The sequence below is a fragment of the Ureibacillus thermosphaericus genome, assembly GCF_012396605.1.
Classification (GTDB): Bacteria; Bacillota; Bacilli; order Bacillales_A; family Planococcaceae; genus Ureibacillus; species Ureibacillus thermosphaericus.
In genome coordinates this window covers 1-57671 of record NZ_JAAXPW010000015.1, presented here as the reverse complement: position 1 = coordinate 57671, position 57671 = coordinate 1, and the positions used below count along the sequence as shown (strand labels likewise).

The window sequence follows — 57671 nt, the reverse complement described above, 5'->3', positions numbered from 1 at the left end:
GGGAGAATATACATTTATATTTGGATATGAAGAAAGTTACGGTTATTTGATTAAGCCATTCGCTCGCGATAAAGATGCCGTGCAAGTAGCGATTCAGGTCGCTGAAATGGCAGCCTATTATGCTACGAAAGGAAAAAAATTGTCGCAAGTGTTGGAAGAGTTATATGGGGAGTTTGGTTATTATCGTGAGGCTCTAGTGTCAAAAGTGTTTGAAGGAAAAGATGGACAAGAGAAAATGAAAGCCATTTTAGATGGGTTGCGTAAGGATTTACCAAAGGAAGTTGATGGCGTGCCGATAGTAAGGGTGGAAGATTACTGGAAGGGTTTGGCATATTTGGTGGACGGCACAACTGAGCCATTAACTTTGCCTAAGGAAAATGTATTGAAGTTTGTGTTGGCAGATGACTCCTGGGTAACGATCCGTCCATCCGGAACTGAACCAAAATGTAAATTCTACTTTGGTGTGGTGAAAGAAAGCAGAGAAGCAGCGGAAGAGTCGCTGGAATCCTTAGTAAGTGCTTGGCATCACTACTTGGCGAGATGAGACAGAAAGGTGTATGAGTAAGCACCTATCACTAAAAATTTTTTATAAGGATGATAAAACGGCATAAATTCTAAACACACAAGAATTTGTGCCGTTTTTTCTTATAATTGATCTACCTTCTTTTACACTTATGAATAGAATATCCCTAATTATGAATAAAAGAATAAATGTAGTATGAACTTGATATACAATTATTAAATAATGATGAAATGGTAATGTCCCTGATTCTATAAATTTTCATGTTAATGAAGTGACAGTACAGGATCACAATATATTAATAATGCATAAGTGGAGTTTTCTATTTAGCAACACATTCTTAATACTTTCAGAATTGTTTAAATTGAACCATGAAAATAAAATCCCATTAAAGGAAGAAGAAGCCATGTTATGCGAACTACAATATGAAGATATGATTGGTGAAGGCGCATTTACAATAGTATCAAGATATGTTGATGAGAATGGCCACAAATACGCTGTTAAAAAATTGAAGAGAGAATTTATTAACGATGAAGCGATTGTAAAAAGATTTAAAAGAGAAATTGAAATATTGCATGCTCTAAAAGGGGAACCACATATCGTTCCATTAATAGCCTATAATGAAGATGAACTGTGGTATATCATGCCTTATGCAGAACAAAATTTGCAACAATATATAACAAGTAATCATCAACACTTAAATATTGAAACACGTACCAATATTTTTGAACGTATTCTTGATGGAATATCAATTGCGCATTCTAGAAGTATCTTACATCGAAATCTAACTCCACAAAATATTTTATTAATAGATGGGGAATGGTACATCAGCGGCTTTGGGGTAGAAAAGGATTATTCTAGATTTTCTCAAGGTGGATATTGTACTGGAACTTATTACTATGCAGCACCAGAACAAGTAGATAAATTAAAGGATGCAACTATTCAGAGCGATATATATTCCTTAGGGAAAATATTATACTTTGTTCTTACAGGAAGAGAACCAAGCAATTTGCGTGATGCTCCATCAGCATTTAAATTCATTATTAAAGGTGCAATTTCTGAAAAAATAGAGGATCGATTTGAAAATGTTTCTATTTTAAAAAAGGAATTGCTCAAAAATAAGATGCTGCAATCAAAGTTGAGTTTTTTAAATTGGGAGCATATGACTGTGAGGGAATATTTAAGTCAAAAAAACGGTGTTGAGTCGAAAGAACTTTACGAAGTTATTATGAAATCAAATATATATGATCATGTTTATTACGATTTTATCGAGCCTATAATAAACTACTTTGATAATATAAGCGAAATATCAAAGTTTGTATCAGATATAGGAGAAGATAAAGCGCTAAAATTTATAAAATTGTTTATTCAAAATCTTAACCATTGTTATGCACGAGTAGGATGGCCATTCAGTGCAATGAACTCATTTGGTTATTTCCTCAACAGATTTTTTAAGGCTGTACCACAAAGTTCTGCTATCCAATTGGAATGCTTAAAAGAAATGTGGGAGTTAGCTTCCTATCATGATCAATGGGCTATACAAGATTTAATCATAGATATCATTACAAAAAATCAGGTGCCTGCAGAAATAGAAGAAGAACTTGCTTACTATATTTCAAAGAGAGGTATGTATTTTGTTAAATTGAAAAAGTTAAACGCAAGTAATATACATTCGCGTAACATTGCAAAAGCAATTCAGTCAGTAAAAGTAAGTATATGAAGTTGCTAAAAGTTCAAAACATTCTAGGTACCATCTAAATGAGTACCTTGCACTATACAAAAAGTAACTGGCACCAAGAATGAAGCGCCAAACATAGAGATGCTGGAAACTGTGTTTCTCACAAGAAATGTTGGGCACCATCATAAAAATGCCTAGTAGCTTTTCAAGGCATATAGGACCATATTTGAAAATGGGTCTACCAAACAATTCCTCTATTGTTAACATTATACCTAGAAAACACAATTAGGTAGGAGGAGGAATTGCGTTGAAAAAGTTATTGCAAGTTTTTACGATGGTAGCTGCACTTATATTTACGATAAGTACAGCTTTTGCGGCAGAAAACGAGCCAAATGACTCTATATCCCAAGCAAAAGAACTTAAGTTTGAAAATGGCCGAGCAGTTGTGAATGCAAACATCGCAAATTTAAATGATAAAGACTTTTATAAAATTACCCTAAATCGAGCAGGGAAAATCGAAGTAGGGATGACAAATATTGAAAAAACCCAATTTCGCGTAACGCTTATCAATTCATTTAATAAAGAATTGGAAGTATATGAAACAAAAAGTGCTCCAAATCAAGGAGTAGAAACGCTATTCTTCCAAGGATTAGATAAAGGAACGTATTATATAAAAGTTGAACACTTTAAAGGCGATAGCACAAATGCGCCATATACATTAAGAGTTAATTATACAGCAACAGATCTTGTGGAAAAAGAAGATAACAATGATCGAAATAAAGCAAATCCTATTTTACTCAATACAACGTATGCAGGTTGGGCAGATCCAACGAGTGACTTCTATTCTTTCAAGCTAGCAGCAAATAGTGAGGTAAAGGTGAACATCACTCAATCGCCTAAAACGAAATTTGAAGTGTCTTTGTTAAATGCCAATGGAAATCCAATAGAAACTTGGGAAACTTCTTATGCTTCCGGTACAACAACAATTATCCATACTGGGCTACCAGAAGGAACTTATTATTTAAAAATCCTTACTAAAGAGGGAGATTTAAATAATATCCCTTATAACTTCACTGTGAATTTCAGAGCGGATGCGAATTTTGAAACAGAACTGAACAATACTCCATCCACTGCTAATGAAATGTACTTAGGGCAGTTTGCAAAAGGGGTATTAAGCACAAATCATGATGTAGATTACTATCGCCTCTATATTAACGGGCAAACAAATGTTGATGTGTATATGACTCAATTGAGCGGGACTACTTTTAAAGTAGAAATTGCCGATTCATTAGGAAAAGTGCGGAAAGATTATTATACTGCTAATGGGAATGGATCGGTTGAAAAAATAGGGAATCTAGATTTAGTACAAGGTTTCTACACAATTAAAGTATCCCATGATCAAGGGAACAATAATAAAGTTCCATATACTTTAAGATTAGCTGATAGTTACATTTCGATAGAGAAATTTAAAGATTATGAAGCAGGAGCATATTGGGTGCCAGCTTTTGAATGGGGCATTCAAAACAAAGTCATCAAAGGGGATCCAGTAACAAATCGTTTAAATCCAAATCAAAATATTACGGAAGCTCAATGGCTAGCGATGTTATTAAGATATGCGTTGCCACATGAGGCAAAGGATTCGCCGAATGGGAACTGGTATGACACATATTATCAAATTGCGGTAAGAGAAAAAATTGAAGTGAGCAAAAAGCCGAACGAGCCATTGCGTCGTGGTCTTGTAGCGAAAATGTTAGCAAAAGTTTACACAGGTCAAAATATGTCAGAGGAAGAAGCAGTAGATTGGATGTATAAAAATAAAATTACGACAGGTACAAATGTTTCTAAACCACAAGATTATTTGAACTTTAACCCGTCAGGCAACTTGACGCGAGCACAAGCTATTACCTTTATGCATCGCCTTAAAAGAGAAGGTATTGAACCGAGATTAGGAAAGTATTAATGCTAAAGGAAAATGAGATGTAGTAAGCTGTTTATTTTCTAAACGGATAGCTTAGAGGAAGCGGTATCCTCTAAGCTTTTTTATTTTAATGGCAATCATTTATAATCGTTGAGTATTGCATGATAACGAACCTGTTTAGCTGTTTTTTATTCACAACTCCCTTTGACGAAGCATGTTTAAAAGCGTAACAACCGAGCGAAATTTGCGACTATCGGCATATAAGGTAAAATAAAGGTATAGAAAGAAGTTTCTAGGAAGGGAGTCATGTATATGAAATTATGTAAGAAAAAGTCATTTATCGCAGCATCCGCATTAGCATTGGCTTTAACAGTACCAACTGTTTTCAATCCAATGGTGAATGAAGTAAATGCTGAAACATTACAACAAGAATTACGCACACTGGTTTATACGGTTGCGGCGGTAAAAACATTCAAAGACGTACCGACAACACATACGTATTTTGACATTATTAATGAGATGGTGAACAAAGGCATTATTACAGGCTATGAAGATGGCACATTCAAGACGAATCAAATGATTAGCCGTCAACATGCAGCGGTATTAGTTAGCCGCGCAACAGACCTAAAACCAACTGTACCATATCAACAATATCGGGATATTCCACCAACACATGTTTACCATGACCAAATTAAAGAACTTCAAATGGCGGGTATTTTTGAAGTGGATAGTAAAGGATTCTTTAATCCCACTCAAAATATGACGCGCGGTGAAATGGCGAAAGCGTTAGCCATTGCTTTCAATTTGGATATTCCAGCAAAGGTAACGAAACAAACATTTAAAGATATCCCAATGGAACATCCTTTTGCTTCATATATAGAAGCCATTCAAAAAGCTGGCATCACAACTGGATTTGAAGATGGCACGTTCCGCCCAGCAGAACCGTTATCTCGTATGCATTATGCGGTTTTCATGTACAGAGCCATGAATAATATCGGACTGCCAACTGAGGAAGATGAAAAAATTGAAGATGATTCGGATCTTATTATGTTAAATACTTCTGATGAAATCGCAAAACAGTTAATCGCTATTTATAAAGAAAATCAAGATGTATTTACGGAAAGAAAGCCGTTTCTAGTGAATTCTTTTGATTTGAATCCTAAATCTTTAAAAATTTATCAAGAGGGATTAGACGAGTTACGTTCGTTAGACTTAAAGATACAACCAATGACTGGATTTGCTTATGCTCATGAAATTCAAGTAACTCGAGAAGGATATAAAAACCCTATCAAGAGACTACAAAATGTCATGTTATATTTCATAGGTCATGGGGAGGATATGGGTAAAATCAATTTCGATTATCGTGAAAAAGATGCGGAACAATTAGCTCAAGCATGGTTAAAAATCGCGTACCCTAAGAAATTCGTTGATATTTTGAGTCCGATGATTGCAGAAAAAGCGGAAGAGGCAAGAATAAATAGAAATGATGTTTTCTTCGAAAATATGGAATTGATTTATATTGATGGGTATGAAATCCAAATAGGTGTCAACCAATTGAAAGAGGAATTTATTATGCATGTACGAGAACCACAATATAAGTGTCTTGAAATGGATGGCATTCGATGCAAGAAACACGATTATGCAAATCCATTATGGTAAAGAATTACTCACTTAGAAAGGGGGTGAAAACTGATTGAAAAAAAATATCGGAAGTAAATTAAGAGTATGGTTAATTATTGGCTTTATTGTAATCTCTAACTTTTTACCATATCTTCCATCATGGCCAACGATAACTGTACAAGCAGCCAACGACAGTATTCCTATGTATGATTGGACTGAAAATACAATTTGAAACTGATTAAAACTTCCAGTATTACTAATATTTTGTTATAATAAAAAAACAATTTTATAAATCTATAATTAACTTTCAATTATGAGGGTTTTTTATTTTTATAGTCCTGATGTTTCTATTTCAGGGGATTGAAACCCCATTCCTTTTTTTCCGCTCAGAATTACTCCAACATTGTGTTTTTGAGTATCCTGGTGTAGGGGATTGAAATATTTCGTGTCTAAAATTAATATGTTCGTGTTTTTTTAGTTACCAAGATAGTCCTGAACTAGGGAATTGAAACTCACCTTCACCCTGTCCAGTTTTGTTGTCTCCTGTTTGAAGTGAGGATCTGGAATCATGGAATGAAAAAATTTTCGTTAGTTCAATATTTGCCCTGATATCATGGGATTGAAACTCGTCATCTTCATCTTCCTGGTCTTCCTCTTCTTCATTTGGAGTACCTTGCGTATCTAGAAGAAGTTTAAATATCAATGACTACCCCGAGGTTAGGGGATTGAAACACCAGTGCGCAATTTTCAAGGATTTTGTATGTATGTGAGGAGGAACGCCCTGTTCACGGGGATGATTGATGAAGTGAGTTCCAATGGATCCTTGTGAAGAAGGAAATCTATTGTGAACTTGCTTTTTTGTACTTCAACGACCTTCAAAGTTTTTCGTCTATTACCCAGCTTCTGCACATCGCCTCAATTCTTATGAAACTTTGACCTCTTAATCTGCCCTCGAAACTTTTCAAACAAAGTAAGAGAATTCTTTATATTGGCATATTTTTGTTATTGAATAGGAATATAGAATTATAGAAAGTGCAGTATAGTTAATTTATTAGTTCTGTAAAAAATACAATAAATGTTATAAAATAGTAATACAGTTTTAATTTGTAATGAGAGGTGTGTGAAAATGCCTTGCAAAAACAAGTAAACATTGAGGAATTGTTGGAAATAAGTGCAATACAGAAAAAAAGATATCGAGTCAAAACGATTACTCCTTTAATGATGCATGGATGGAATGAACAACCAAGAGGTGCTAATCCCGTAGCAGAAACACGGGCCGCTTCAATCAAAGGGGTGTACCGGTATTGGTGGAGGATTTTGCAATATGAGACTAAAAATTATAAGGATTTATTTCAAAAAGAAGGAAAGCTATTTGGACATGCGGCTAATCAATCAAATAAATCTAAAGTGATGATATCTATTCCGGTAAATGAGGTAAATAAAGGTTATAATGCAGTGTCAAGGCCACATAAAAAAAATACTTCTAAAGATGTATCCGCAATTATAAACAAAGAATTTGATATAGATTTATCGGTTTATCAAAAAGATTCGAAACATTTTGAAGAGTTCAAGGCATATTTTGAGCTGATGCTGCTCTTGGCAGGCTTCGGGCAACGTTCACGGCGAGGAGCTGGCGCATTACAGCAAACAGAGAAAAAATTTCACTCTATTGAAGATTACAAAGCGGAGATTCAAAATCTTTTACAAAAAATTAATAAAATGAAATACTTTAATACCAAACTCAATTCTCCGCATCATTTGCTCCAAGTTAAAGAGAATATTCCGTTAAGTCAGAGTCCAACGCTGCGTTCTATATGGATTGGCAAAGCTTTTAACAGTGGAGAAGCAGCTCGAAAAGCCATTAGTAATGCGGGTCACGAAGCAAATAAAATCGATTTAAAAAATAATCAAAGATATTTAGGAAATGTTGTATTTAACAAAAAAATCCGCGTTGCCTCCCCGCTAATCGCGACAGTGAGAGAAATTGGGGGAAAATATTATCCGATTATATCGGAAGTCATCACAATTAATCAAAATCATGAAACATACATCAAAGCAAAAAATGATTTTTTACAATGGGTCGGTGTAAAAGTATGACAAATCGCACATTAATCGTTTTCAGTATTGGTCCCGTCCAGTCTTTTATTGCAGCTGCTCGGAAAGTAGAAGATTTATGGAGTGGGAGTTACATTTTATCCTATTTAGCAGAAGAAGCAATTAAAAAATGTTATGAATTTGCAGAAGAAAAGCATTATCCTTTTGTTCTTATTTCTCCTTACATAATCTACGAACAACTGAAAAATCCAAAATTAGACACTACTATCGAAGTAGCATCACTACCAAACCGCTTTGTTGCAGAAATCGATGCACCGGAAGATGATATCGTCGAACTTGCTAAAAAGGTTGAACAACACATAAAACAACAATTTTACTCCCTATGTGAAGATGCGGTGAATAAAGTCTTTAATACTCCTGAAGTGAATAAAGAAGAGTTATTCAATCTTCAAAGAAAACAAGTTGATCAATTATTAGAAATTTATTGGACCATTGAGAAAATAGACAATCATCATGGTGATTATCATGCGGCTCGGGCATTGTTAGAAAACCGATTGGCGTCAGTAAAAAATGATTTGCAATTTCAGCAGATAGACCAATCAGGATTAGTATGTACTGTTTGTAATGAAAGGGAGGCGTTGCATGATATCCAAGATATTGGAAAGTATTCCATTGGGGAGATGCGAAAAAAATTAAGGGAAATGTGGAAACACCGCGGTCATGAATTTAAACATCCTCGAATCAGTGATAACGAATTGTTATGTTCCATTTGTTTAGCAAAACGATATGCTCGTCAATATTTTAGGGAATTAAAAGCAAATGGTTCTTCCCGATTCTTTGGAAGATATCCTTCCATTCAAGAAATCGTTAAACCATCAAACTATTACGCAGTCATCATGTTCGATGGAGATAATATGGGAAAATTTTTTGCGCATGATGGAAATGAGCAGGCGGAAGCAAGGAATCGCAATTTAAGCGAGAGACTAAGCGTCTACTCTATGGAAATCGTTCCGAAAATTATAGAAAAGTATAATGGAAAGCTGGTCTATGCAGGCGGAGATGATGTACTAGCTTTTTTGCCGATGGATGAGGCATTGAATGCAGCAAAAGAATTAAGACAAGCCTTTGCAGATCCGGAAAAGGGAATTGGTAAAGGAGCTTCTCTTTCCGGCGCCATTTGTATCGCCTATGTCAAAACGCCGTTGCAATATATCTTATCGGAATTGAGAACTTTAGAGAAAAAATCAAAATCCTATAAAAATGCTACAACAGGTCAGGAAAAAGATGCTTATACAATTGCAACTTATACAAACGGGGAAATTCGTTCTGTGACATTGCCTTGGATATTGAGCAATGGAGTTTACAGCAGTGACTATATCAATGAATTAAGTACTGCATTAGGTGAAGATTTAGCAAGTACGTTTCTTTACACTTTACAATCAGAATTATTGCCTCTCATCGGATCTAAGTGGGATAAAAAAATCACTGTTTTTGAAAATGACCCCCTATTGAACAAAGAAATGTTCCAAGTAGAATTTACGAGATTATTGAAAAGAGCCAAATCAGAAAACGGTAATTCGTCATTGAATATTGATTTACTCGTACAAAAACTGATCGAGTTGCATGAAGCAACGCCAAGCACGTTAAATTTCATCCACTTATTAGAGATTGCTAGATTTATTAAACAAAAAAAGGATGATCAACAAAATGAATATTATATTAAAACCAATTGATACGTTCTTTTTTCGAAATCATCGGGATTTTGAATTTGGCAGCTCCTTTATCAAGGGCATTTTCCCACCAAGATTGAGCACTGCTTACGGTGCATTAAGAAGTGCTTATATTTATCACCATAGCAATTTTAATGAATTTGAAAATGAAAGCAATGAAGAATTAAAAAAGTGGATGGGGTCGCCGAAAGAAGTTGGGGAATTTTCCATTAAAGGTGTGTTTCTTTATGACGGGAAACAAGTAATTTTGCCGTTGCCCCTTGACTATCAAGTGCTCGACAATGTGGAGGGAGCAATGGGAACAGCGATACCGTTGGAGCTTCGAAAAGATTCAACGCCAGCTTCCAATGAATCACATTATCAATTGTTTGGAACAGAAAAGGAGAAGTCGTCAAGACCTGTTGACTACTTTATTCCCGAAGAAGTTTTTAAAAGTGCATTGCTTGATTACTCGTTGGAGGTTGAGGCAGAGAAAGCATCCAAGTGGATTAAAACGGAGATGAAAATTGGCGTTGCCTTAAACAGAAAACGTCGAACTGCAGAAGAAAACATGCTTTATAATATGGAATTTTTACGGTTTGAAAAAGATTATGAGAATGCTGGATTTCTCGTGGCGATTCAAAATGGTCCAAGCTTTGAAAATGTAACAAAAGCAAAATTCGGCGGAGAAGGAAGACCATGGAATGTAGAAGTAACATCAACTAATATTCTGGATTTTTCAGAGAAAGAAATAAAAGTCGTGAAAGAACAGATTAAGGAAACAGGAGTTGCACGCATTATTTTATTGACGCCTGCCATTTGGGAATATGGAAATCGTCCATCTCAATGGAATAAGGAAACAAATGAACTCGTATTTAAAATAGACGCTGACACTAATTGTCAACGAAACATTACTTGCAAATTGCTTGCTGTAGCGACTAGCCGCCCAATCGTCATCGGAGGATGGGATATCGTGAACAATCGTCCAAAACCGCGGATGAATGCAATTCCTGCAGGTACAGTTTTATATGTCCAAGTAGAAGAAGGCGATGTAGATGTTTTCGTTGACGAAATTTTTGGCAAGCCATTTACGGATTACAACGCCCATGAAGGCTATGGATTTGCAGTTTGTGGCGCTGGAAAAATAAAAAAATAAAGGTAGGAAAGAGGAGAAAAGGATGTTTTCTAAAGTAGAACCATTTTTATTACATAGCTTATCTTCCGTTCATGCTGGAAGTGGAAGCGAGGTCGGTATTGTCGACTTGCCAATCCAGCGGGAATCACATACAGGTTATCCAAAAATTGAAAGCTCCACGTTAAAAGGAGCTTTAAGAATGACGGTAACTGATATTGCGGATTTACATGAAAATAGGCAACAATTGCTGGAAAAAGTGAGTTTAGTATTTGGTGCATCACCAAAAGAATCTTCAAATGAAAACTTAGCTAGTGCCATTGGACTGGCAGATGCACGTATTCTATTTTTCCCTGTGAAATCGTTAAGAGGTGTTTTTGCATGGGTAACTTCACCTTATGCATTAAATCGTTTTGTCAATGAACTTAAATTATATGGTAGCAATCTATTAGAAGGATTGAAGATTCCTCAAGAGCCTTCAGTTTCTTCAGATAAGCTGTTCATCCGAGACAATAAAATTGTGTTAGAAGAGTATACGTTTGAGTTAAATGAGAGTGAAAAACTGAAGCAAGTAGCTGAAACTTTACAAGGGAAATTATTTCAAGGTTTTGATAGTGACTTTGCGGAGCGGGTAGTTCTTTTAAACGATAACGATTTCTTAGATTTTGTAAAACTATCTACTGAAGTCAATACAAGAATTAATATCGACCCAATTACTGGTACAGTAAAACCTGGGGCTCTTTGGAATGAAGAAAATGTTCCGCCTGAGACGATATTCTATAGTTTCTTATTTGCTAGTCATGTAAGAAAGATTAACGACTTGGATGATTTAAAAACTGCAGATGATGTTACATCCTTCTTAAAAAATCCAGAAATATTGCCAAATGTGTTCCAACTTGGTGGAAACAGCACGCTTGGTCGTGGAATGCTTCGGATCATTTGGCTTTAGGAGGAATAAACGATGACGATAAGTAAAATAGAAAATGGTCGTGCAGCTTTTGCTTTTAAAGAAGTAAAACAAGTTGTAGAAAAACCTAACATTCAAAGTAGTGAATTTCGTTCCTATGTCAAACGCATGCCTACAATGATTCAAGTAAATGGATTAGGTCAAACGTTAGCATTTTGTTATTCGAAAAAGAATAACAAACGAGGTAAAGCATACGGAGAAGTATATCGTATTGTGCAAAAGTGGATTGAAGATGAGGTTTTTCCAGATTTATTTCACAACAACAAAGATTATAGCGAATTTGTAGAGAAAGTAATCAATTTAAATTCGTATGAATATAAGCAAGTGACTGCGGAAGTTTTGGCACTGTTAAACTGGATGCGCAGATTTGTAGAAGGTATGGTTCAAACGGAAGATAAGGTTGGTGAATAACAGTGTCCTATTTCCATCCAAAAGATACGTCGGAACTTTTAGAAGAATATATGAAATCCAATCAATGTGACCATCTAGCTTATGGCATGTATTATGCAGCATTAATACAAAAAAAGGAAAATAACAAAGGTCGAGACGCGAAAAAGTTATTTAATACTAATATAAAAAAATGGAACGTCCATGAACGCAACAAGAAAAACATTTTGAAAGTAACGAACCTATTAAATGATGTTTTATTTGTTACACAAAAACAAAATGAAATTTCTGTATTGCGAGCATTTTCAGAAGGAAAATTATTGATTGGCACAGGTGCTATACACGTGCTTGAATCGACCTTAACGATTCACCAAATATATGGTGTTCCCTATATTCCAGCTTCAAGCATGAAAGGATTAGTGCGCAATTGGGTGGTACAAGCATTTTTTAACGGAGAAGACCCGTTTGATCAAAAGACAGATAAAACGTTGGATGAAAAACAAAAAATCGTGAAGGCTATAATGATTGATATTTTTGGAGATAAAGAACATCGAGGAAAAGCGCAGTTTTATGATGTGTTTCCATCAACAGATTATGACATAGTACCAGATGTATTAACCGTTCATTTTCCGAATTACTATCAAAGAAAATCTGAGGCTACAGATAATCAAACCGTAATACCGTTTACAGGTTTGCAAGTAATTGAAGCATCCTATTACGATATTCGATTTACTTTGCGGAAATACAGGAAGGAAAGAATGCAATCTTCCTTCAGCAGTGAAGAGTTGATGAAGATTTTGAAAGATTGGGTTACAAAAATGCTGCTTGAAAGTGGAGTTGGGGCTAAAACTTCCACTGGCTATGGGCAGTTTTATAAAGTGGAAGAGGTTACTTCCGAATTTTTAGAACAATTTGAGCAAAAACAACGAAAAATGGAAGAAATCCGTCGGCAGGAAGAGGAAGCGAAACGGCTTGCTTTATTAAAACCCGATGAACGTTTGGTAGAAATCATTCTACAATTAGACGAATCTGTCACTTCTCAAGATCAATCGAAAGGCGAAGTTTATAAGCAAGCACTTGAATTGGCAGAACAAGGATATTTTCAACCAGCCGAAGCTCTATACGAATATTGGAAAAAGACAGGGAATCTAAAGGTGAAAAAAGGAACAAAACAAGCGGAAAAAATTCAAAGACTTAAAGAGCTAATAAAACAGTAATAGCATTACAGGATGGACAATTTAGATTGTTCCATCCTTCATTATCTTAGTGCAAAGGAACGTTCAAAATGCAAGATTTATTTACAAACCAAATTCCACTGAAATGGTGCCATTTACATTTTGAAATTGTCCCATATCAAGAAATGAGTTTGCCGTCATATCCAGCTATCACGATACGTGGAGGGCTTGGTTATGAGTTGAAAAAAGCTGTCTGTACATGTCATCAAGAAGTTTGTGATTGTGAGCATGTCCAGTTTTACAGGCAACTATATGAAGATCAAACGGGCATCAAACACGAGAGTTTTGGATACATTGCATACAACCGTCCCCTTATCATTCGAACTCGCCATAATTTCAAAAGAAAATATACAAAAAACGATTCTTATCAATTTGAAATGATTCTATTTGGAAAGGCAATACAAAAATATCGAGATATCATTTTAGCAATGAGAGCTTTTGGACTAAATGGCATAGGGGAAAAGATGGAAAAATTTTATATTAAACAAGTCCAATCCCTAGGCGCTCCTATTCCCGTTACTGTCTATCATGATGGGGAATGGATTGCAGATGCTCGTGTGAATAAATTAAGTGATATCGTATTTCCTTTTGAAAAAAAGGTACAGAAGGTAAAAATCCAGTTTCATACTCCTACTCGAATTCAAGTAGATGGAAGGTATCAAGAAAAAGTATCATTTGATGTAATGATTGAAAATCTATTACGCCGCATTAATAGTTTGCTCTATTTCCATCAAAATCAATTATTGGATCGAGATGTATATGAAGAAATTTTAAACCATTCTAAATATGTTGAAGAAGTTATTCAATCTTATCAAAAAGTGAAATATCGACGCTTTTCCACAAGACAGCATCAAGAAATGTTTTTACATGGTATTGAAGGGTGGAGTATAGTAAAAGGTTCAGAAATTCATACTCTCCTACCTTTATTATATTTAGGACAATTTTGTCATATAGGAAAGCAGACAACTTTTGGTTTTGGGGAATATAGTATCGAAGTGTGGTGACGGGCGCCATTACTAAATGGAGTGTCTGGTAAAAGCAAAGATGGAGGAAGAGTATGAAGAAAAACACAATAATTGCAACGGTTGGCACTTCCCTCTTGGGAGGATTAAATAGAAATGGAATCGATTGGAATCTGCCAATTGAACAAATCGTAAAAAAAATTCAAGAACTTGAGAATAATACAAATATATGTGCAGAAATTTCATCGATTCACTCGATGATTCATGAAAATATTTTAGTAGAAAAAGAAAATTTATATTTACTTGCTTCTGATACGGTTGAAGGAGAAAAAATCAAACTAATATTAAAAAGTTACTTTGCTTCATTGTTTCGTAATGTGCACGTATTTACCATTGAACATTTGAATGGTCAAAATGCAAAACAATTTACAGAAGAAGGATTGCGAAATCTAGTAAAAATCATAGTTTATATTGTGAAAACCGTTCCTAATAGAGAAGAGGATTGTGTCATTAATGCAACGGGTGGCTACAAGGCGCAAATTTCTTTTGCCGGACTCATCGGACAAGTTTTAAAAATTCCTGTTTATTATCAATTTGAAGGATTTTCGTCGGTAGTTCAATTGCCAACAATGCCAGTCGTTTTCGATTATCAACTTTGGTTGAAGCATTTCAAACTTTTTAAAGAACTTTATGACCTAGGCATTGCTTCTACTAAATTACTACCTTCAAATATAAAGTTGAAAGAATTAGACGGACTCGTTGAAGAAACCAATGGTCAGCTTCGTTTATCTTCTACTGGTCTATTATTGCATGAAGTTCTTTGGAATCGCTATAAAGATGAAAACTTCCGAGTGGATTCTGACGATACATCTGTTCACATTCGTTGAGCAAACGATGCAGCTCAGTTAAAGAGGAGATGAGGGTATGTATAATACGGTTGTCATGACTTGTGGGATTTCATTATTAATGGGGAATCATAATTATTTTTCCATCAAAAAAGGAAGTAGAATGGACGGTATCATTTCTGCTTCCTTACAATCTAGAGAGATAACATCGGATATAAAAAAAAAGATCGATCAGTTTCTAGATAAAGGGAGAAAAGAGATTGAAGAGGCGTTAAAGAATCCACATGCTATCAGTGCGGAGTATTCGATGATTCATACGCTTATGAAAAATAATAAACTATCAGAAAAAATGAAGATTATTTTAATTGCTACGAACACGGTAGGCAGTAATATTTGCGTGCCATTACTGAAGGATATTTTTGAAAAACAATTGGATGCTGATGTAAAAGTTTTATTTACGGATATTAATGTATCAAGTTCTAAACTAATTAGAGAACAATTGGGGAACTATCTTCACATTTTAGGCCAGGCATTATCAGAAGGAGATCCAAGTTCCACATGTTTTGCTCCCATTGGCGGCTATAAAGTGATGACATCCCTCGGGTATATTGTAGGCTCCTTTTTACATTACCCAACATCCTATTTACATGAAGAGCAGCAAATTTTAATTGAAATTCCTCCGATGCCCCTTGATATTGATGATGACTTTGTTCAAAAGAATAGCGATTTGTTGAGAAAATGCAAGCAAGATTATATCGATTTGGATGAACTGAATTACAATGAAAAGGATATTGTCAGAAAATATAATGCGATATTTTCTATAGAAGATGGTTTAGTTGCGCTAAATCCATTTGGGCTTTTCTTGTTTGAGCGTTCAAAATATAATCATTTAATCAATACAAATTATATTTATTCTGAACAAGTAGAACGAATTATGAAACAAAATAACCATCAGTCCATTTTCATTAAACAACAAATGCGTGAGTTGGTGAAAAAGTTAAAAGAAGGCGTCGAAAATGATGAAGTCAAGCATGAAAAGAATTTTAAAATTTTAGATCGCAGTAAAGTATTATTCAATTTATATAAAGGAGCGAGCAACGGGCAAACCGCATTTCGTCTGGCTTATAAATATGATTGGGCGAAAGATGAATTAATCGCCAATTACTTGTGGTTGAATCATGATAAATATGAACGGGAAGTATCTAATGGTGTTGGGATATATAAAGAAGAATCGATTTCCGCAGTACACAGTTTGTGAAAAGATTTTAAAAAGGTCTAAGATTTTAAGTTTGGAACAAATTTTACGAGAGGTTTCATCCATTGATTATTAAAAGCAAGGAGGCATATGGATGGGAAGAAAAGTTTTATTCTCATTTTTAGGTTTGGGTGATTACATAGAGTGTATTTATGAATATGAAGGAAAAACATCAACGTTGACAAGGTTTATCCAAACATCAATATTGGAGCAAATGAGAGATGAGGGGCTTCAGGAATTAGTCGTCTTTGCGACAAAAGAAGCCAAATCACAAAATTGGCAAGATCATGAAAATGAAAAAGGCTTTTTTGAAGGATTAGAAAATGCTTTACAAAGAATTACCCCAGAGGCAAATGTAAAGCTAGTAGAAATCAGCAGTTCACAAGATGAAGAAGCAAACTGGAATTTGTTTGATACAATTTTGTCCGAGATTCAAGAGGGAGATGAAATTTATTTTGACATCACCCATAGTTTTCGATCAATCCCATTTGTTGCATTGATTGTATTGAATTATGCGCGATTAATTAAAAAAGCGACGATTCGAAAGATAGTCTATGGTCTATTTGATCCGAAACAACCCGACATTCCTGCCCTAATCGTTGATGTAACAAACATGGCGACATTATTAGATTGGACAATAGGTGTCGATCAATTCTTAAAAACTGGTGATGCAACGGCCATAAAAGAATTAACAAATCGCGAAACTGGTACAGTGTTCAAAAACCGGACTACATCTAATGAAGAAAAACAAAAAGTAAAAGCTTTAAATCAACTAGCTGCACAATTAAATCGAATTGGACAATCCTTTCAAACTTGCCGCAGTTTAAAAATCACAGAAGAAATACAAGAACTGCGGAATCAAATTGAAGTGGCACGTGATACACAAACTTCAAAAATTAAACCGCTCGCTCCATTGTTAGATGAAATTGAAAAAAAATATGAAGAATTTCGTGATGATGAAATAATGAATTTATTTTATTCTGCGAAATGGTGTAGTGAAAACCATTTAACTCAACAGGGATATACTATGTTGCTTGAAAATTGTATAACAGCGATTTGTAAAGTTTTCCAAATAAATGAAATCGATAGTGAGAAAAGAATGCTCATCAATTCAGCCATCAGAATATTATCGGAAAATATTCCTGAAACAAAATGGAAAGTAAAAGAAGAAAATGTGCCGTTTGTTCGTGAAATGGTATCGAAACTGCAACCGTATAAGAATAATTTTGCTGCCTTTAATAGTATTTTAGATTTGCGTAATGACATCAATCACGGCGGTGCAAGAGAAAGTCAAAGTAAAGTAGAAAGTTTCCAACCAAAACTCAACAACGCAATTCTAGCATTGAAGCCATTCTTTGAAAAAATGTCTAGCACTTACATAAGATGAGATGTAGTGTGTGGATATTTGGCGATAACGGGGGCTAGAAAATCGAAAACTTTCTGAATATCGGACATCTTCACTTCCTAAAAAAATAAATCGTTGTTTCTGCGGTAGTCGAAACAAATTTCAAGCTAGAAAGTACTCGCTGTGAATACTTTCTAGCCCATTTTTTTATTCAGCAACAAATTCTTGTTTCATTTTGATTAAACCATATACGTAGAAGAAAATACTAAATGTCACGATAGTAAGAATCACAAATAATACGGCTTTCCCTGATTCTCCTGTCCAACGATAAAATAAACGGTAACTGTAATAAATAAAGATTACAAACATCGCTAGTGAAGCTAACCAACCGATAAATGGAATAAATGACACCACAAATAACACAGCATAAATAATCATCCAAGTTAATGCATCTTTTTTCACTTCTTCTGGAGTCGTTTTCTTTGATCCAAAAGCGAAGAGTAAATATGCATTTACTAAAGGAATCCATGCTAAAAATGCAAGATCTTCAGGACCATTTGTTTTTGCTGTAAAAAAGTAAATAAGTGCAGTAATTACATAGCAAATCACAGCGAGAATTAATAGTACAAAGAATCCCCCAATAAGACCAACAATATAGCTCTCATCAAAATTCGGAGACATCCTACACCTCCTTTCCAAAGATAGGAATCTTTCTTAGGAAAATCAATGTATTATATGTATCCATTTGAATGAAATAACCCAACTTCTCAAGAAAATGAATCAATCTGCTTAAAAAGCTTACTTCACAAATTACTTTTTTCTTAAATATTATTTCTTTAAAAAGTAAAAAGTCTAAACTTTAAAACGCAGAAATAAAATTCCTCATAAAAAATAAAGCACATTCTGTTTCTTTGAGAATAAAATATTACAGAAATGCGGAGAATTTTTGATGAAACCGTAATAAATGTATGTCAAAAGTATGATAAAAATATGATAAATTTCCTTCAATTTACAAAATGCTCAAATGAAAATGCAAAAAAAGGATAAAATAAAGATGTAACAAGTACTTGTACAAAATTATAAATAGGGAGGAATTGAGATGTTCGATTTAAGACCGTTCAGAAGAAGAAATGATGATTTATTTGAACGTTTCAAAAGTGCCTTTGATGATATGTTTAATCAAGATTTCCTACCTGCATTCGGCAATGACTTCAAATCACTCCGCACAGATATTACAGAAACGAAAGATGCCTACATTGTACAAGCTGACTTACCTGGTTTTTCAAAAGATGACATTCAAATTGATATAGAAAATAACTATTTAACAATTCGTGCGAAACGAGATGATCGCTTAGAAGAACGAGATGAAAAAGATCGTATTATCCGTAAAGAACGTCATTTCGGTGAATTTTACCGTTCATTCTATGTAAACGATATTGATCAAGACAGAATCGAAGCAGAATTAGAAAATGGGGTATTAAAAATTACACTGCCAAAAATTTCACCGGATGATGAGAGTCCTTCAAGACGTATACAAATTAAATAAAAATGAATGGGGCTATGACGTATTGTCATAGCTCTTTTTCTTACTTTTTGTCTTAAATGAAATTACAATTTCTTGTTATTTTCGATAAATATTTTTCATGAAATTCAACTTATTCATTGTTCTTTTTTTCTATAAGTGATAGACTAAAATTGTATATAGGATTATTTCCTCTATAGCAATAAATTACTTTTCCCGCTAGGAAATACCAGGTTGGTAGCCCAAAAGAAAAAGCACAAACTAAGAAAGTTTGTGCTTTTTCTTTTTTTCTTCAAAAAAGGAAATGTATCAAAAAAATAACAAAATGTTCTTAGCTCTATTGAATAAAAATAATATTCGAGCTAGATAAAAAAATGATATTTTATGGATATTTATACTAATATTTAGCGACTAAATATTACCTTTGACGAAAATAAATAATATTAATATACTAGATTTTGTTGATAGAAATCAGCATCGTTTTACAAAGAAAAATGATAAAAAAATGATATTTCTTGGAGGGTAGTAGTTGATGAATTATAAAAAATTTTTCGCATCGGCAGCTACGGCGACATTAGTAGCTTCTGCAATCGTTCCAGCTGTATCAGCGGCAACTTTTACTGATGTAGAAGATAATACTCATAAAGAAGCAATCGATGCTTTAGCAGAAATGGGAATCGTAAAAGGATACAAAGATGGTACATACAAACCGAATAACACATTAACACGTGGAAATGTGGTAAAAATGTTAGGTCGCTGGCTTGAAGAACAAGGCAAAGAAATACCAGAAGATTGGGATACAGTACAACGATTCAAGGATTTGCCAGTGGACTTTGCAGACGAAGAGTTAGTAAAATACGCAGCTTTAGTAAAAGATCATGGCGTATTTCTTGGTTCAGATAACAAATTAATGCACATGAAAAATATGGACCGTTCACAAATGGCTTTAACTTTAAATCGTGTATATGAAGCAATGTTTGGTGTATCATTAATCGAATTAGCTGAAGAGATTGATGATGTAACAGTAGTGGACATGGATGAAGTTTATAACGATAACAATAGAAAAGAAGCAGTGCAAGCGTTGCGTGACTTAGGAATTTCGATTGTTGAAAAATTCAGACCGAACGAAACAGTAACACGCGGACAATTTGCTTCATTCTTATATCGCACAATTCAAGTTTCTGAACAAGATGAATTGAAAGTTGTGTCAGTGAATGCCACTACAGCTTCAACGATTGAAGTAATATTTAATGAACCAATTAATAATACACAAGAAAACCTACAACAAGTAAAAGTGATTGCAAAAGAAGATGCAACAACACCTGATTCATTAACATTTACCTTAAGTGAAGATGGAAAAACGTTAACAATCACAAATCAAACGTTGTTCAATGGTGAATATGAAGTTGTAATCGAACCGAAAAAAGTAAAAGGTACAAGAGAAAACCAATTCGTTTCTGAATTTAAGAAAACTGTAAAATTTGAAGAAATCACAAATGAAGCGCCTACAGTAATTTCAGCTAAGTTTAATAAAACAACAAAAGAACTTGAAATTACTTATTCTGAAGAAATCAAATTATTAAATGACGAAACAGTAATATTTGACTTTGAAGTGTTAGTCAATGACGATTCATTAACTACTCCAATAAAAATTGATGCCAACAAGGGTGACGAAGAAAGCGAAAAAGCTACTAAAGTCATCGTGAAACTAGAAGATTTAGTTATCGAAGCAGATGACACAATTTCTTTACAGCTATTAGAAGAGTCAGATATTAAAGACTTAACAGATAAAAAAATTGAAGTAACAGAAGTTATTCCTGTTGAAATGGTTGAAGAATAATTTTATTTCATCAACTACTTAGAACTTTTAAGTAATAAAGACTCAATTGTAATTTTGCTAATAAGTATTAGTCATAGGCTACCAACCAACAACTAATACTTAAACTTCATAGATGGACATAGCAGGGAAAGTCCAAATAGAGGGGCCGAATGGAGACAAATGGTTTTCTGTTCGGTCCATTGTGTTATCGAAAAAAAAACTCTCTATATTCCTTCTGTCAATAGTTATTATAGAAACCTACCATAATTTGGGTTACAATGGTTGAAGAGAGTAGGATAGGGGGAAAATGTCCACATGAAACTAAGGAAATTTTGGATATCCGTTGTCATCTTTGGTATCGTAGCTGCAATTTACATTCCAACTTCAGCCAATGCAGCGGAGAATCCTTTTATTGATGTATCTGTTAAAGATGCCCATTATGAATCGATTGTAACCCTTATTAACGAAGGTATCGTTGAAGGGACGAGTGCGACAACATATGAACCTTATAAACAAGCAACAAGACAAGAAGCGGCTTTATTTATTGCCAAGGCATTACATTTAGATACAGTGAACGTGGCAGATCCTGGATTTATTGATGTACCTAAAGCAAGCAAATACTATGGTGCTATTGCTGCGCTGAGCCAAAAAGGAATCATACAAGGCTATCAAGATGGCACATTTCGTCCATCTAATACGTTAAAACGTTCGCAAATTGCAAAAATGGTAACATTAGGTTTTGGCTTGCAAGTATCGAATAATACAACGACACCATTTAAAGATGTCAATGTCATCAATGATCTGGAAACGAGACAATATATTCAATCGTTGATTGATTATCAAATTACAACAGGCACAACTCCTGAAACATTTCGTCCTTTTTCTCCACTAACTCGAGGGCAATTGGCAACTTTTATTAAAAGAGCTCTTGAAGCAACGGATGGACTAGGCTTCCAAGTCATTAGCGTTGAATAATATTTCAAAGTAAAGCATTATCTTGGGACTTTTGCTCGAGATAATGCTTTTTAAATGATTACCTAACTTTATTGAAGATATTAATAGAAAATTTATCTGATACCTTTGATGTTGAGAACGTAATTCTTTTTTATCAAAACATATTTCTCTATTAACAAATCATGAACTTTTTGAAAATAAAAGGTAATTATTATAAAAATAGAGAATACATAAAAAAAGGTAGTTATTTTAAGTTTTATTGAAGTGGAGAGAGAATATATGAAACGTAACACAATCATAATAACCACCGCTATCATATTGTTTTTAAATGGGGGTTTTTTACATAATCGAGTTCATGCAATGGCGGGAGAAGAGCGTGTTAAATCAACAGAACTGCAAACTCCCTTTCAAGATATAAGCAGTTCATTTTGGGCAGCAACACCAATTTTAACACTAAAGGAAAAAGGATACATGGATGGCTATCAAGATGGTACCTTTAAACCGAATCAGTATGCAACCCGAGCGGAAGCGGCTAGTGTTATAGCGAGATCGTTAGAAATTCCCCTCGAAACGGATTTTGAATTAAACGCAAAAGATTTATCACCCAGCCATCAATATTATCAAGAAATCTGCAAGCTCGCAGAACTAGGGATTGTTCAAAATAGTGAGCATTTTCGTCCGGAAGAACCGCTAAGAAGAGCACAAATCGCTAAAATGTTGGCTCTTAGTTATGGTGTTCAAGTAGACCATGTGAATAAAACTTCATTTAAAGATTACAAAAAGGATTACTGGGCTAGAGATTATATAGAATCGCTAGCAGATGTAGGAATCATCGAAGGTACAACACCTACTACTTTTTCACCTAATCAGTATGTAACAAGAGCACAGTTGGCAGTTCTCGTTTATAGAGGCATTGAATTTCAAAATAAAATAAAATCTTATCAGTTAGCTTATGACTATTTGTCGAAACACTATATTTCTACGGTCAATAGTGCAGTGAATTGGACAAATGAAGTGATTGATTTAGTAAATGAAGAACGTAAAAAAGTTGGAGTCCCTCCTTTGAAACAAGATTTAGCACTCACTCAATTGGCGATTATTAAGGCACAGGATATGATACAGAGAAAATATTTTGATCATTTCTCTCCTTATTACGGGCATCCTTGGGATATGGCGACACTCTTTGACTATGAATTTACGAGATTTGGTGAAAATATTGCACGTAATTTTGATCAACCAAAAGATGTTGTTAATGCATGGATGGCTTCAGAAAAGCACAGGGAAAATATGTTGAAAGAAAATTATACGAATATAGGCGTGGGAATAAAGTCAGATTCTCAAGGAAACTATTATTGGGTTCAATTATTTTCTAGCAAATAACTGTAATAAACTAGTATCTTTTATTACAGGAATGTTACAATACCTGTTATATAATTTCATAATTTTTCTATTAGAAGTGCCGAATTTCCTTTAAAGGTAAGGATTTCGGTATTTTCTGTTATATAGCAAAAAAGTTACACAATTGAAAAATTACTAGAGTCCAATCTATGATAGTCTATTAACTGTGAGTATATAGTAACGGATTTAGCAATGTTCGAAAGGGGCCGAGTGTTCGTGAAAAAGAAATGGTTGTTATCGATTTTTACATCGTTCTTACTTGTATCAGGTTTCGGTGCAAACAGCACAGCACAAGCAGCAACAGTGGATGAATTAACAAATACAGCGAAGCAATACATAGGAGCGCCATATAAATATGGTGGGACGAATATTAAAACGGGGATCGATTGTTCAGGATATACAAGATATGTATTTTCCCAATTAGGCATTTCATTAAAGCGCACTTCCAAAGAACAATACACACAAGGCACAGCTGTCTCCAAAAGCGATTTACAACCTGGAGATTTGGTATTTTTCAATACTTCAGGCAAAGGAGTTTCCCACGTCGGAATTTATTTGGGGGATAACAAGTTCATTTCCGCTACTACATCTGGCGGAGTGGAAATCGATAGTCTAAACGATCCGTACTACTGGGGCTCCCGTTATGTTGGTGCAAGACGTGTTGCGGAATTTACAACTGAAGATGTGGAAAAAATTCAAGCTGAACAAGCAAAAGTGGAAGTAAAAGAAGCTGCAATCGATTTTAGCATTGTTGTATCCCGCGGTGAAGCTGCAATCCGACTTGCTGAAGCATTAAACTTAGATACAACTGATCAAAATTCACCATTTATTGATGTGAAGCCAGAATCTAAATATGCTGGTGCAACAACGGCCTTAAATAAATTAAATATCTTTACTGGAGATTCAAATGGAAAATTTAACCCAGGTTCACCGATTACTCGTGGTCAATTAGCAAAAGCATTAGTGATAGCGTATGGTTTAGAATTAAAAGGTGAGCCAGCAACATTTGCTGATGTTTCTAAAGAACATTGGGCATACGAATATGTAGCTATTTTAGCTTCCAATGGCATTGCGACTGGTAGAGAAGACGGAACATTTGGAGTAGACGAATACGCAACTTTCGAACACTTGGATACTTTCATTGAACGTATTAAAAATGCACAATAATCCATATTAGCTACCAACTTTTCTTGTAGGAAATTAAATAAATTTATAAGTAGAGAGGTTTAACGAACCTCTCTTTTTTTATCATTAAGCGAGAACTTCTTCATTCCAGAATCGTTAATAGATTATATAAGGATAAATTTAGGGAAACAGGTAGAAAAGACTGATGAATGAAAATAATTCTTTTGATAGAATAAAATTACTATCTTAGAAGGGCGGGAAATGTATTGTCTTTAAAAAAAATAAGTTTATTAATAGGTTTTATACTTTGTTTATCTTTATTCAATATACATACAACTAGTGCAAAAGTTCAGTTTGTCGATGTTCCACCATCTTATGATGCCTATGAAGAAATCCAATATTTAATTAACTTAGGTGCTATTAAAGGGTATGAAACGGAAAATGGAACATATTATAAACCACATCAACCAGTTACGAGAGGACAAGCTGCCAAAATGGTAGTCATTTCTTCTGGGTTGCAACCGTTGAAAGTAAAACAATCTTCTTTTAAAGATGTACAAACTGGGACAGAACTTTCAGGTTATGTGGAAAGAGCAGTAAAAGAAGGATATTTTTCAGCTTTTAAAAATGGAGAATTTGGTCCTTACGTTAACTTAACTCGCCAAGAAATGGCGAAAGTTTTAGCAACTGCCTTTCAATTAGATGTGGAGAAGTACGCAAACTTAACGGTACCTTTTAAAGATATCAGTCCGAAACATCCTTATTACAAATACATTTCTGCAATTTATTACAACGGTATTACGAAAGGGAGTCCTTCCGGTAAAGAACGCGTATTTATGCCGGAATCTTCCGTTACACGTGGACAATTTGCTTCCTTTATTGCCCGAGCAAAAGAGGAAAAATATCGATTAGAATTACCAGTGCAAGGCGTACAAGTTCCGAATGAAAAAGATGCTATTGGAACAGTGGCGGCGACAGTTGATTACTTAAATGTCCGCACTTCAACCGATACATCAACAAACGCTAATCGAATTGGCCAAATCAATAAAGGAACTAAACTCCCTTTATTTGAAATTCAACCTGGTTGGTTTAAAGTGATGTATAAAGATCAATATGCCTATATTTCAAGAGATTACGCTCAAGTAGTGGATGAGGCTGGACAACCTCTCGGAAAAGTGCAGAAACATGTGATTGCAGTTGGAAAAGTGAACGTTTATAAATCTAGCAATACCAATTCAAAAGTGATAGGTTCTTTTAACGCTGACGAGCAAATACCGGTTTATAAAACAGTAGGTGATTGGTATTTAACAGAAAAGGACGGGGTTCCTGGATACGTTCAAGCTTCTGCTACGAAACAACCGGTTGTGGAGAAGCCTGTTGATCCACCTGTAAAAGATCCAGTAGAAACGCCGCCTGTGAAAGATCCTGTAGATAAAGACCCAGTTGTTGAAACACCTACTTATACGACTAACACAATTGGTCGTGTTACAACGAATGCATTAAATATTCGAGAGAAAGCAGACGCTACTTCTAATTCTCTTGGAACATTAAATAAAGGAGAAATAGTGGCTGTTCATTCGATTAGTGGGAACTGGGCAAATATTACAACGAAAAATGGCACGAAAGGCTATGTGCATAAAACGTATTTAAAACTTATCAATCAAAAAGGTAGTCCAGTAAAAGATCGCGTGATTATTATTGATGCGGGGCACGGTGGTAAAGATCCAGGTGCAGCAAGTAACGGAGCGGTGGAAAAGGAAATAACTTTAAAAGTTGCAACAGTTGTGAAAAATAGATTAGAAGCAGATGGTGCAAAAGTTATTATGACTAGAACGGGAGATACGTACCCGACGTTAGAAGATCGTGTGAAAATTGCGCTTAATAATTACGCGGAAGTGTTTGTGAGTATACACGTAAACTCTGCTTCAAATGAGAGTGCAAAAGGTACAGAAACGTACTATAGCGTTGCGGGTAACGTGAATATTGAAGAAGATGAAACATTGGCAAAAGCCATTAACGATCAAATTGTGAAAAATGCAGATATGAAAGATCGTGGTGTGAAAAAGCAAGATTACTATGTAATTCGCAATATGATTCTTCCTTCCGTGTTAGTAGAATTAGGATTTATTACAAATCCTGAAGACCGTGCAAAATTGACAGATCATGAATATGTCGAAATCTTTGGTGATTCAATTTATAAAGGAATCGTAGAGTATTATCAAAAATAATAATTGGGCTTGCGTTAGAAATTCAAGAAAGCGAATTGAGAAAAACGATGTGTTTTCCAATTCGCTTTTTTATTTTTCAAGACAACTTTATTATTACCTGGAATTCAACCCTTATTTTTAATAAAAATCCAACATTATCCTCTTTGGTTTTTGATTATTATCAAAAAAATATTACATCTAGATTACAAATGCTGCTCGAAAATAACAATTTTCTCTATAATGATCAAATTTTCTTTTCTAATCGATTTATTTCTGCAATAACGAAATATAAAACGTTACATAAATGAAAAATCACAGGGACAGGATTTATGGTAGGCTCGAAATAGATTGCGAACAGAGGAAATTGAAGGAGGAATTGACAGTGAAAAAAAAGTGGTTAATTCCAGTATTTGCATCATTCATGATTTTTACATCTCCTTTGATTGATGCAGAAGCTGCAACACCACAAGAATTGGTTTCAACAGCTAAACAATACATAGGCGTACCGTATGCTTGGGGCGGCACTACATCGAGTGGATTTGATTGCTCTGGATTCACGCAAAAAGTATTTGCTGATTTAGGATACCAATTAAATCGAACATCTGCTGGACAATTTGCTCAAGGGACAGCCGTTTCAAAACAACATTTACAAATTGGAGATTTAGTATTCTTTAATACATCAGGACAAGGTGTTTCCCATGTAGGGATTTATATAGGAAACAATCAATTTATTAACGCTTCTTCAAGTAAAGGGGTAAGCATTGCTTCATTGGATAATAGCTACTGGAAAAATCGCTATGTTGGTGCAAAACGAGTAATCGATTTTTCGAAGCAACAAGCTTCTGAAGTGAAAAATGCATCGGTTGATTTGGGCTTTTATGCCTCTCGCGGGAAAGTAGCTCTTCGATTGGCAGAAGGACTAGGGCTTGATACTTCCGATACGAACTCTCCATTTATCGATGTAAAGTCGACAGATTATGTAGCAGGAGCCGCAACAGCCCTAAATAAATTGAGAATTTTTGAAGGGAATGAGCAAGGAAAATTCAATCCGAATTCCCCAATTACTCGCGCACAAATGGCGAAGGTTCTAACAGTTGCCTTCAATTTAAAACCAACTGGAAAAAACACTGTGCAATTCCGGGATGTGGATCAAAATCATTGGGCATATGACTATATTACAATTTTAGCTCAACATGGCATTACGATTGGAAAAGGAAATGGCTTATATGGACCGAATGACTATGTGACACTTACACAGTTGGAGACTTTTATACAGCGTGCGGTTAGTAAATAATTTTTGAGTGGTTCTGCATTGCTAGAAAAGAGAAGAACTTTAATTGGTTTTGAAATTCTTCTCTTTTATTGAAGCAGTGCAGAAATTTGTTTATTAAGGAATTTTTTTAAGAAATATTGTGCAATAAAGAAGAAATAGACCGCTAAATCGAGAGGAAATTCTTATGAAAAAATACTAATAATCTATTTTTTATTCCAAAAAAATGGAGTGATTGCTTTAAATTTCATCAAAAAAATGTTATCAATGGTAATAGTGGATAACATTTTGGACTAATTGGAGGGAGGAATACAAAAGGAATGTCTTTGAAAAAAACGAGTATTCTATTTTCATTTTTAGCCATTGCAATATTTGCTATATTCAGTTCAGAGGCATATGCAAGCCAGAGATTTGCAGACGTCCCTTCAACCCACGAAGCATTTCATCAAATCAACTATTTGGAAGATAGGGGCATCATTGAAGGGTATTCAGAAAATGGGACACGAGTGTTCAAATTATATCAACATGTTACCCGTGGACAAGCTGCAAAAATGGTTGTATTAGGTGCAGGTTATAAACCATTGAAAGTAACACAATCTTCCTTTATCGACATTGATCCAAAAACAGAACCGGAATTGTCTGGATATGTTGAAAGGGCAATGAGTCTAGGTTTATTTAACGAGGTACCGGATAAACGATTTAAACCGCACACACCACTTACTCGAGGAGAAATGAGTAAAGTTGTGGCAACTGCTTTCAAATTAGATTTAGAAGAATATGCTTCTTATCCATCACCATTCTGCGATATTACTTCGGATCATCCGTATTTTAAATATATTAATGCCCTATACTACAATGGTATTTCTCAAGGAAGTAAAGGAAAATTTAACCCAGATAGTTATTTAACAAGAATGCAATTTTCTTTATTTGTTGCGCGGGCAATGGATAAGCAATTCCGTTTAACCGTAAAACCTGTCAACGCTCAAAATCCATGCCAACATCAAACAGCTCCAGAAAAAACAGATACGATTGGTCGAGCAACAGTAAATAATTTAAATGTTAGAAGTGAAGCGAATGATCGTTCCGAGATAATTGGGAAATTGAATCGTGGAGATGAAATATATGTCATTTCAATTGATGGTTGGTGGGCGAAAGTAAACTACCAAGGTTCTATTGGATATGTACATAAAACCTATTTAAAATTGTTAAGCCAAAGCGGTTCTAAAGTTAAAAATCGCATTATTGTCCTTGACCCTGGCCATGGTGGAAAAGATCCGGGCACAGTAAAAGGGAAATACGCAGAAAAACGCATAGCCTTAGCTGTTGCCAATGTTGTGAAGCGGAAGTTAGAAAATGATGGTGCAATTGTTTATATGACGCGCGAAGGAGATACATATCCTACATTGCAAGATCGAGTAGATTTTGCTCATAAACACTATGCCGAAATGTTCGTCAGCATTCATGTAAATTCAGCGTCAAGTTCTAGCGCTAAAGGAACGGAAACTTATTATAGTATTTCAGCGAATGATAACGAATTAGAAGATCGCGCTCTTGCAACCAATATTAATAATGAAATTGTAAAGCAAGCGAATATGCAAAATCGAGGAGTAAAACGAGCTGACTATTATGTAATTCGACATTCCGTCTTTCCTTCTGTATTAGTAGAATTAGGTTTTATCACAAATAACGAGGACCTTTCAAAACTTGTAAATAGCAATTATCAACAAGTATTTGGAAACGCTATTTATCAAGGAATCGTTCATTATTATAGTAATTAAAGATCAGCAGGAATTTTCTTGCTGATTTTTTCTTTAAACACCAACCTATATAATTAAAGATAGCACTGATGAAGACTTTAGTTTACAATGAACAAAGTAGAGATTTTTGACATAAGTCAATAGGTTATGACGAATTTCAACGAAAAAACTAAACACTATTTTATAAGTATTGGGGTAATACCATGGTTTTCAGTAGTTTAGTGTTTTTATATTTATTTTTACCTTTGATAATCATTGCATATTTCTTATTCCCAAAAAGTTTTCGCAACATATTGTTATTGATTGCGAGCTTGATTTTCTATGCGTGGGGGGAACCTAGGTACGTCTTTTTAATGCTCATCTCCATACTGGTGAATTATGTGATGGGGATTGTCATTGATCAGACGCCACCTTCAGCTAAGAAGAAGCGTTTGTTGATTCTGACGCTTGTTATCAATATTGCGATTTTAGGTTATTACAAATATGCGGGCTTTTTCATTGGGATATGGGAAGATTTATTCCATGTAGACATTGCATTTGAGGAAGTTCCTCTTCCGATTGGAATCTCTTTCTACACGTTCCAAGCGATGAGCTACATTATTGACGTATACAGACAAGAAGTAAAAGCCCAGCGAAATTTAATTGATTTATCTCTATTTATTTCTTTATTCCCTCAGCTTGTGGCGGGTCCAATTGTACGTTATCAAACGATTGCTGATCAAATTAAGCACAGAATTATACAAAATGAAGATGTAATGATTGGTACTCGCAGGTTTATTCAAGGGTTAGCGAAAAAGGTGTTAATCGCCAATCCAATGGGCGCTGTTGCAGACCAATGTTTCGCACTCTCAGGTGATAGCTTAACGACAGGGACAGCTTGGATTGGAATCATTGCTTATACGCTACAAATTTATTTTGATTTCTCTGGATACAGCGATATGGCCATTGGATTAGCTCGCATTTTTGGATTTAAGTTTTTGGAAAACTTCAATTATCCATATATTAGTCAAACGATAACAGAATTTTGGCGCAGATGGCATATTTCGTTAAGCCATTGGTTTAGAGATTATGTCTACTTCCCGTTAGGTGGAAGCCGCGTCGATGCCCAGTGGAAAGTGTATCGAAATTTATTAGTCGTATGGACATTAACAGGATTTTGGCACGGTGCCAGCTGGACATTCATGGCTTGGGGATTTTATTACGGAGTATTAATTTGCTTAGAAAAGTGGTTTTTATTGAAATGGTTAAACAAAATTCCAAGAGTGTTCCGCCATGTATATGTTTTACTGATTGTTATGGTCGGTTGGGTATTTTTCCGTGCAGATGATTTTGCTTATTCTTTTGAGTACATTCAAACAATGTTCTTTTTAAATGATGTTCCTTTGTATGATTATCAAACATTGTTGTTTTTGAATGATTATGCGATTTATTTTGCACTTGGAATCATCTTCTCAATGCCGATTTATCAATTGTATTTAAAATGGAGTGAACAAAAGGCCGAGGAAAACAGCGGTTATTATATTTCACTACAACTCGTACAGACAGTGTATTATTTAATCATCGTTGCGATTGTTACAATGTTTTTAGTGAATTCAACACATAATCCGTTCATTTATTTTAGATTCTAATCGTTGCTTGCAAGTTTGTTTATTAATGCATAGATGCTAGGTGATAAGATGAAAAAATTAGAATTGCTGTTGCCCATTAGTTTCTTCATCGTTATATTTGGCGTGTTTGTCTGGCATGCCTTCATTCCGGATCAAAAAGTATCTGAAATGGAAAACCGTAATTTGACGGTGCTAAATAAACAGCCAACAATGGAACAAATCTTTTCAGGCGAATATTCGAAACATCTTGAGGAGTATTTTACGGATCAGTTTCCAAAGCGAGACGAATGGCTAAAAAATTATATTTTATTACAAAAATTTACTGGGAAAGTCTATTTTAATGATAAGTATTATGTGGAAGAAGATGGTTGGATTGCTGCTAAACCAGTAGTGGAAATGGAAGATGAATCGGTTAGAAATTTCGTCAATGAATTAACGGACATTTCCAAAGAATTGACAGCAGCGGGCATACCTTTTACTTATTATTCTTTTCCTGCAAAAGCCACATATATTTTGAAAGCTCCTGACTATATGCCAGAGGATGTTGGACAAGTAAGAAATCAAAAAGTCCATGAATTATTGAAGGAACAATATGTAGATGAAGTTCGTTTAATAGATTACATAGACAATACAATTTCGGTCGAAGAAATGTATTTTAAAACAGATCATCATTGGACGATGAGAGGAGCATATGCGGCTTATGAAGCATTGATTCGAACGTTAAACGAAAGAATGGACTGGGCTCTATCCCCAATGCCATATGATGAAAACAACAATGTATGTCTGAAAAATGAATTTTTAGGTTCTTGGAATAAAATTTTGGCGATGACGGTAGAGCATGATGATCAAATTTGTTACAATGAGCCAATTGATTTTTCAGAGATTTTAACGATTTATGAGAGAACGGCTACGAGAGAATTTCAAGTGGATGTAGAGCAAATTTATGGAGTGGCAAAGGGGTTTGACGAATCACGGCCAGTCAACTATAGCGAGGGATATAGTCGCGACTTTTTAGAATTGAATATTTTTAATGAAAAACCTCAAGTGGACAAGCATCTTGTAGTGATTAAAGATTCTTATTTTAATCCAATTCAATTTCATGTGGCTTCTCATTTCCGTCAGTTGACGGTGATTGATTTACGCTATTTTGATAAGCCGCTAATTGAATATTTGTTGGAAATTCAACCAGATTACGTTGTTTTAGCGTATAATGACCGAAATATGAATGTTTATCTAAAAAATGAATAAATTTTGCATCGTTTGCTTTTCATAATTGTTTCAAGCTCAGCCATACTGAAATTAGAAAGTTAGAAGAGAAAATGTTGTGGCAGACAGGAATTATTATTTAAACATAATAACTTCCTATTTGCCATATTTTATCTCAACTCATTAGTATTACCAAGTGCCTCTATCGAAAATACATTTGCGAATCGATTTTATCTAATGTAAAATGCATGAATGTGGATGAGGGACTAGTGAGCTATCTGAAATTGTTAATGCATTGAAATCTACTTATTTTTTGATAGAAATGAATCAAGCACTTTATTGTGCTATAATAGCCTTTGATTTGTCGAAAAAAATACATAATGAAGAGAGGGAAATGAAGAGCATCCAATTGCAATCGATGTTCGCAATGGTTTATGAAAGATAGGATAAAAGCAACCGTAAAGAATATAAATAAAATAGATACTTTTTCGCCATATTTCTTTTTACCTTTTATTTTAATGGCTTATTTTGTCATTAGTTTATTTGACTTCTGGCGATTTGATTTATTTAATGTTAGAAAATCGATTTGGCCGGCAGTCATTTTGTCCGTTCTTTGTTATTACATAGGTGTATATATTGCTGACCGAAGAAATTGGACATTGCCAACGTTTGGGCTGTCTAAGTTAAGTAAATTTATTGTTCATTTTATTGTCATCTTAACTACAATCGGTTTAGTGGCGTACGTATTGATGATTGCCCAAGGAATGATCGGGCTTTCTGATGAATCTGTTCGTCGAAATTTAGACCCGAAATTAAATTTCTTCAGCCATTTATTATGGTACGGGGTATTGTTGCTCCTTTCTTATAAAATGATTAAAGAAAAAAACATGACAATGAAAAAAGCATTCGTTTATGCTGGGTTATATGGTGTAGTGATGTTCCTATTTTTATTAATGGGATATAGAACACCATTAGCGTTAATGTTATTTACAGGCTTTATCGTATTCCATTATGTGGTGAAGCGAGTTAAGCTCACTTGGTTCCTTACGTTTCTTACAGTTGTTGCAATATCATTTGCTTTATTCGGATTTTTCCGAGTTGTAATGGAAGATACATCACAAGAATTTAATACGCGAGAACAACCAGATCGCGAGCATTTAGAGGAAGATGAATTAGAGAAGTTATTAACTGCTGAAGACAGAGTAAATGCGACACCAAAATGGATTTTAGCTTTAAATGGTGAAATGGTTACAGGTCATATTGTGTTAAGTAAAATTATTGAGTATACCGAAGAAGAAGGGTATCTCGGTGGAGAAATCCATAAAGGCATTTTTAGTACAGTATTACCAGGTGAACAAATTTCACCTCGTATGCAAGTAACTGAAGTAGTGAACTCCTTAAGCGTTGAAGAAGGGAAGTATATTACTCGTCCTGGTAGAACGACAACCCCAACATTCATTGGACAATTGTATTTAGATGGCGGCTATATACTTGTAATTATTGGCTTCTTGCTTTATGGTGCACTTGTATCAATGCTTTATAATAAGGTGAAACAAGCAGGCGTAAAAAGCTTCCACACAATTGCATACGCTTTTGTATTAACTTTATTTACCGTAACCATTCATACAGGGTTACTAGATTTAATTTTCATCTTAATGCTAGGCTTCGTAATCCTTGCTTCAGCAATTAGCAAGACTGATAAGGATCGGGTAATGTTATAGCTTTAGGTAGTTTTTGGACGAATAGATTTATACTCGTGTTTTGAGTGTATTGACACCTTTTGAATGAAGCGATTCATTCAAAGGGTGTTTTTTAATTGCACGGATTGTTGGTTGGATTAGCTGACAAGATAAGGGTAGGGATTATATGCAGCATGAGGAGCTATCCGCACGTGCAAAAGTAGGGAGTTAATGCGAACGAGTTAGGAGATTATCTGCACAAGTAGGGAGTTTATTCGAACGAGTTAGGAGATTATCTGCACAAGTAGGGAGTTTATTCGAACGAGTAGGGGATTAATCTACACATGAGAAGGGGGATCTGCCCGAGCAGGGGATATATTTACATAAGGAAGAGGTTTATCCACTCGAGTTAGATGTAAATGTGCACAAGAGAAAGGGTTAAGATGTTTTTCTATTCCAGCAAATGAGCTAACCACACGATTGAACGAATTCCGAATAGATATATGGAGTGTATCTAAATAAGAAAAAATTGTAAGTAAAAACCGAGAAATCACTTTAGTAAAGATAAGATAATAGTCAAATTCAAAGAGATAATAGCCATCTCGCCCTTGATAATAGTCAATCTAGATAAAATAATAGCCGAAGCCAAAAATTTGCTCCAGCAGAGATGGAATAATAGTCAAAATCAAAGAGATAATAGCCAACTCGGCCGAGATAATAGTCAACCCAGATAAAATAATAGCCAAAGCCAAAAATTCGCTCCAGTAAAGATAAGATAATAGTCAAAACCAAAGAGATAATGGCCAACTCGGCCGAGATAATAGTCAATCTAGGTAAAATAATAGCCAAAGCTAAAAATTCGCTCCAGCAGAGATAAGATAATAGTCAAAATCAAAGAGATAATAGTCAACTCACCTGAGATAATAGTCAATCTAGATAAAATAATAGCCAAAGCCAAAAAATCAAGATTCTCTATCAAGTTTGTATTTCGCCCGAATGTAAACGCAAAGTGTCTATAAGATAAAAAAAGTGAAATCGACTCGTTTATGTCGATTTCACTTTTTTAATTTCGAAGCAATCCTTACTTCTATTTAACAGTATCCAAAATGATAATGTATTGTGAGCTTACGTATGCGACTTTATGGTCACGGCTGTCTGGAATGATTTCATACCAACCGTTTGCTGCAAGGTTTGTGCTTGTAATAATGACTGGAATATTTGTCCGGCTGTATTGATAAATTGGCGTGTTGTTATAAGTTGTCGCTACAGAACGAACATTTAATCCTTCAATATTCGTTAATCCGATTGTATATGCGTTATTTGCATCTTTAAACCCTAAATATTTATCTGCACGGTAGTAGTGGCCAGCTGCTTTTGCACCCCAATAAGGATCGGATGCGTATTTCACATTAAATCCGATTCGTTTTGTTCCGAATACAGGACCGTGAGCGAATGGTGCATTTGCAGGAATGTAGTTTTTCCACCAGAATTTTTCCATCAGTTCACGAATGCTTGCTTCAGGAGAATCGAATTTCACCTTTAATGGATCAGTGTCATACACATACAAACCGAATAAGTTGTTGTATTGCTGCGCGTAATCACTCATCCCCATGTCGCTTTCGTGCATTGCAAGGGCAAGTATCATCATCGCATTAATCCCGTAGTCTTCTTCAATGGCTTTCAACTGTTTACCTAATCCTATCAATTTACTTTTCTTAGAAGCATCAACATAACGGCCGCCAGCTTTTTCTCGCTCTGCTAATGCGTATTGAATGTACTTGTCGATTTCTTCAGTTGAATACTGTGTTTTTGAGTGAACAGGTAGGAATTGGTAATAATTGTAATATGTAAACTTTTCCCCACCATTGTAGAAATTAATGCCGTCCCAGCTGTAGTATTTTACCCCAGGTTTCATTTGGCTTGGTGCTTTTCCATAAATATAGCTTGCTTTATCGTTTCCTGTTTTGTGATCTACTAGGACGTGTTTCATTTCTCCGCCAACGTTTAAGTAATAGTGGCGACCTTTTGATAAGGAGAAAGGAATTAATGATACAGTGTTTGCATCCACATATCCAACTTGTCCTGCTAAATTCACTTTCACACGGTTGCCTTCAGATTGAAGATATTGCATTTCTGTTTCTGAAGCTACGCTGATCTTATCTTTTACCGTTTCAGAGTCTAAAACCGTGTAAGATTTTGCAACGACGAAACCAGAACCTGGTTTCATGTATACGATGTTGTTATTTTTTGTAATAACATGAGTGTCTTTTGAAACGCTTTTTAATACAGCGTCGTAATCAAAAGAAGTTATTTTTGTAGAAACGAGTTGTCCACCTTGAATATCTTTTAATTCATATGGTCCAAAGTTTATCGCTTCTTGATTACCAGCTACCTCCATCATCCGAATGATGAACGTTGCAGCTTGTGATACCGGCGTATTTTTTAATGGATAAAAATACACGCCATCAGGCATTGTGGAACCTTGAATAATTCCCTTTTCTGCACCTGTTGCAACCGCAGAATAATATTCTTTATAAATTTCATGTTTATCTTTAAATTGCAAATCTTTCGCCGTGCTCGTAGGAATCTTTAAATGCTTCATTGCTCGCTCAATCATGACAGCCATATGTTGGCGAGTAATCGGATCATTCGGTTTGAATGTGCCGTCTTCATATCCGGTAATAATCCCTGATGCTGCGGCGTTTTGAATATCTTGATAATAGGGACTATTTGTTGGTACGTCCTTAAAATCAATATTCTCTTCAGCTTTTGGTAAGCCGATCACTCTGGAGATAAACGCTGCGAATTGGCCGCGTGTTACAGTAGCATTTGGATTGTAATTGCCATTCGCATCAGGCGTTAAAGCCCCTTTCATAATTAAATAGCGTAATCCCCGTTCATGATAGTTGCCTGTTACATCGTCTGCAGCTTGTACTTTGCCAGTTGAACAGAGCGAAAAAACTAGCAAAATACTGAAAGCCATTAATAGAAATTTTTTCATGTAGTACCTTCTCCTTTCTCTACCTCCCATACTAACAAATTTCTATTAAGTTATTAATAGGATAAATGGTCAATTATATGAATTTTATAATAATAATAGTGAAAAAAGTATTATTTTATATTTCTAGTGTTTTTCCTTTTATATTTATAGTTTAATATGATTTAATGGAAAAGAAATGAAAGTATGGGGGGAAGGAAGGTGAGGGCTCTTTTTGAGCAAAATCAAATGAAGAAAATTATTTCAATATTATTTGCTTTTGTGCTTTTGTTTGGGACTGTGGCACCTGCTCAAGCGAATCAATCAGTCAATGAGCAATATCCAGTGTCTTCTGGAGTGGTGTATAGTCAATATACATATAAAACTTCAAAAACAAATGTAATCAATCATCTATCAATTAATTTAAATGATCCATTTACGAAAGTAGATATTGGCTTACCTAGTGCTTACAATAAGCGAGAAACGGTAACGGCAATAGCAAATCGAGACTCTAAAGATGGTAATAGAGTAGTAGGAGCTATTAATGCTGCATTTTTCAATATGAGCGATGGGGTTCCATTGTTTTTAATTGCAAAAAATAATCGCATTATTAACGGTGGGGCGATCTCTGAAGGTGCGGATCAATATTTGAACGTTCCAACAGCTTTCGGTATCGATAAAAACGGACAAGGCATTATCGATTATTTTGATTTTCAAATTACGATGACGACAAATGGCCAATCGTATCAACTGACTGGCATGGACCGTGTTCGGAATGGCAATGAGGCCATCGTTTATACACCGAACTATTACAAAGGCTATACAGATAATAATCAATATGGATTCGACATTATTGTTGAAGGAGATACACCAATCGGAGAAATATATTTCGGAGATACGATTTCTGGGGTAGTGAAAGAAATCGCTCCTTATGGGGAATCAAAACATCCTATTCCGAAAAATGGTTTCATTCTATCTGTCCAAGGCGGCTCACCTTTAAGTAAAACGTTGTCTAGTTTACAAATTGGTCAACAGATTGATGTGAACTTTTCCATCGACTCAAAATGGCAAGATGCACAATTTATTGTTGCAACAGGGCCTTTTTTAGTGCGCGATGGTAAACCGTATATTATGATGAGCACTGCTTCTAGCCGAGCAAGAGAAGTAGCGCCTAGAACAGTTGTAGCAGTGAGTAAAGATAAGAAAACCGTTCATTTCATTACTGTAGATGGAAGACAGTCCCACAGTAAAGGGATGAATATGAAAGAACTTGCAGATTATCTAGTTTCTTTAGGAGTAGATACGGCCATTAACCTTGATGGTGGCGGTTCAACAACAATGGCAATGCGTAAATATGGAAGCAATGATGTAGTTGTCGTGAATAAACCATCAGGTGGGTCCCAACGTGCAGTACATGCGATTTTAGAAGCAATTAGCACTGCACCGCTTGGAGAGGCGAAAATAATGAAATTTACTCGTACAAATGTCGGTACGATGTTGGAAGGAACAAGTTCCACTGTCAGCGTACAATATGTACTGGACGAGTACTATAATCCGCTGCCAATTACTCCTGATTCTATTAGTCTAGCATCACAAAATGGAACTTTAACGATTAGTGGTACGACATTTACAACAACAAAAGCAGGACAAGATCGTATTTACATTATGTATAATGGAAAAGTCGTTCAATCTTTCCCAGTGACAATTGTTGATGCACCAAGTCAAATGACAATTAAAGGAGCACAAGAAGTAGTCGTTGGAGCAACGCAGAATTATACAGTTGAAGCAAAAGATGCGGAAGGTAAAAATTTAATTTATAATGCAAATCAAGTGAAATGGTCGGTAGAAGGAAATATCGGAACCATTACTTCTACAGGACAATTTAAAGCAACGACTGCAGGTAGCGGTAAAATTATTGCAACGTTAGGTTCAAAGACTGTTTCAATTCCTGTAAAAGTAAAAGAGAAAGTAATCTTTAAAGATGTCCCTACAAATCACCCATATTTCAATGAGATTAGTTATAGCGTAAAAAACAATATCGTCACAGGGTACAGTGATGGCACATTTAGACCGACAGAAAATATTTCCCGGGAGCATGCAGCTGTCATTTTAACGAGAGTTCTGAAATTAGATACGACAAATGTTCAAAATCCGAACTTCAAAGACGTTCCAACGAATTATCCTTATTACAAAGAAATTGCAGCGGCAGCAAACTACGGATTAGTGAGCGGTAAAAACGATGGCACTTTTGATCCTAAAGGTAAGCTGACGCGTGCACAAATGGCGAAAATTTTAGCGATTGCCTTTGAATTGCATGGTTCAGAAAGTAAATCAACAAAATTTAAAGATGTTCCAACAAATCATTGGGCATATCCTTATATCGATGCATTAGCTTATAGCAAAGTCACAACGGGATACGAAGATGGAACATTTAAACCAAATGAAAATATCAATCGTCAACATTTTGTTCTATTCGTATATCGTGCTATTCATCGTTAATTGAAGTTAGTAGAATGGTAGCTCTGTACTTTGTCATTTAACGTTGAATAGCCAACCTTATCTATAAAGGGGCATATCCCTTTGAATAGAAAAATCATAGAATGGGAAATCTAGGTTCATCATAAAAAAACTCTCCCCTACTTTGATGTGGAGGAGAGTTTTTATATGATATAATTGTTCATTATTAAGTTATAAAGGATGTAGGTTCATGAAAATCGGAATCGTAGGTAATTACGGTAATGATAACAACGGGGATGAATCGATTTTGCTCAGCATCATTATGCAGCTTGAGCAAGCATTTAATATCTCCCGTGAAGATATCACCGTTTTTAGCAATAACACTCAACAAACGAGTGAACAATATGGAGTTCAAAGCTATCCATTATATTATAAACGCAAAAATTTATATAAAACTTTTTATACTACATATCAATCGAATAAAAAATATGTTTCTCAATTTGATTTACTCATTATTGGTGGCGGCGGGATTTTAATGGATTTTTATCGCCGTGAAGCTCACCTATATAGCACATATGCACTGATGGCAAAGCATGCGAAAGTCCCATATATCGTTTACGGCTGTGGTGCTGGTCCTCTCGATACCATTACCGGTCGCCTAATGATTCGATTAATGTGTAAACATGCCTTCAATATTTCAGTGAGAGATCCAGAATCAAAAGACCTATTAGAAAAAATAGGTGTCAAAAAAGAAATTAAAGTGATTGGTGATCCTGCCTTTACTTTATACAGTCCAAAAGATAGCTATTCTAACGAGCCAAAGGAAGTCGCCGTATCTTGTGTTCCAATGTATAACGCGAACTATTGGCCATTTGGTGACGTCGACAAATATGAAAGTTACACTACTGGAATGGCTAAAAATTTAGATCATTTAATCGAAAAGGAACATGTCAATATTACCTTTTTCGCTACGAAATATCCTCAAGATGTCTATGTGACGAAGGATATTCAAAAGAAAATGAAGCATCAATCGAAGACAAAAATTATTGATGAGAATTTAAAACCGATGAAATTAATTGATGTGGTGAGTAAATACGATGCAGTCATCGGTACACGTTTGCACTCCTTAATTATTGCAACATGTTCTGCAACTCCAGTGATTGCGATTTCTTATCATCCAAAAGTAACCAATTTTATGAGATTAACAGGAAACGAAAAAAGATGTCTTACGATTGAAGATATTCAAAAGGATGAAATGATTATATCCCGTTCCTTTAGCGATATTCGAGAAAATTGGAAAGAAGTTGTGAGTGAAACGAAAAAAATTGCTGCAAAGGCATATGAAGAGGCGAGTAAAGGCAAAGAATTGATGATGAAGGCAGTGAAGGACAAATGAAAAAAGTATTTGTAATTAGCAATATGTATCCTTCAAAAGAACATCTCTCGTTTGGTATTTTCGTAAAAAATCAAGTGGAAGCACTGCGAAATTCGAATATTGATGTAATTGTCGCAGCAAATGATAATCCAAAGACAGGTAAGAAAAATACCATATTGAAATATAGTAAGTGGGCAAAAGAGGTTCTTTCGAAAGCTTTAAAATATAAAAAGGAAATTTCCATTACGCATGCTCATTACGTTTTTCCATCCGGTGTTTTTTCATTCATGATGAAGAAAATGTTCAATATTCCGTATGTGGTGACTGCCCATGGTGGCGATATTGAACGGATGGCGAAGAAAAGTGCCAGCATTCGCAATTGGACAGAAAAGATTTTACAAGAAAGCAGCTATGTAATTGCCGTTGGTCCAGTGTTAGCAGATCAAATTGAAAAGGATTATGGGATTCCTCGTGATCGAATTCTAGTTTGCAGTATGGGTGTGAATAGGCAACAATTCAAACCTGGAAATAAAGAAATAGTAAGAAAAGAATTAAATCTAGATGATGATGCCTTTATCTATTTATTTGTTGGGAATGTCATTAAGCAAAAAGGTGTAGAAGAGCTGTTAATTGCTTTCCAGCAAGTGAAAAAAGAGGCGAATCGAAAAGTAAAGCTTGTGATCATTGGTTCTCAACGAGATAGAAGTTTTGTGAATAGTCTATCGCCATTAATGGATGATGACGTGCTAATGTATGGACCAATGAAACAAAACGAGCTTGTGAAATGGTATCAAGCGAGCGATGTGTTTGTATTACCTTCGCATTTAGAAGGCTTCGGTTTAGTGGCTTTAGAAGCAATAGCTAGCGGAACGCCTGTCATTGCATCGGATGTTGGAGGTTTAACTTATTTATTAAAAGATGGTGCTGGGCATTTAGTAGAGCCAAAAAATCCGAAAGCGCTGGCTGATGAAATGTTCAATGCTCTAACGACACCAAAAGAACAGTATACCAATCAAGAGGCATGTGATGAGATTTTGCATATTCATGATGCTGATGAAATTACGAAACGTGTCATTAGGCTATATGAATCTGCGGTGAACGGAGGTTCTAGCCTATGAATAAATTTTTAAAAATCGTTGGAGCGGTAGCTATCATTAATATAGCAGCCCGCATCTTCGGGTTTTTCCGGGAAATGGCCGTTGGGTACCAGTACGGATTTTCCTATGCAGCGGACAGTATTTTTACCGCTTATATGGTGCCGAACTTTTTATATTTAGTAGTCGGCGGTGCTTTTACGACAGCTGTGATTTCTCTATATAATAGGAAAACGACGAACCAATCGGAATTTGTGAAACAGTCCTTCACGATTGTGTTAACCTCTGGAATCGTCATGACAGCGGTATTACTCCTATTTACCGACCCAATTATTAAAATGTTATTTGAGAATAATGAAGACATTGCACCTGATGCAATTGAATTAACGAAGCATTTATTTTACTGGATGATGCCTTCATCAATTTTCTTAATTCTCGCATCGTATTATAGCGGTTTACTAAATGTTCATAATAAATTTCATTTATCCAGTTTTTCGATTTTAATATATAATGTGGCGTTTCTAGTTATTGCAGTCGCATTATCTTTTGTGATTGGTCCAATCGCTTACGGTATAAGTGCTTTTGCCAGTTCCATCATTATGATTTACTTCTTAATTGTAGGTTATCGCAAGCTGGATTCTTCACATCCAATCGGAATCTCATTTAAACGAGATGCGACGACAAAAGACTTATGGATAATGGTTGTACCCATCATGATTGGTGGTGGAACAATTCAGATTTATGCCATGTTGCAACGTTTCTTTGCTCAGCTTTTAGGGTTTGGAGAAAGTGCGATTTCCGTTGTAAACTATGCTTCCCGTTTAACACAGTTTCCACAAACGATTTTAATTACAGCGGTGACGACGGTAATCTACCCAATATTAAGCCGCAAAGAAGCAGAAGATGATCATGAATCCATTAAAAGTTTATATAGCAGAGGGTTACGTTATTTAGTATTGTTGATGATTCCTGTATCCATATTTGCATATTTCTACGCGGAAAATATTATTCAAGTGATTTTTGAGTACGGAAATTTTACTAAAGAAGGAACTAAATTAACGACACCAGTAATGCAAATTTTCGTGTTATCTATGTTCTTCTTAGCTGCGAATACGTATATTACTCGTTTCTATTATGCAAAAGGAGACTCGATCGCTCCGGTTATTTTCAGCATCGTCAATGTATTCATCGTGAATATTGCGGTGATGTATTTACTTGCCGATTCAACAGGAGTTAATTCTATCGCTTGGGGTACGTTAATCAGTTCAGTTGTCAATACAGTGTTGCTAATTATCTATGCACACTTTAGATATGGATTGAAGCTAGGTAATGGAAAACTAAAGGATTTCTTCAAACTATCCATACCGCTTATTTTAATCGGTTGTATCACGTATTTATCGAGCAAATATCTCGTTTTTGATTATAAGTGGGTTACATTTATTACAGGATTGGTTATTTTCAGTGTAAGTACGATTGGTCTATTCATGCTGTTTAGAATAAAAGAAGTTGAGGACTATATTAACGGAATCAAAAAGAAGTATTTTAGCAATAAGTAATTAAATTAATTAGATTCAATCTTAAAGTTAAATCACAGGTTATAATGCTCAGTGAATTAATTGGATAATGAATAAGAAGTGGAATTTACTAACTTTATCGGGATTGTTTAAGATCCAACAATTCCCGATGGGTTATAGTAAATTCCACTTTTTTATTAATGGTGACATATTAATACGGTAGCCTACTATTTGCTATTGTAGGATAAATGAAATTTGCTAACATTAATTGTCGAAATTTAAGTTATATTAAGATATTATTAGTAAGTAATTAAATGGAAGAATAAGAAATTTAATGTTTTATTATTAATATAGGTATAAAATATTAAAATACATTTAATACATAATACCTAATGTATTGTGATAATAATACTAGATTATTTTTGCATTATTTTTTAAACATAGTTTGATTTTATCTACTTTTATGATTGAAAATTGTATTATTATGATAAATATCTTCAATTTAAAGTATTTCCATTTTATAATGAACTTGATTTAATAATAAAATGAAATGCCTCTTACGAAAAGTTCGAAACGTTATATTACTAAAACACTTTTTACGTAGTGGAAATATTGTCAACAAACGACTTTTTTCTTAAAAGAATATAATTCCGTAAGAGCCGATTTCATTCTTACACAACACTCAACACACCGTTTTTGGAATGGGGGTAGTCCAGTTGCCGAGGGGTCGAAAAGTCAACTCTAGTGGAGAAAAAAGTAAAAAATTACTTCAAGAAAAGGCGATAGAATTATTTTCACAATTTGGGTATCATGAAACTAAAATTAGCGATATCGTAAAGGCTGCTAATTTAACACAACCTACATTCTATCTTTATTTTGAAAATAAAGAATCACTATATAATGATTTGATATTACAATTTAGAAATGAATTTTTAGAAAATGTAAATCGTATCAATGTGGGGAATGAAGATAATTTCATCGAAAAATTACAAACAAACTTTACAGCTCTTTTTAAATTCTTCGCCAGTAATCCACACCTGACAAAAATCGGTTTCTACCAAACAGAAGAGTCGGAGGAATTAAAAAACATCTTTTCACAAATTCTTGAGGAAAAATTAAAAGAACGAGTAGAATTTTCGGATCATGATATTCGTATTTTTATAAACAGTATTGTTGGTGCTATTGAGCGGCTTACACTAACGATGTTGTTTACAAAAGAAAAAGAGCCGGAGCAATTAGCTTCCGAACTCATTAATATTTATTTTGCTAAAGAATTAATATGTAGATAAAGATAAATTACATGATGGACCTTAATAGAAAAGTTCTGCCAATACTAGATTGCTTCATCAATTGGAATCCTTAAAAAAGTTTAACTTTTTAAGGATTATTTTTTTTGGTTCCTTAAATAAACATAAAAAATGAGCCATTATTTATTTTCCGCTCCAATAAATATGACTCATTTTAGATGTTCCTTTTAAAATTCTTTTTTTACTGTTATGTGCAAGTAAGCACCTTTTTTCAGTTGATGATTTTGATTGTCTTTTAATGTTGGATGAATGAGAAGCATATATTCTCCACCTTCATTCAACGGTTTTTTCGGTGTCACAATTAATTGATTCCCATCCGTTAATATATTAACATCTACTTTATTCCCACCTAATTCAACTAATTCAACATCCTTTTCATTTATAGCACCTAATGGACGATTTAATGTGATATTAAATGTTTTCGTCGTCGGAACATCTAATAATGCTTTCAACTCTTTATAGTTTACTAGATTTTCTGCAATTGCATCGAAGTGTGCTTGATAAATAGGATTTGAATTTGTGTTAATATGTGGCATTATTCCCTGATCGCGAATGACTGTTCCTTTTGGGCCGAAAAATTCTCCTATTGTTAATTTTAAATAACTGCCATCTGATAATTGATAAAACCCTTGCATCGTGCCTTTTCCATAAGTTTTTTCACCATAAACAACAGCAGCGTCATAATCCGATAAAGCAGCGACTGTCATTTCAGAAGCGCTTGCACTATAACGATTGACAAGTACTTTCGTATTACTATCAAAAATTGGTTGCACAAAATAAGGTAAGTTTACCAACAGAGTACCGTCTGGCTCTAATAGATATTTATAATGATCTCGATCGTAATATAAATAATATTGTGTATTGCCTTCCTGATATTTGACTTTGTATGCAAACATTGCGTTTTTAAATAAAGCGATTAATTCTTCGGCAGATTCTACATAACCGCCGCCATTATTTTGCAAATCGAGAATAAAGGAAGTTGCACCTTTTTGGGTTAATTTTTCATATTCCTTTTTGACAAGGTCAGCAGCATCTTCAGAAAATGATTGAAGCTGTATGTAGCCAATATTTCCGTATAGAATTTGACTCGTGGTATTTGGTATTGAGAAAGCTTTACGTGTCAATTGCTTTACAACGGTTGTACCATTTTCTTTTAAAATTTCAAGCTTTACCGTTGTATTTTCTTTTCCTAAAAGTAATGACTGGCCTTCCTCAACTGATTTTCCTTTAAGGGATATTGAATTGACTTTTGTAATGATGTCTCCAACTACTAACCCTTGTTCGTAAGCACTTCCATTTTCTAATACGTCCGTAATTAACAATCCGTTTTCATGTTTTTGAATCACAACCCCAATACCGATTTGCTTCATATCAACGCTTTTGATAAAGCTTTCATATTGTTCAGGGGTATAATAGTTGGAGTATGGATCAAGCATTTCCATTATTTCATTGATGGTATTCGCTTGATCGATATTTCCATTTATTTCGCCCACATATTCACTTTTGACAATCTCTTTTATTTCTTGCAATGTTGTTGCAGCTTGTACATTGAATGGCATTGCAAGAAATAGAAAAATCATAGAGATTATTGGAAACCATTTTTTCATATAGCACACCCCTTCTTTCTAGATATATCCATTATAGCAATTGACTTTTCGTAATAGAATTGAATTTTAATACGTTTGTAAAATTTTGATAGAGTCTGGTTGTTTCTTGGTGAGTGAGAAGGATAATGAGGAAATAGATTGAGATGCCCTTCCCAAGAGAAACGAAATATAAATAATTTAACATCGTAGATTATGTAAATCTTTAGTGGAGAAAAGACAGAAATTGAGGATTTTATATGTATATGAAAGAATAGAATAGTTTGTCTTCTTTAATACACCATATGTACATTGAAGTGTAATTAAAACGAAAAGTTCGTTGTTTTTGAAATATTTTTGTAACAATAAATTGGGTGTCTAGAAAGCCTAAAACTTTCTAAACACCCTTATTCTTTCAATATCTTGATTTTTACTAAATTTTTGCTTCTGCGGTAGTCTCACCGCAAAGGATTTATCTAAATATGAATTTTCAGACAGTTTAATTATTTAGCATGTTTTGCAGATTTAGTAATTAAATGAATCCCCCAACCAATCACTAATCCAACTATTGCAGGAAGTAACCATCCGAGACTTTGACTGTGTAATGGTAATGAACTTATAATATTTGCATACCAATTAATTTCAAATCCTGCCCCTTGAATTCCATCGTATAAGCTTACAAAAGCAGTGGCAATTAGAGCAAGACTGTAAACGATTGGTGCTCGGTTCCAAGCTTTATCGAACATCACCATAAACATGAGTACGATTGCAATAGGGTAAATAAATAATAAAACTGGTAAAGTAATCGCGATTAATTTCGCTAATCCAAAGTTGGAAATGAAGAATGAAAATACTGTAAAAATCACAACTAATAATTTATAAGATGCTTTTGGGAAGATTTTAGCGAAATATGTGGCATTCGCTGTAATTAATCCCACAGAAGTAGTGATACAAGCAAGAATGATGACTAATGATAAAATGATGCTTCCTCCACTACCGTACAATGCTTTGGATGCAGCAGAGATAACGCTACCACCTTCATTAAAATAGCCTATGGCTGATGGACTTGATGCTCCAATCCATGATAAAGAAACGTAAACAAATGCTAATCCAATGGCTGCTATAATTCCTGCAAAAATTGTAATGGTTACTTGTTTAGTACGATCTATGATTCCTTTTGCTTGAATGGATTGCACGACAACGATTCCGAATACAAGGGAAGCGAGCACGTCCATTGTTAAGTAACCTTCAACAAATCCTTTTGAAAAGGCTTTTGTAATATAATCTCCATTTGCTTCTTGAAGAGCACCCAATGGAGTAATCACACTTTTTAGTGCAAGCAACAGAATGACAATCAACAATGCTGGTGTTAATATTTTACCAATACGGTCAACTAATTTTGTTGGGTTTAATGCTAAATATAAACTAATAGCAAAATAAATAAATGAACTTATAAATAATGGTACCCAGCTATCAGCTTGTGCATCAGATAAGTACGGAGCAATACCGATTTCATATGTAACTGCTCCTGTACGAGGAATGGCAAAAAGCGGTCCGATTGATAAATAAACCACTGATGTAAAAATTACACCAAACCAAGGGTGAATACGACTAGCTACTTCTTGCAAATCCCCGCCATTCTTTGCAACAGCTACGATACCTAGAAGTGGTAACCCCACTCCAGTTATAAGGAAACCAATCATTGCAGGTACGATGTTTTCTCCTGCCTGTTGCCCTAATAGTGGCGGAAAGATAATATTACCAGCTCCTAAAAATAGAGCAAATAACATAAATCCCACAGCTAAATTGTTTTTTACAAGATCTCCTAAGTTTTTCATAGTTGCATTTTCTCCTTTATTTTCGAATAGCGGAAAATTTCTAAAAATAATAAATAATTAGAACGGTAACAATGTCGAATTATATCATCTATCGTCGAAAAAGACAAATAATATTTTTGGATATTTTAAGAATTCCTTACTTAATGTTTAATTATTTCTAAAAAATTATTAGTTTTTATCCGAAATATTAAGTATGATATAGTTAATCTTTTTATAAGGAGGGAGATAGGGTGTACCGGCGAAAAAAGTCGATTGTATTAATAAGTGCGGGTTTGTTGGCAAGTTGTATTTTCGCCCAAAGTGCTTATGCATCTACTGAGAGTGGTAAAAGCAGCGGCGAAAAAACACTTGAACATTTTAACATAAAAAACAACGTTTTACCTAATAATTTTTCGAATATCGACCGTTCTAAGACGAGAAAAGAAACTTTATCTAAAGCTAGAATGACAAAATTAAATATTCCAGATAGACAACTTGCTTCTCAAATTACATATAAAGTGGTTAAAGGTGATACTTTAACAAAAATTTCCAAAAAATTCAATGTGACTGTTGAAGACATTATGAATTGGAATCAGTTAAGTTCTGCTGATGTGATATATGCTGGACAAATATTGACAATTTATTCATCCTCTCAATCTCCAAATCATGAGGAGCAGGGAGACTTACCTAACCAAAATATCGAGAATGAAGTGAAGAATCCCCCGCATGATGAATTGTTAGTTGATGAAGTAATTAAAAAACAGTTAGAAAAAGAACAGATGATTGATAAGGATCCTTCAGAAAAAGGACAAGCTATATATAACAAAGTGTTGGAAATTGCTAATGCTCAACTAGGTGTACCTTATCTATTTGGGGGAAATACACCAGAAGGATTTGATTGTTCTGGGTTTGTACGGTACGTTTTTGTTAATGCAGGGTTGGATATTCAGCGAAAAAGCAGTGAAGACTATTTTAACCAAGATACGACTGTAGTAAAAAACCCAGTTCCTGGCGACGTGATTTTCTTTAAAAATACGTACAAAACAGGCATATCTCATATGGGGATATATTTAGGGGACGGAAAATTCATCCATGCAGGAGACAATGGAGTAGAAGTATCGAACGTTAATTATGACTATTGGAAGAAACATTTCGTGACATATAAACGGTTTAAAGGAATTAATTGACAATTTTATCGTGTTTTTAAAAAGGGTATTTCTTCTATCAAAGTAGAAAAATACCCTTTTAATATTATAGAAAAATTCAAGTTACAAATATTACGCAATAATAGAGGATTTCTTAGATTCTCTTTTGATATATTCGTAAAATAGATTTACAAATTCATTACAGTAAGAAGCTTTAATGCCTCGGTTAACAAGTTTTATACAGCCGATATCGTGAATGTTTGATGTAATGTGAATGTAAATGAACTGTAATGTTACTACAAACCCTCACATGTTACACTTTTTATGATTGAAATTTCTGACTACTTCACGATGGAGGGTACTATCATTTTCCAAAAGAATATTCGAAAATTGCTTTTGGCAACTGTGGCTGGTGTAGTCATTTGTTTTTCTCCTATAGCAGTTGGTGCAACGGAAAAGGATTCAACAGACTTTACTTCAACGGAATTGCGGGAGACTGCAATTAAATATTTAGGGATAAGATATTTGTATGGAGGAACGTCAACAAGCGGCTTTGACTGTTCAGGATTTGTCAGAAAAGTATTTAGTGATTTAGGGATAGAATTGCCCCGTACCGCAAAGGAAATGTATGAGATTGGGGAGCCAGTGAAGATTGGTGAAATTCGGCCAGGAGATTTATTGTTCTATAATACATCAGGGTTAGGAATCTCCCATGTTGCAATTTATTATGGTGATGGTAAAATGATACATGCTCAAACAGGAGAAGGGGTAAGTTTATCGAACTTCTTTGATCAATACTACTGGTATGACCGTTTCGTAGGGGCTAAGCGTGTGGCGGATGTGGAGTTGATTTCTGAGGGAAATTAAAATTTTATAGATATATTATTTTAGGAAAATAAAAAGCAGAGGGGAACCTATTTTTGTGGGTTCCCCTTTTTAATTGTCTGTAAATAACTACTCCTAAATTTAGAAATATTTTACTAATCTCAGAAAAAGTGCATCAATACAGAAAGGAAATGGATTAAAACGCCAAAAGAAAAGATACAAAAAACCTTTAGAAGTTCAAAAATAAAATTTTAGAAAAAAGATAAATTGAAGAAAAGCAAAAGAGCGGAAACAAATCCTATTAAAATTAAGTTTAAATTTTAACCCGTGTAAAAATGTTATTAGCTGTAAGATATAATACAATACAAAAAACGCGTAGAAGCATGATTGCTCTACGCGTTACTTTTTTATTGTGGTACGACAGCTTTCCAGCGAGATAAATCTGCACCTTCTGCATCCACTAATTCAGGTGGGAAGACAAATGTCCACGGTTTCGTTGTACGAGCTTTAACAGTTAAAGGAGGATCTATTGTAAATGATCCTTTTGCAATTTTTTTACCGTTCGCGTCAATTATTTCTAACGGTAATTGTTCAACATTGATTGCACGATCATTTCCATTTCGAATGAAGATGGATACAGATAAGCTCTTATCATCATGTAAATTTGCTTGTAAACCTGTAATATTCACTTCATTATGGCCTAGTTCTGGCAGTTTACTTACAACTTTTGCAAGCAACTCTTGTTGTTCGATTGAAAGTTGCTTTTTCCAAGATTCATCTAAATCCAGTGTATGTTCTTTTAATGTGTTCAAGTTAAAGACAATTTTCCAACCTTCGCCAGGAAGTTCGTCCGTTTCGATATATTTCTTTTCAAAAACGAATACCCATGGACGGCAGCTTTCTGGAGGGAGAGTACCCAATTCTTTAAAATCAAATATTTTTCCAGCTAAGCGTTTATTGTTTTTATCTAATATAAGCAGTCCAATTTCCCCTAATTCAATATTGTGGGGAATTGATGATCGGAAGAACGCACGCACGTACCAAGTTCCTGTTTTTTTATCTTCATCGATATCAATGGCAGCAAGAGACAATTGATTTGGACGTAACGGTACTAATTGATTTGCTAAAAAGCTGAACACGTATTTTTGTTCTTGCGGTACTTTCCAATCCGGATGAAGTGATAGTTTTGTTTTCACTAATTTTTTTTCGGATGATTCTTCAATTCCTTCAATTAAATTACTTGAGTCGATTGCACTGTCTGTTCCAACTTTATCGGTTTTCTTAAAAAAATCAAAAAGCCCCATTATTCATTTTCCTCCTCTTTTCGGCGAATGTTCATAAATTTCACCAATTCTGAAACGATTTGGACGCGAAGTTCTTGGAAGTTCTTACCGAATAACTTGAGTCCTTCTCGCTGGTAGATTCGCATTGGATCTTCACCTTGATAGCTGCGTAAGCCGATGCCTTCTTTTAAATATGTCATTTGTGCTAAGTGATTTACCCACATGCGATCAATGAAGCCGAGCATTACTTGTTGTGAAATGCTTAGCACTCTTTCATCGTTCTCGAAGGATTGGATAAATTCTTTTAATTGCAAGTAACCAGGTTCTACTTGGTCAAAAATGTGATTGACTTTTACTACTGTACGGTCTAATGTGACTTTCTCTAAGTAGAAGGAGTTTAATGTATTTTCTATTGCATCAAAATTCCATTCTTCTTGGCCAATTTCTTCATCAGCATTATCACGAACAGCAAAGTCGATTGCATCAAAGAGCATTTTTTGAATGATTTCGATAATGTCTTCTTCGTGTAGAACTTTATCTCTTAAAGTATACAATATTTTTCGTTGATCATTGATGACGTCGTCTAATTTTAAGTTGTATTCACGCAATGCAAAGTGAGCGCCTTCAACAATCCGCTGTGTACGGTCAATTAATTCTTGTACATCTTTGTTTTGAATTTGCTTTTTCTCATCAACGACCATTTTTTTCTTGAATTTTTCAACGTCTTCTTTAGCGAAACGTCGGAACATATCGTCTTCCAATGAGACGATGAAGCGGGTTTCACCAGGATCTCCTTGTCGACCGGAGCGCCCGCGAAGCTGATTATCAATACGACGGCTTTCATGCTTTTCTGTTCCGATTACATAAAGACCGCCAAGCTCTGGAACACCTTCTCCGAGTTTAATGTCAGTACCGCGACCCGCCATGTTTGTTGCGACCGTAATTCGCCCTTTTTGTCCTGCTTGAGAGATTAATTCCACTTCTTGTTCAACTGTTTTCGCATTGAGTAGTTGGTATTCTAGTCCATATTTATCTAGATATTTTGCCACTTCTTCTGATTGTAGAATAGAAGTGGTTCCGATTAGTATTGGTTGTCCTTTTTCTTGGCGTCGTTTTGCTTCTTGTGCTACGTATTCGTATTTTGCATCCCGCGTTTCGAAAACGATGTCTGGTTGATCAATACGAATGACTGGACGGTTTGTTGGAATTTGAACAACTCGCATGTTGTATACTTCAATGAATTCTTTTTCTTGCGTTTTTGCAGTTCCAGTCATTCCGGCAAGTTTAGGGTACATACGGAAGTAGTTTTGGACGGTAATTTGAGCTTGTGCTTTATTTTCGGCAGTAATCGTGACGCCTTCTTTTGCTTCAATGGCTTGGTGTAAACCGTCTGATAAAGAACGTCCTTCAAGGATTCGGCCAGTAAACATGTCGACTAGCTCAATTTTATCATCTTTCACAATGTAGTCCACGTCGCGTTCGAACATCACGTGGGCACGTACCGCTTGAATGACGTAGTGGTACAATACTTGATGATCTAAATCATATAAATTATCTACGCCGAAAGCTTCTTCAACTTTGTCGATTCCTTGATCTGTAAGAGAAGTAGCTTTTGTTTCTTCATCGAATTCATAATCTTCATCTTTTTTGAAGGTTTTTGCAAGCATGGCAGCAATACGGTGCAGTTCTTCTTGAGAAGGAGTTTTTCCAGCAATGATAAGTGGAGTTTTTGCTTCATCAATTAGAACAGAGTCTACCTCATCAATGATGGCAAAATGGTATGGCCGCTGCACTTTATCTTCCACATTACGAGCCATGTTGTCACGTAAATAGTCAAAGCCAAATTCCGTACCGACACCGTAAGTAATGTCTGCATTGTAAGCTTTTTTCTTTTGCTCTAAATCCATCATTGGCAAGTTCAAACCAACTTTTAAGCCAAGGAATTTGTGAATTTGACCAATTAATTCGAAGTCCCGTTTTGCCAAGTAATCATTGACAGTGATAACGTGAACCCCTTTTCCTTCGAGGGCTCTCACATAAGAAGGAAGAGAAGCAACTAAAGTTTTCCCTTCACCAGTAGGCATTTCAGCAATATTTCCTTCTGTTAGAACGAGACCACCAATTAATTGAACGTCAAAATGTCGCATGTTGAGGACGCGTTTTGATGCTTCTCGAACGACAGCAAAGGCATCAGGTATGATATTTGTTAAATCTTCACCATTTGCAAGGCGTTCTTTAAATTTTACAGTCATATTTTTAAGCTCATCATCAGACATCGATGAGTATGTAGCTTCGAGTTGATTAATTTTTTCTACTATTTTATAGTAATGTTTTAATTCTCGTTTACTTGTTCTTTCCTTATTTTTGAAAATTGAGAACATTTTTTTACGCTCCTTTTGTGGTCTAAATAAATATAGACACCTTTGTTATTCTATCAAACTTTTGAATGTATGACTACTTCAATCACGGGGAAAATAAGTATGAAGATATTGTAATCATTAGTATTTCCAATATTGTCTTTTTATAGTAATTTGATTGATGATTCATTTTTATTGGATATTTAATTACATTTTAAAGGAAAGACTAGGTTTTCTTATTTATTCATGCTATAATATCTTAGGTTTAATAATAAATGGAATTCTTTTTCTAAGGAGGATAGACATGGTTTACGTGTCTTTAGCAGTGGCGCTAGTCGCGTCCATAATACTGACTCCGATTGTTAGACGATTAGCGTTTCGCATAGGTGCTGTGGACGCACCGAATTATCGGAAAGTGCATCAAAAAATAATGCCACGTCTAGGTGGTTTAGCTATATTTTTATCCTTTTTAATAGGACTAGCGATACTAAGACCGGAAAGTCCTCGATATGAAAGTTCATTAATGCCTTTATCGATTGTATTAGGTGCTTTGGTAATTGTTATTACTGGTATTTTAGACGATAAATATCAAATAAGTGCAAAGGCAAAAATGTTAGGGCAAATTGTTGCCGCTTCCATTGTTATTTTTATGGGCGGTGTGCAAATTGACTTCATTAACTTGCCTTTTGATAACGGTATTTTAAATTTTGGATTATTGAGTATTCCGTTAACACTATTGTGGATTGTTGGAATTACGAATGCGGTAAATTTAATTGACGGTTTAGATGGACTAGCAGCAGGCGTGTCAACGATTGCATTAATTACTCTTGCAACGATGGCCTATATTATGGGCAATGGATTTGTACTTGCCGTTGCTGCAATATTAGCATGTAGTACGATTGGATTTTTATTCTTTAACTTTCATCCGGCAAAAATTTTTATGGGCGATACGGGTGCACTGTTTTTAGGATTTATGATTGCTGTGCTTTCATTGTTAGGTTTTAAAAACTTAACGTTAGTATCATTCATTATCCCAGTTATTTTGTTAGGTGTGCCGATTTCAGATACATTCTTTGCAATCGTGCGTCGCGTACGCAATAAGCAAAAATGGTCGGATCCAGATAAATCTCACTTGCACCATTGTTTAATGAAAATGGGATTCTCTCATCGACAAACGGTATTGATTATCTATGGAATTGCAGTAATGTTTGGAATTGCATCTATCATATTCTCTATGGCAAAACTTTGGGGAGCAATTCTTCTTATCACTGTTATTTTAGTTGCCATTGAATTGTTTGTAGAAGTAATAGGTCTTGCGGGCAAAAACTACCGACCGCTCATTAATTTAGTGAAGATGTTTAGTAAATAATCGTCAATTTGTATAGAGTTATATTGAATAGATAAGAAGAGGTTGAGATAAAAGAATTTTCAACCTCTAATTTAAAGGGGAGTTGTTTAACACAACTCTCCTTTTACATTTTCAACCGGTTTTTCCTCTCGTAGTGTATTTTTAATTTGTGGTTATTCATGCGTGGCCGATTTCTTTTTACTTTCGATTTCCCTCGGACTGAAAATTGTGTGAAATCCAAAATAGCATTTGGAATCCAAAAACTTATAACTGAGAACAACCTTTTCCGTAAAAAATAGTCAATCATGACAAGAAAAATCATGGTTGACTTTTTTATTAGCTAGAGCTATGTTCCAAGGAATTTTTTAGAAATAAGCATATTAAGCTAAGATTGTTATTAAAATGAAATAGAGTAACATTTTGTATGATGTAATATTTTTATAGTTGAAAAATGTTATAGTAGAAACTTAATTTTTTTCTAAAAAAGAATATTCGTACAATTAAAACGATTTAAAATCAGTATAATATTAAATTAAGTATTAAAATAAAAAAAGTTATTTATTTTAATAAAAAAATTTGATATCATGATATCGAAAATTCAAAATTTCAGAAAAATGTTGATGATTACTTTTTTCTGAAATATTGAAAAAATGAGTGGGGGGAAAATATGAAAAAGAAGTATTTGCTATTCTTAGTAGCGCTATTAACACTTAGTTTTGTGCTAGGTGCATGTAGCGGAAGTGACAACAAAGAGGAAGGAAGCGATTCTTCAGGGAAAAAAGAAATTAATTTAGTGATTCCTTCTGAGCCGCCTTCATTACATCCAGGACTTGCAACTGATAACACTTCTAGTGCAATACTCATTAATGTATTTGAAGGGTTAACAACTCACAAATATGGAGAAGTTGTGAATGGAGCAGCAGAAGAGATTACAGTCAGCGATGACCAACTGACTTATACATTCAAATTACGTGATAATAAATGGTCAAACGGAGATCCTGTAACGGCACATGATTTTGAATTCGCTTGGAAATGGGTATTAAATCCTGAAAACGTTTCCGAATATGCTTCAATCCTTTACCCAATCAAAAACGCAGAAGCTTACCATAAAGGTGAAGCAACAGCTGAAGATGTTGGTGTGAAAGCGGAAGACGACAAAACTTTAGTTGTAACATTGGAACAACCGATACCTTATTTCTTGGAATTAGTTGCATTTAAAACATATTACCCAGTAAATAAAAATGTAGCGGAGAAAAATCCGAAATGGTACACAGAAGCTGGAGAAGATTATGTAACAAACGGTCCATTCTTATTAGATTCATGGAACCACGACAAAGACATTAAATTAAAGAAAAATCCAGATTACTGGGATGCTGAACATGTCGCACTTGATCAAGTAAATATAACAATGGTTGAATCTGAACAAACAGCAGCTACAATGTTTGATAATGGTGAAATTGATTTCATAGGTTCTCCTTACCAAACAGTAGCGTTGGATGCAATCGATCAATATAAAGCAGAGGGAATTTTAAATATCGAAGACTATGCAGCCATTTACTTGTACAAATTCAATACAACAGATGAACTTCTGAAAAACCAAAATATTCGTAAAGCTTTAGCTCTTGCAATTGATCGTCAATCATTAATCGACAATGTAACAAAAGGTGAACAAAAACCGGCACTAGGTATGGTACCAATAGCAATTAAAGGATTTGAAGAAGATCGCGGCTACTTCAAAGATAATGATGTTGAAGAAGCGAAAAAAGCTCTAGAGGAAGGTATGAAAGAGCTAGGAATTAAAGATCCAAGCGAAATTAATATTAAAATTTCAATTAATACAAGTGAAGCGCATTCTGCAATCGCACAATTCATTCAAGAAAACTGGCGCAAAAACTTAGGAATTAACTCAACAATTGATAATTCAGAATGGCAAGTTTTCTTAGACAAACTTTCAAATTTAGATTACCAAGTTGGACGTCTTGGTTGGATTGCAGACTTTAAGGATGCATACACATTCTTAGAGCCATATGATTCTGCAGAAAACGGCAACAACGATACAGGTTGGGAAAACCCAGAGTATACGAAACTATTAAGAGAAGCGAATCAAGAAACGGATGAAGAAAAACGTCTTGCAATGCTTAAACAAGCAGAAGCACTTATTATTGATGAAATGCCAGTAGCTCCAATTTATTACTACACAAATCTATATGTTGCAAAGGATCATGTGAAAAACATGAAGCCGGATAACTTAGGTTACATTTATTTAAAATATGTAGATATTGAATTATAATTGAGTTAATTTCATAATTCTCACCCCTTGATTTTCAAGGGATTCAAGACAATAAAAAATGGGTACCTCCCCAAATTTCGTTATAATGGTAAGTAACCAAACAAACCATACGAAAGAGGTGAGTACC

At 34.8% G+C, this 57671-nt stretch carries 42 protein-coding genes (1 of these 42 running past the window's edge); 35 read left to right on the top strand and 7 right to left on the bottom strand.

Going from position 1 to position 57671, the window contains the following annotated elements:
* The 5 genes from HF990_RS07840 to HF990_RS07820 form a co-directional block, all read left to right on the top strand.
* Positions 1-544, top strand: partial view of a phospho-sugar mutase gene (locus HF990_RS07840; RefSeq protein ID WP_168412370.1) — the 3' portion only. The gene continues 1166 nt to the left of window position 1, outside the view; the window shows 544 of its 1710 coding nt (coding positions 1167-1710); the start codon falls outside the window, past its left edge; its stop codon occupies positions 542-544.
* A 340-nt stretch (positions 545-884) separates the two neighbouring features.
* Complete coding sequence (locus tag HF990_RS07835) at positions 885-2240, top strand: serine/threonine-protein kinase (protein ID WP_168412369.1); 1356 nt, start codon at positions 885-887, stop codon at positions 2238-2240.
* A gap of 265 nt (positions 2241-2505) precedes the next feature.
* The gene (locus HF990_RS07830) at positions 2506-4158 is read left to right on the top strand and encodes an S-layer homology domain-containing protein (RefSeq protein ID WP_168412368.1); all 1653 of its coding nucleotides are present in this window, start codon (positions 2506-2508) and stop codon (positions 4156-4158) included.
* A 270-nt stretch (positions 4159-4428) separates the two neighbouring features.
* Entirely contained in the window at positions 4429-5775 is a 1347-nt protein-coding gene (locus tag HF990_RS07825) for an S-layer homology domain-containing protein (protein ID WP_168412367.1), read from the top strand.
* A gap of 34 nt (positions 5776-5809) precedes the next feature.
* A complete protein-coding gene (locus HF990_RS07820; protein WP_168412366.1) occupies positions 5810-5968 on the top strand; it encodes a hypothetical protein in 159 nt (52 codons plus the stop codon).
* Between the two features lie 246 nt (positions 5969-6214).
* On the opposite strand, the gene HF990_RS07815 is transcribed toward HF990_RS07820, so the two are convergent.
* Positions 6215-6439 (bottom strand): hypothetical protein, encoded by a 225-nt coding sequence (locus tag HF990_RS07815; protein WP_168412365.1) that lies wholly within the window; start codon positions 6437-6439, stop codon positions 6215-6217.
* Between the two features lie 428 nt (positions 6440-6867).
* On the opposite strand from HF990_RS07815, the gene cmr1 reads away from it, so the two are divergent.
* From cmr1 to csx2, 10 genes are all read left to right on the top strand, one after another.
* A complete protein-coding gene (gene cmr1, locus HF990_RS07810; RefSeq protein ID WP_168412364.1) occupies positions 6868-7833 on the top strand; it encodes a type III-B CRISPR module RAMP protein Cmr1 in 966 nt (321 codons plus the stop codon).
* Positions 7830-9524 carry a type III-B CRISPR-associated protein Cas10/Cmr2 gene (cas10, locus tag HF990_RS07805; RefSeq protein WP_168412363.1) on the top strand — a complete coding sequence of 565 codons (1695 nt, stop codon included), beginning with the start codon at positions 7830-7832 and terminating at the stop codon, positions 9522-9524. Before cmr1 ends, cas10 begins: the two co-directional genes overlap by 4 nt.
* Positions 9499-10656: a type III-B CRISPR module-associated protein Cmr3 gene (gene cmr3, locus HF990_RS07800; RefSeq protein WP_168412362.1), complete on the top strand. Its 1158-nt coding sequence runs from the start codon at positions 9499-9501 to the stop codon at positions 10654-10656. The genes cas10 and cmr3 overlap by 26 nt, the downstream gene beginning before the upstream one ends.
* A 22-nt stretch (positions 10657-10678) precedes the next feature.
* The gene (gene cmr4 / locus HF990_RS07795; RefSeq protein ID WP_168412361.1) at positions 10679-11581 is read left to right on the top strand and encodes a type III-B CRISPR module RAMP protein Cmr4; all 903 of its coding nucleotides are present in this window, start codon (positions 10679-10681) and stop codon (positions 11579-11581) included.
* A 12-nt stretch (positions 11582-11593) separates the two neighbouring features.
* Complete coding sequence (cmr5, locus tag HF990_RS07790) at positions 11594-12010, top strand: type III-B CRISPR module-associated protein Cmr5 (protein ID WP_168412360.1); 417 nt, start codon at positions 11594-11596, stop codon at positions 12008-12010.
* A gap of 2 nt (positions 12011-12012) precedes the next feature.
* Positions 12013-13203, top strand: coding sequence for a type III-B CRISPR module RAMP protein Cmr6 (gene cmr6, locus HF990_RS07785; RefSeq protein WP_168412359.1), 1191 nt, complete (start codon positions 12013-12015; stop codon positions 13201-13203).
* Positions 13204-13271: 68 nt separating this feature from the next.
* A complete protein-coding gene (gene cas6 / locus HF990_RS07780; protein WP_168412358.1) occupies positions 13272-14225 on the top strand; it encodes a CRISPR system precrRNA processing endoribonuclease RAMP protein Cas6 in 954 nt (317 codons plus the stop codon).
* A gap of 53 nt (positions 14226-14278) precedes the next feature.
* Positions 14279-15070: a putative CRISPR-associated protein gene (locus HF990_RS07775; protein ID WP_168412357.1), complete on the top strand. Its 792-nt coding sequence runs from the start codon at positions 14279-14281 to the stop codon at positions 15068-15070.
* A 37-nt stretch (positions 15071-15107) separates the two neighbouring features.
* Entirely contained in the window at positions 15108-16286 is a 1179-nt protein-coding gene (locus HF990_RS07770; RefSeq protein ID WP_168412356.1) for a CRISPR-associated protein, read from the top strand.
* 91 nt (positions 16287-16377) lie between these two features.
* The gene (gene csx2, locus HF990_RS07765) at positions 16378-17670 is read left to right on the top strand and encodes a TIGR02221 family CRISPR-associated protein (RefSeq protein WP_168412355.1); all 1293 of its coding nucleotides are present in this window, start codon (positions 16378-16380) and stop codon (positions 17668-17670) included.
* 165 nt (positions 17671-17835) lie between these two features.
* Here csx2 and HF990_RS07760 read toward each other — a convergent pair whose 3' ends face one another.
* Positions 17836-18309, bottom strand: coding sequence for a hypothetical protein (locus HF990_RS07760; protein ID WP_016839602.1), 474 nt, complete (start codon positions 18307-18309; stop codon positions 17836-17838).
* Positions 18310-18727: 418 nt separating this feature from the next.
* On the opposite strand from HF990_RS07760, the gene HF990_RS07755 reads away from it, so the two are divergent.
* The 11 genes from HF990_RS07755 (at position 18728) to HF990_RS07705 (ending at position 34214) form a co-directional block, all read left to right on the top strand.
* Positions 18728-19174 (top strand): Hsp20/alpha crystallin family protein, encoded by a 447-nt coding sequence (locus HF990_RS07755; RefSeq protein ID WP_016839601.1) that lies wholly within the window; start codon positions 18728-18730, stop codon positions 19172-19174.
* Between the two features lie 508 nt (positions 19175-19682).
* A complete protein-coding gene (locus HF990_RS07750; RefSeq protein ID WP_247595858.1) occupies positions 19683-20990 on the top strand; it encodes an S-layer homology domain-containing protein in 1308 nt (435 codons plus the stop codon).
* Between the two features lie 294 nt (positions 20991-21284).
* The gene (locus HF990_RS07745; RefSeq protein WP_168412353.1) at positions 21285-21944 is read left to right on the top strand and encodes an S-layer homology domain-containing protein; all 660 of its coding nucleotides are present in this window, start codon (positions 21285-21287) and stop codon (positions 21942-21944) included.
* Between the two features lie 258 nt (positions 21945-22202).
* Positions 22203-23303 (top strand): CAP and S-layer homology domain-containing protein, encoded by a 1101-nt coding sequence (locus HF990_RS07740; protein ID WP_168412352.1) that lies wholly within the window; start codon positions 22203-22205, stop codon positions 23301-23303.
* A 234-nt stretch (positions 23304-23537) separates the two neighbouring features.
* Positions 23538-24488 (top strand): C40 family peptidase, encoded by a 951-nt coding sequence (locus HF990_RS07735; protein WP_168412351.1) that lies wholly within the window; start codon positions 23538-23540, stop codon positions 24486-24488.
* A 224-nt stretch (positions 24489-24712) separates the two neighbouring features.
* The gene (locus HF990_RS07730; protein ID WP_168412350.1) at positions 24713-26674 is read left to right on the top strand and encodes an N-acetylmuramoyl-L-alanine amidase; all 1962 of its coding nucleotides are present in this window, start codon (positions 24713-24715) and stop codon (positions 26672-26674) included.
* A gap of 361 nt (positions 26675-27035) precedes the next feature.
* Entirely contained in the window at positions 27036-27947 is a 912-nt protein-coding gene (locus HF990_RS07725; protein WP_168412349.1) for a C40 family peptidase, read from the top strand.
* Between the two features lie 296 nt (positions 27948-28243).
* On the top strand, positions 28244-29701 hold the full coding sequence (locus HF990_RS07720; RefSeq protein ID WP_168412348.1) for an N-acetylmuramoyl-L-alanine amidase: 1458 nt from the start codon (positions 28244-28246) through the stop codon (positions 29699-29701).
* 182 nt (positions 29702-29883) lie between these two features.
* Entirely contained in the window at positions 29884-31308 is a 1425-nt protein-coding gene (locus HF990_RS07715; protein ID WP_168412347.1) for an MBOAT family O-acyltransferase, read from the top strand.
* Between the two features lie 48 nt (positions 31309-31356).
* Positions 31357-32535: a DHHW family protein gene (locus HF990_RS07710; RefSeq protein ID WP_168412346.1), complete on the top strand. Its 1179-nt coding sequence runs from the start codon at positions 31357-31359 to the stop codon at positions 32533-32535.
* Between the two features lie 392 nt (positions 32536-32927).
* The gene (locus HF990_RS07705) at positions 32928-34214 is read left to right on the top strand and encodes an oligosaccharide repeat unit polymerase (RefSeq protein ID WP_168412345.1); all 1287 of its coding nucleotides are present in this window, start codon (positions 32928-32930) and stop codon (positions 34212-34214) included.
* Positions 34215-35259: 1045 nt separating this feature from the next.
* On the opposite strand, the gene HF990_RS07700 is transcribed toward HF990_RS07705, so the two are convergent.
* Positions 35260-37173 (bottom strand): S-layer homology domain-containing protein, encoded by a 1914-nt coding sequence (locus HF990_RS07700; RefSeq protein WP_168412344.1) that lies wholly within the window; start codon positions 37171-37173, stop codon positions 35260-35262.
* 198 nt (positions 37174-37371) lie between these two features.
* Here HF990_RS07700 and HF990_RS07695 point away from each other — a divergent pair, with 198 nt between their 5' ends.
* The 5 genes from HF990_RS07695 to HF990_RS07675 all read left to right on the top strand — a co-directional run bounded on the left by HF990_RS07695 (position 37372) and on the right by HF990_RS07675 (position 44878).
* The gene (locus tag HF990_RS07695) at positions 37372-39648 is read left to right on the top strand and encodes an S-layer homology domain-containing protein (RefSeq protein ID WP_168412343.1); all 2277 of its coding nucleotides are present in this window, start codon (positions 37372-37374) and stop codon (positions 39646-39648) included.
* A gap of 208 nt (positions 39649-39856) precedes the next feature.
* Positions 39857-41002 carry a polysaccharide pyruvyl transferase family protein gene (locus HF990_RS07690; protein ID WP_016837957.1) on the top strand — a complete coding sequence of 382 codons (1146 nt, stop codon included), beginning with the start codon at positions 39857-39859 and terminating at the stop codon, positions 41000-41002.
* Positions 40999-42099 carry a glycosyltransferase gene (locus HF990_RS07685; protein ID WP_168412342.1) on the top strand — a complete coding sequence of 367 codons (1101 nt, stop codon included), beginning with the start codon at positions 40999-41001 and terminating at the stop codon, positions 42097-42099. The genes HF990_RS07690 and HF990_RS07685 overlap by 4 nt, the downstream gene beginning before the upstream one ends.
* Positions 42096-43631 (top strand): murein biosynthesis integral membrane protein MurJ, encoded by a 1536-nt coding sequence (murJ, locus tag HF990_RS07680; protein ID WP_016837959.1) that lies wholly within the window; start codon positions 42096-42098, stop codon positions 43629-43631. Before HF990_RS07685 ends, murJ begins: the two co-directional genes overlap by 4 nt.
* A 674-nt stretch (positions 43632-44305) precedes the next feature.
* Positions 44306-44878: a TetR/AcrR family transcriptional regulator gene (locus HF990_RS07675; protein WP_016837960.1), complete on the top strand. Its 573-nt coding sequence runs from the start codon at positions 44306-44308 to the stop codon at positions 44876-44878.
* Between the two features lie 185 nt (positions 44879-45063).
* Here HF990_RS07675 and HF990_RS07670 read toward each other — a convergent pair whose 3' ends face one another.
* Complete coding sequence (locus HF990_RS07670) at positions 45064-46503, bottom strand: S41 family peptidase (RefSeq protein ID WP_168412341.1); 1440 nt, start codon at positions 46501-46503, stop codon at positions 45064-45066.
* Between the two features lie 479 nt (positions 46504-46982).
* Positions 46983-48317, bottom strand: coding sequence for a branched-chain amino acid transport system II carrier protein (gene brnQ / locus HF990_RS07665; RefSeq protein ID WP_168412340.1), 1335 nt, complete (start codon positions 48315-48317; stop codon positions 46983-46985).
* Positions 48318-48547: 230 nt separating this feature from the next.
* Here brnQ and HF990_RS07660 point away from each other — a divergent pair, with 230 nt between their 5' ends.
* A complete protein-coding gene (locus HF990_RS07660) occupies positions 48548-49483 on the top strand; it encodes a C40 family peptidase (protein ID WP_016837963.1) in 936 nt (311 codons plus the stop codon).
* A gap of 282 nt (positions 49484-49765) precedes the next feature.
* Positions 49766-50308: a C40 family peptidase gene (locus tag HF990_RS07655; protein ID WP_247595854.1), complete on the top strand. Its 543-nt coding sequence runs from the start codon at positions 49766-49768 to the stop codon at positions 50306-50308.
* Positions 50309-50673: 365 nt separating this feature from the next.
* Here the strand turns inward: HF990_RS07655 and HF990_RS07650 are convergent, their stop codons facing one another.
* Both HF990_RS07650 and secA2 read right to left on the bottom strand, forming a co-directional pair.
* Complete coding sequence (locus tag HF990_RS07650; RefSeq protein WP_168412339.1) at positions 50674-51570, bottom strand: accessory Sec system S-layer assembly protein; 897 nt, start codon at positions 51568-51570, stop codon at positions 50674-50676.
* On the bottom strand, positions 51570-53930 hold the full coding sequence (gene secA2 / locus HF990_RS07645) for an accessory Sec system translocase SecA2 (RefSeq protein ID WP_016837966.1): 2361 nt from the start codon (positions 53928-53930) through the stop codon (positions 51570-51572). Before secA2 ends, HF990_RS07650 begins: the two co-directional genes overlap by 1 nt.
* 280 nt (positions 53931-54210) lie before the next feature.
* Here secA2 and HF990_RS07640 point away from each other — a divergent pair, with 280 nt between their 5' ends.
* Positions 54211-55275 carry a glycosyltransferase family 4 protein gene (locus tag HF990_RS07640; protein WP_016837967.1) on the top strand — a complete coding sequence of 355 codons (1065 nt, stop codon included), beginning with the start codon at positions 54211-54213 and terminating at the stop codon, positions 55273-55275.
* A 646-nt stretch (positions 55276-55921) separates the two neighbouring features.
* Complete coding sequence (locus HF990_RS07635; RefSeq protein ID WP_168412338.1) at positions 55922-57544, top strand: peptide ABC transporter substrate-binding protein; 1623 nt, start codon at positions 55922-55924, stop codon at positions 57542-57544.
* Positions 57545-57671 lie beyond the last annotated feature (127 nt).

Excerpts from the sequence above, each read along its gene's own strand:
- HF990_RS07720 (WP_168412348.1), top strand. The coding sequence starts at position 28,244 with ATGTCTTTGAAAAAAACGAGTATTCTATTTTCATTTTTAGCCATTGCA.
- HF990_RS07760 (WP_016839602.1), bottom strand. The coding sequence starts at position 18,309 with ATGTCTCCGAATTTTGATGAGAGCTATATTGTTGGTCTTATTGGGGGA.
- murJ (WP_016837959.1), top strand. The coding sequence starts at position 42,096 with ATGAATAAATTTTTAAAAATCGTTGGAGCGGTAGCTATCATTAATATA.
- HF990_RS07640 (WP_016837967.1), top strand. The coding sequence starts at position 54,211 with ATGGTTTACGTGTCTTTAGCAGTGGCGCTAGTCGCGTCCATAATACTG.
- HF990_RS07635 (WP_168412338.1), top strand. The coding sequence starts at position 55,922 with ATGAAAAAGAAGTATTTGCTATTCTTAGTAGCGCTATTAACACTTAGT.
- cas10 (WP_168412363.1), top strand. The coding sequence starts at position 7,830 with ATGACAAATCGCACATTAATCGTTTTCAGTATTGGTCCCGTCCAGTCT.
- HF990_RS07690 (WP_016837957.1), top strand. The coding sequence starts at position 39,857 with ATGAAAATCGGAATCGTAGGTAATTACGGTAATGATAACAACGGGGAT.
- HF990_RS07740 (WP_168412352.1), top strand. The coding sequence starts at position 22,203 with ATGAAACGTAACACAATCATAATAACCACCGCTATCATATTGTTTTTA.
- HF990_RS07745 (WP_168412353.1), top strand. The coding sequence starts at position 21,285 with ATGAAACTAAGGAAATTTTGGATATCCGTTGTCATCTTTGGTATCGTA.
- cmr3 (WP_168412362.1), top strand. The coding sequence starts at position 9,499 with ATGAATATTATATTAAAACCAATTGATACGTTCTTTTTTCGAAATCAT.
- HF990_RS07710 (WP_168412346.1), top strand. The coding sequence starts at position 31,357 with ATGAAAAAATTAGAATTGCTGTTGCCCATTAGTTTCTTCATCGTTATA.
- HF990_RS07685 (WP_168412342.1), top strand. The coding sequence starts at position 40,999 with ATGAAAAAAGTATTTGTAATTAGCAATATGTATCCTTCAAAAGAACAT.
- HF990_RS07775 (WP_168412357.1), top strand. The coding sequence starts at position 14,279 with ATGAAGAAAAACACAATAATTGCAACGGTTGGCACTTCCCTCTTGGGA.
- HF990_RS07655 (WP_247595854.1), top strand. The coding sequence starts at position 49,766 with ATGATTGAAATTTCTGACTACTTCACGATGGAGGGTACTATCATTTTC.
- brnQ (WP_168412340.1), bottom strand. The coding sequence starts at position 48,317 with ATGAAAAACTTAGGAGATCTTGTAAAAAACAATTTAGCTGTGGGATTT.
- secA2 (WP_016837966.1), bottom strand. The coding sequence starts at position 53,930 with ATGTTCTCAATTTTCAAAAATAAGGAAAGAACAAGTAAACGAGAATTA.
- HF990_RS07825 (WP_168412367.1), top strand. The coding sequence starts at position 4,429 with ATGAAATTATGTAAGAAAAAGTCATTTATCGCAGCATCCGCATTAGCA.
- HF990_RS07670 (WP_168412341.1), bottom strand. The coding sequence starts at position 46,503 with ATGAAAAAATGGTTTCCAATAATCTCTATGATTTTTCTATTTCTTGCA.
- HF990_RS07715 (WP_168412347.1), top strand. The coding sequence starts at position 29,884 with ATGGTTTTCAGTAGTTTAGTGTTTTTATATTTATTTTTACCTTTGATA.
- csx2 (WP_168412355.1), top strand. The coding sequence starts at position 16,378 with ATGGGAAGAAAAGTTTTATTCTCATTTTTAGGTTTGGGTGATTACATA.
- HF990_RS07650 (WP_168412339.1), bottom strand. The coding sequence starts at position 51,570 with ATGGGGCTTTTTGATTTTTTTAAGAAAACCGATAAAGTTGGAACAGAC.
- cas6 (WP_168412358.1), top strand. The coding sequence starts at position 13,272 with ATGCAAGATTTATTTACAAACCAAATTCCACTGAAATGGTGCCATTTA.
- HF990_RS07700 (WP_168412344.1), bottom strand. The coding sequence starts at position 37,173 with ATGAAAAAATTTCTATTAATGGCTTTCAGTATTTTGCTAGTTTTTTCG.
- cmr5 (WP_168412360.1), top strand. The coding sequence starts at position 11,594 with ATGACGATAAGTAAAATAGAAAATGGTCGTGCAGCTTTTGCTTTTAAA.
- cmr4 (WP_168412361.1), top strand. The coding sequence starts at position 10,679 with ATGTTTTCTAAAGTAGAACCATTTTTATTACATAGCTTATCTTCCGTT.
- HF990_RS07705 (WP_168412345.1), top strand. The coding sequence starts at position 32,928 with ATGAAAGATAGGATAAAAGCAACCGTAAAGAATATAAATAAAATAGAT.
- HF990_RS07770 (WP_168412356.1), top strand. The coding sequence starts at position 15,108 with ATGTATAATACGGTTGTCATGACTTGTGGGATTTCATTATTAATGGGG.
- HF990_RS07755 (WP_016839601.1), top strand. The coding sequence starts at position 18,728 with ATGTTCGATTTAAGACCGTTCAGAAGAAGAAATGATGATTTATTTGAA.
- HF990_RS07750 (WP_247595858.1), top strand. The coding sequence starts at position 19,683 with ATGAATTATAAAAAATTTTTCGCATCGGCAGCTACGGCGACATTAGTA.